At 56.9% G+C, this 56,082-nt stretch carries 53 protein-coding genes, 5 tRNA genes and 1 pseudogene (1 of these 59 only partly in view); 32 read left to right on the top strand and 27 right to left on the bottom strand.

Annotation, left to right across the window (positions count from 1 at the left end; translation table 11 throughout):
- Both hypF and ACOTXL_RS13560 read left to right on the top strand, forming a co-directional pair.
- A protein-coding gene (hypF, locus tag ACOTXL_RS13565) for a carbamoyltransferase HypF (RefSeq protein WP_045350944.1) crosses the window boundary here: on the top strand, nucleotides 1-1,970 show its 3' portion. Its footprint begins 247 nt before the window's first position; the window shows 1,970 of its 2,217 coding nt (coding positions 248-2,217); its start codon lies beyond the left edge, outside the window; the stop codon is at nucleotides 1,968-1,970.
- A 1-nt stretch (nucleotide 1,971) separates the two neighbouring features.
- The gene (locus ACOTXL_RS13560; protein WP_045346952.1) at nucleotides 1,972-2,994 is read left to right on the top strand and encodes a HoxN/HupN/NixA family nickel/cobalt transporter; all 1,023 of its coding nucleotides are present in this window, start codon (nucleotides 1,972-1,974) and stop codon (nucleotides 2,992-2,994) included.
- A gap of 126 nt (nucleotides 2,995-3,120) precedes the next feature.
- Here ACOTXL_RS13560 and norW read toward each other — a convergent pair whose 3' ends face one another.
- Both norW and norV read right to left on the bottom strand, forming a co-directional pair.
- Complete coding sequence (gene norW / locus ACOTXL_RS13555) at nucleotides 3,121-4,254, bottom strand: NADH:flavorubredoxin reductase NorW (protein WP_022651735.1); 1,134 nt, start codon at nucleotides 4,252-4,254, stop codon at nucleotides 3,121-3,123.
- Nucleotides 4,251-5,699 carry an anaerobic nitric oxide reductase flavorubredoxin gene (norV, locus tag ACOTXL_RS13550; RefSeq protein WP_022651734.1) on the bottom strand — a complete coding sequence of 483 codons (1,449 nt, stop codon included), beginning with the start codon at nucleotides 5,697-5,699 and terminating at the stop codon, nucleotides 4,251-4,253. The genes norW and norV overlap by 4 nt, the downstream gene beginning before the upstream one ends.
- A 187-nt stretch (nucleotides 5,700-5,886) precedes the next feature.
- Between norV and norR the strand changes: the two genes are divergently transcribed.
- Complete coding sequence (gene norR, locus ACOTXL_RS13545) at nucleotides 5,887-7,401, top strand: nitric oxide reductase transcriptional regulator NorR (RefSeq protein WP_045350943.1); 1,515 nt, start codon at nucleotides 5,887-5,889, stop codon at nucleotides 7,399-7,401.
- Here norR and gutQ read toward each other — a convergent pair.
- The 7 genes from gutQ to srlA all read right to left on the bottom strand — a co-directional run bounded on the left by gutQ (nucleotide 7,398) and on the right by srlA (nucleotide 12,308).
- Entirely contained in the window at nucleotides 7,398-8,363 is a 966-nt protein-coding gene (gene gutQ, locus ACOTXL_RS13540; RefSeq protein ID WP_045350942.1) for an arabinose-5-phosphate isomerase GutQ, read from the bottom strand. The two genes, norR and gutQ, sit on opposite strands and share 4 nt — an antisense overlap.
- Entirely contained in the window at nucleotides 8,356-9,129 is a 774-nt protein-coding gene (srlR, locus tag ACOTXL_RS13535) for a glucitol operon DNA-binding transcriptional repressor SrlR (RefSeq protein WP_045350941.1), read from the bottom strand. The genes gutQ and srlR overlap by 8 nt, the downstream gene beginning before the upstream one ends.
- Nucleotides 9,130-9,192: 63 nt before the next feature.
- Nucleotides 9,193-9,552 (bottom strand): transcriptional regulator GutM, encoded by a 360-nt coding sequence (gene gutM / locus ACOTXL_RS13530; RefSeq protein ID WP_023323656.1) that lies wholly within the window; start codon nucleotides 9,550-9,552, stop codon nucleotides 9,193-9,195.
- A gap of 67 nt (nucleotides 9,553-9,619) precedes the next feature.
- Nucleotides 9,620-10,399 carry a sorbitol-6-phosphate dehydrogenase gene (srlD, locus tag ACOTXL_RS13525; protein WP_003862162.1) on the bottom strand — a complete coding sequence of 260 codons (780 nt, stop codon included), beginning with the start codon at nucleotides 10,397-10,399 and terminating at the stop codon, nucleotides 9,620-9,622.
- Nucleotides 10,400-10,413: 14 nt separating this feature from the next.
- Nucleotides 10,414-10,776, bottom strand: a complete 363-nt coding sequence (srlB, locus tag ACOTXL_RS13520) for a PTS glucitol/sorbitol transporter subunit IIA (RefSeq protein WP_022651730.1) — start codon at nucleotides 10,774-10,776, stop codon at nucleotides 10,414-10,416.
- A gap of 12 nt (nucleotides 10,777-10,788) precedes the next feature.
- Entirely contained in the window at nucleotides 10,789-11,748 is a 960-nt protein-coding gene (gene srlE, locus ACOTXL_RS13515; RefSeq protein WP_045331261.1) for a PTS glucitol/sorbitol transporter subunit IIB, read from the bottom strand.
- Nucleotides 11,745-12,308 (bottom strand): PTS glucitol/sorbitol transporter subunit IIC, encoded by a 564-nt coding sequence (gene srlA, locus ACOTXL_RS13510; RefSeq protein WP_003862164.1) that lies wholly within the window; start codon nucleotides 12,306-12,308, stop codon nucleotides 11,745-11,747. The genes srlE and srlA overlap by 4 nt, the downstream gene beginning before the upstream one ends.
- A gap of 251 nt (nucleotides 12,309-12,559) precedes the next feature.
- Here srlA and mltB point away from each other — a divergent pair, with 251 nt between their 5' ends.
- The 19 genes from mltB to ACOTXL_RS13415 all read left to right on the top strand — a co-directional run bounded on the left by mltB (nucleotide 12,560) and on the right by ACOTXL_RS13415 (nucleotide 27,158).
- The gene (gene mltB / locus ACOTXL_RS13505; protein WP_057979986.1) at nucleotides 12,560-13,660 is read left to right on the top strand and encodes a lytic murein transglycosylase B; all 1,101 of its coding nucleotides are present in this window, start codon (nucleotides 12,560-12,562) and stop codon (nucleotides 13,658-13,660) included.
- Between the two features lie 266 nt (nucleotides 13,661-13,926).
- Complete coding sequence (locus tag ACOTXL_RS13500) at nucleotides 13,927-14,580, top strand: metal ABC transporter ATP-binding protein (protein WP_023323655.1); 654 nt, start codon at nucleotides 13,927-13,929, stop codon at nucleotides 14,578-14,580.
- Complete coding sequence (locus ACOTXL_RS13495; protein WP_015571669.1) at nucleotides 14,577-15,437, top strand: metal ABC transporter permease; 861 nt, start codon at nucleotides 14,577-14,579, stop codon at nucleotides 15,435-15,437. Before ACOTXL_RS13500 ends, ACOTXL_RS13495 begins: the two co-directional genes overlap by 4 nt.
- A 14-nt stretch (nucleotides 15,438-15,451) precedes the next feature.
- Nucleotides 15,452-16,330: a metal ABC transporter substrate-binding protein gene (locus ACOTXL_RS13490; protein ID WP_045350940.1), complete on the top strand. Its 879-nt coding sequence runs from the start codon at nucleotides 15,452-15,454 to the stop codon at nucleotides 16,328-16,330.
- A 130-nt stretch (nucleotides 16,331-16,460) separates the two neighbouring features.
- A complete protein-coding gene (gene pncC / locus ACOTXL_RS13485) occupies nucleotides 16,461-16,958 on the top strand; it encodes a nicotinamide-nucleotide amidase (protein ID WP_003862172.1) in 498 nt (165 codons plus the stop codon).
- A gap of 89 nt (nucleotides 16,959-17,047) precedes the next feature.
- Complete coding sequence (recA, locus tag ACOTXL_RS13480; protein WP_015571667.1) at nucleotides 17,048-18,106, top strand: recombinase RecA; 1,059 nt, start codon at nucleotides 17,048-17,050, stop codon at nucleotides 18,104-18,106.
- Between the two features lie 68 nt (nucleotides 18,107-18,174).
- A complete protein-coding gene (recX, locus tag ACOTXL_RS13475; RefSeq protein ID WP_017382782.1) occupies nucleotides 18,175-18,675 on the top strand; it encodes a recombination regulator RecX in 501 nt (166 codons plus the stop codon).
- A 131-nt stretch (nucleotides 18,676-18,806) separates the two neighbouring features.
- Nucleotides 18,807-21,434 (top strand): alanine--tRNA ligase, encoded by a 2,628-nt coding sequence (alaS, locus tag ACOTXL_RS13470; RefSeq protein ID WP_045350939.1) that lies wholly within the window; start codon nucleotides 18,807-18,809, stop codon nucleotides 21,432-21,434.
- 241 nt (nucleotides 21,435-21,675) lie between these two features.
- The gene (gene csrA, locus ACOTXL_RS13465; RefSeq protein ID WP_000906486.1) at nucleotides 21,676-21,861 is read left to right on the top strand and encodes a carbon storage regulator CsrA; all 186 of its coding nucleotides are present in this window, start codon (nucleotides 21,676-21,678) and stop codon (nucleotides 21,859-21,861) included.
- 342 nt (nucleotides 21,862-22,203) lie between these two features.
- Nucleotides 22,204-22,296: transfer RNA gene (locus ACOTXL_RS13460), tRNA-Ser, on the top strand.
- Between the two features lie 4 nt (nucleotides 22,297-22,300).
- Nucleotides 22,301-22,377 (top strand) — tRNA-Arg (locus ACOTXL_RS13455).
- Between the two features lie 64 nt (nucleotides 22,378-22,441).
- Nucleotides 22,442-22,518 (top strand) — tRNA-Arg (locus ACOTXL_RS13450).
- 64 nt (nucleotides 22,519-22,582) lie between these two features.
- Nucleotides 22,583-22,659 (top strand) — tRNA-Arg (locus tag ACOTXL_RS13445).
- 65 nt (nucleotides 22,660-22,724) lie between these two features.
- Nucleotides 22,725-22,801 (top strand) — tRNA-Arg (locus ACOTXL_RS13440).
- Nucleotides 22,802-23,052: 251 nt separating this feature from the next.
- Nucleotides 23,053-23,619: a fructose-1-phosphate/6-phosphogluconate phosphatase gene (gene yqaB, locus ACOTXL_RS13435; RefSeq protein WP_045335677.1), complete on the top strand. Its 567-nt coding sequence runs from the start codon at nucleotides 23,053-23,055 to the stop codon at nucleotides 23,617-23,619.
- Nucleotides 23,616-24,044: a YqaA family protein gene (locus ACOTXL_RS13430; RefSeq protein WP_017692791.1), complete on the top strand. Its 429-nt coding sequence runs from the start codon at nucleotides 23,616-23,618 to the stop codon at nucleotides 24,042-24,044. Before yqaB ends, ACOTXL_RS13430 begins: the two co-directional genes overlap by 4 nt.
- A gap of 83 nt (nucleotides 24,045-24,127) precedes the next feature.
- Entirely contained in the window at nucleotides 24,128-25,672 is a 1,545-nt protein-coding gene (gene gshA / locus ACOTXL_RS13425; protein ID WP_022649137.1) for a glutamate--cysteine ligase, read from the top strand.
- 152 nt (nucleotides 25,673-25,824) lie between these two features.
- Nucleotides 25,825-26,340, top strand: coding sequence for an S-ribosylhomocysteine lyase (gene luxS / locus ACOTXL_RS13420; RefSeq protein WP_003862180.1), 516 nt, complete (start codon nucleotides 25,825-25,827; stop codon nucleotides 26,338-26,340).
- Between the two features lie 53 nt (nucleotides 26,341-26,393).
- A complete protein-coding gene (locus tag ACOTXL_RS13415) occupies nucleotides 26,394-27,158 on the top strand; it encodes an AraC family transcriptional regulator (RefSeq protein ID WP_003862181.1) in 765 nt (254 codons plus the stop codon).
- Here the strand turns inward: ACOTXL_RS13415 and leuA are convergent.
- The 13 genes from leuA to ACOTXL_RS13350 form a co-directional block, all read right to left on the bottom strand.
- The gene (gene leuA / locus ACOTXL_RS13410; RefSeq protein ID WP_045351098.1) at nucleotides 27,145-28,800 is read right to left on the bottom strand and encodes a 2-isopropylmalate synthase; all 1,656 of its coding nucleotides are present in this window, start codon (nucleotides 28,798-28,800) and stop codon (nucleotides 27,145-27,147) included. The genes ACOTXL_RS13415 and leuA overlap by 14 nt on opposite strands.
- Before the next feature lie 166 nt (nucleotides 28,801-28,966).
- A complete protein-coding gene (gene emrB, locus ACOTXL_RS13405) occupies nucleotides 28,967-30,514 on the bottom strand; it encodes a multidrug efflux MFS transporter permease subunit EmrB (RefSeq protein WP_006811709.1) in 1,548 nt (515 codons plus the stop codon).
- A 16-nt stretch (nucleotides 30,515-30,530) separates the two neighbouring features.
- Nucleotides 30,531-31,703 (bottom strand): multidrug efflux MFS transporter periplasmic adaptor subunit EmrA, encoded by a 1,173-nt coding sequence (gene emrA, locus ACOTXL_RS13400; protein WP_022651722.1) that lies wholly within the window; start codon nucleotides 31,701-31,703, stop codon nucleotides 30,531-30,533.
- A gap of 130 nt (nucleotides 31,704-31,833) precedes the next feature.
- Entirely contained in the window at nucleotides 31,834-32,364 is a 531-nt protein-coding gene (gene emrR / locus ACOTXL_RS13395; RefSeq protein WP_017694792.1) for a multidrug efflux transporter EmrAB transcriptional repressor EmrR, read from the bottom strand.
- A 314-nt stretch (nucleotides 32,365-32,678) separates the two neighbouring features.
- Complete coding sequence (locus ACOTXL_RS13390) at nucleotides 32,679-33,863, bottom strand: MFS transporter (protein WP_022651721.1); 1,185 nt, start codon at nucleotides 33,861-33,863, stop codon at nucleotides 32,679-32,681.
- Between the two features lie 188 nt (nucleotides 33,864-34,051).
- Nucleotides 34,052-35,047, bottom strand: a complete 996-nt coding sequence (proX, locus tag ACOTXL_RS13385; protein WP_017382774.1) for a glycine betaine/L-proline ABC transporter substrate-binding protein ProX — start codon at nucleotides 35,045-35,047, stop codon at nucleotides 34,052-34,054.
- Between the two features lie 9 nt (nucleotides 35,048-35,056).
- Entirely contained in the window at nucleotides 35,057-36,121 is a 1,065-nt protein-coding gene (proW, locus tag ACOTXL_RS13380) for a glycine betaine/L-proline ABC transporter permease ProW (protein ID WP_015571659.1), read from the bottom strand.
- Nucleotides 36,114-37,316: a glycine betaine/L-proline ABC transporter ATP-binding protein ProV gene (gene proV / locus ACOTXL_RS13375; protein WP_045351099.1), complete on the bottom strand. Its 1,203-nt coding sequence runs from the start codon at nucleotides 37,314-37,316 to the stop codon at nucleotides 36,114-36,116. The genes proW and proV overlap by 8 nt, the downstream gene beginning before the upstream one ends.
- Before the next feature lie 333 nt (nucleotides 37,317-37,649).
- Entirely contained in the window at nucleotides 37,650-38,609 is a 960-nt protein-coding gene (gene nrdF / locus ACOTXL_RS13370; protein ID WP_032660089.1) for a class 1b ribonucleoside-diphosphate reductase subunit beta, read from the bottom strand.
- A 9-nt stretch (nucleotides 38,610-38,618) separates the two neighbouring features.
- Entirely contained in the window at nucleotides 38,619-40,763 is a 2,145-nt protein-coding gene (gene nrdE / locus ACOTXL_RS13365) for a class 1b ribonucleoside-diphosphate reductase subunit alpha (protein ID WP_045351100.1), read from the bottom strand.
- Nucleotides 40,736-41,146 carry a class Ib ribonucleoside-diphosphate reductase assembly flavoprotein NrdI gene (gene nrdI / locus ACOTXL_RS13360; protein ID WP_003862188.1) on the bottom strand — a complete coding sequence of 137 codons (411 nt, stop codon included), beginning with the start codon at nucleotides 41,144-41,146 and terminating at the stop codon, nucleotides 40,736-40,738. Before nrdI ends, nrdE begins: the two co-directional genes overlap by 28 nt.
- Nucleotides 41,143-41,382, bottom strand: a complete 240-nt coding sequence (gene nrdH / locus ACOTXL_RS13355; RefSeq protein WP_045351101.1) for a glutaredoxin-like protein NrdH — start codon at nucleotides 41,380-41,382, stop codon at nucleotides 41,143-41,145. Before nrdH ends, nrdI begins: the two co-directional genes overlap by 4 nt.
- Before the next feature lie 243 nt (nucleotides 41,383-41,625).
- Nucleotides 41,626-41,952 carry a DUF883 domain-containing protein gene (locus ACOTXL_RS13350; protein WP_017382769.1) on the bottom strand — a complete coding sequence of 109 codons (327 nt, stop codon included), beginning with the start codon at nucleotides 41,950-41,952 and terminating at the stop codon, nucleotides 41,626-41,628.
- A gap of 158 nt (nucleotides 41,953-42,110) precedes the next feature.
- Here ACOTXL_RS13350 and ACOTXL_RS13345 point away from each other — a divergent pair, with 158 nt between their 5' ends.
- Nucleotides 42,111-42,455 carry a DUF2002 family protein gene (locus ACOTXL_RS13345; RefSeq protein ID WP_006811693.1) on the top strand — a complete coding sequence of 115 codons (345 nt, stop codon included), beginning with the start codon at nucleotides 42,111-42,113 and terminating at the stop codon, nucleotides 42,453-42,455.
- Nucleotides 42,456-42,487: 32 nt separating this feature from the next.
- Here ACOTXL_RS13345 and alaE read toward each other — a convergent pair whose 3' ends face one another.
- Nucleotides 42,488-42,937 (bottom strand): L-alanine exporter AlaE, encoded by a 450-nt coding sequence (alaE, locus tag ACOTXL_RS13340; RefSeq protein ID WP_045351102.1) that lies wholly within the window; start codon nucleotides 42,935-42,937, stop codon nucleotides 42,488-42,490.
- 496 nt (nucleotides 42,938-43,433) lie between these two features.
- Here alaE and stpA point away from each other — a divergent pair, with 496 nt between their 5' ends.
- Nucleotides 43,434-43,838, top strand: coding sequence for a DNA-binding protein StpA (stpA, locus tag ACOTXL_RS13335; protein ID WP_022651717.1), 405 nt, complete (start codon nucleotides 43,434-43,436; stop codon nucleotides 43,836-43,838).
- Between the two features lie 37 nt (nucleotides 43,839-43,875).
- On the opposite strand, the gene ACOTXL_RS13330 is transcribed toward stpA, so the two are convergent.
- Entirely contained in the window at nucleotides 43,876-44,055 is a 180-nt protein-coding gene (locus tag ACOTXL_RS13330) for a hypothetical protein (RefSeq protein WP_003862199.1), read from the bottom strand.
- Between the two features lie 82 nt (nucleotides 44,056-44,137).
- Nucleotides 44,138-44,656, bottom strand: coding sequence for a rhodanese family protein (locus tag ACOTXL_RS13325; RefSeq protein ID WP_032609995.1), 519 nt, complete (start codon nucleotides 44,654-44,656; stop codon nucleotides 44,138-44,140).
- Nucleotides 44,657-44,835: 179 nt separating this feature from the next.
- Between ACOTXL_RS13325 and ACOTXL_RS13320 the strand changes: the two genes are divergently transcribed.
- A complete protein-coding gene (locus ACOTXL_RS13320) occupies nucleotides 44,836-44,994 on the top strand; it encodes a YqaE/Pmp3 family membrane protein (protein WP_003862203.1) in 159 nt (52 codons plus the stop codon).
- Here the strand turns inward: ACOTXL_RS13320 and ACOTXL_RS13315 are convergent.
- Nucleotides 44,991-45,920 (bottom strand): LysR substrate-binding domain-containing protein, encoded by a 930-nt coding sequence (locus tag ACOTXL_RS13315; RefSeq protein ID WP_015571650.1) that lies wholly within the window; start codon nucleotides 45,918-45,920, stop codon nucleotides 44,991-44,993. The two genes, ACOTXL_RS13320 and ACOTXL_RS13315, sit on opposite strands and share 4 nt — an antisense overlap.
- Nucleotides 45,921-46,240: 320 nt before the next feature.
- On the opposite strand from ACOTXL_RS13315, the gene ACOTXL_RS13310 reads away from it, so the two are divergent.
- From ACOTXL_RS13310 to ACOTXL_RS13285, 6 genes are all read left to right on the top strand, one after another.
- Nucleotides 46,241-46,846: an ankyrin repeat domain-containing protein gene (locus ACOTXL_RS13310; RefSeq protein ID WP_022651715.1), complete on the top strand. Its 606-nt coding sequence runs from the start codon at nucleotides 46,241-46,243 to the stop codon at nucleotides 46,844-46,846.
- 108 nt (nucleotides 46,847-46,954) lie between these two features.
- On the top strand, nucleotides 46,955-48,496 hold the full coding sequence (gene fdrA, locus ACOTXL_RS13305) for an acyl-CoA synthetase FdrA (protein ID WP_045331235.1): 1,542 nt from the start codon (nucleotides 46,955-46,957) through the stop codon (nucleotides 48,494-48,496).
- On the top strand, nucleotides 48,496-49,911 hold the full coding sequence (locus ACOTXL_RS13300; protein ID WP_045351104.1) for a DUF1116 domain-containing protein: 1,416 nt from the start codon (nucleotides 48,496-48,498) through the stop codon (nucleotides 49,909-49,911). The genes fdrA and ACOTXL_RS13300 overlap by 1 nt, the downstream gene beginning before the upstream one ends.
- An 11-nt stretch (nucleotides 49,912-49,922) precedes the next feature.
- A complete protein-coding gene (locus ACOTXL_RS13295; protein WP_045340134.1) occupies nucleotides 49,923-51,503 on the top strand; it encodes a hypothetical protein in 1,581 nt (526 codons plus the stop codon).
- Nucleotides 51,500-52,456 carry a carbamate kinase family protein gene (locus ACOTXL_RS13290; RefSeq protein ID WP_022651711.1) on the top strand — a complete coding sequence of 319 codons (957 nt, stop codon included), beginning with the start codon at nucleotides 51,500-51,502 and terminating at the stop codon, nucleotides 52,454-52,456. Before ACOTXL_RS13295 ends, ACOTXL_RS13290 begins: the two co-directional genes overlap by 4 nt.
- A gap of 1 nt (nucleotide 52,457) precedes the next feature.
- On the top strand, nucleotides 52,458-53,837 hold the full coding sequence (locus tag ACOTXL_RS13285; RefSeq protein ID WP_023314699.1) for an amidohydrolase family protein: 1,380 nt from the start codon (nucleotides 52,458-52,460) through the stop codon (nucleotides 53,835-53,837).
- Between the two features lie 18 nt (nucleotides 53,838-53,855).
- Here ACOTXL_RS13285 and ACOTXL_RS13280 read toward each other — a convergent pair whose 3' ends face one another.
- Nucleotides 53,856-54,776: a LysR substrate-binding domain-containing protein gene (locus ACOTXL_RS13280; protein ID WP_023323646.1), complete on the bottom strand. Its 921-nt coding sequence runs from the start codon at nucleotides 54,774-54,776 to the stop codon at nucleotides 53,856-53,858.
- 215 nt (nucleotides 54,777-54,991) lie between these two features.
- Here ACOTXL_RS13280 and ACOTXL_RS13275 point away from each other — a divergent pair.
- A pseudogene (locus ACOTXL_RS13275) lies at nucleotides 54,992-56,005 on the top strand (MFS transporter); the annotation flags it as partial.
- Between the last annotated feature and the right edge of the window lie 77 nt (nucleotides 56,006-56,082).

The following is a 56,082-nucleotide window of genomic DNA, read 5'->3' as shown; positions in this document are numbered from 1 at the left end:
ACGAGTTTGTCATCCGCCACAGCGAGAGTGGGGCGATGGACACGCAAATCGTCCCGGATGCCGCCACCTGTCCCGCTTGCCTGGCGGAGATGCGCGATCCCCGCGAACGTCGCTACCGCTACCCGTTTATCAACTGCACCCACTGCGGGCCGCGGTTTACCATTATCCGCGCCATGCCCTATGATCGCCCGGCCACGTCAATGGCGCCATTCCCGCTCTGTGTGCCCTGTGAAACGGAGTACCGCAACCCGGCTGATCGGCGTTTTCACGCCCAGCCGGTTGCCTGCCCGGACTGCGGGCCGCAGCTGGAGTGGCGAGCCGGGGAGGCTGCTGCTGCCCGCAAATCGGCGTTAAGCGCGGCGGTGGCGATGCTGGAAGGCGGCGGGATTGTGGCGGTCAAAGGGCTGGGCGGTTTTCACCTGGTCTGCGACGCGCTTAACCCGCAGGCGGTTCGGAAATTACGGGCACGCAAGCAGCGCCCGACCAGGCCGCTGGCGGTGATGATCCCGCATGCGAACGATCTGCCGAAGGCCATCCAGACGCTGTTACGTTCACCCGCTGCGCCGATTATGCTGACGCCAAAAGCCTGCCTTCCAGCGTTTCCTGAGGAGATTGCGCCGGGGCTGAATACGGTCGGCGTGATGTTGCCTGCGAACCCGCTCCAGCATTTGCTGATGTTGGACTGTCAGCGTCCGCTGGTGATGACCTCCGGCAACCTAAGTGGCCATCCACCCGTCATAAACAACCAGCAGGCGCTGGAAGAACTCAGTGACATCGCTGACGGCTTCCTGCTGCACAACCGCGACATCCTGCAACGGATGGATGATTCAGTGATGGACCAGGAGGGCACGATGTTGCGTCGCGCACGCGGTTTTGTGCCGGATGCCATCACATTGCCCGCCGGATTCCGCGACATCCCGCCCATGTTATGCACCGGCGCGGAGATGAAAAATACCTTCTGCCTGGTACGTGGCAACCAGGCGGTGCTGAGCCAGCATTTTGGCGATCTGAGCGACGAGGGCGTAGAGGCGCAGTGGCGCAGTGCGCTCTCGACGATGCAGGAGATCTACGCTTTCCAGCCAGAGCGTGTGGTGTGCGATGCCCATCCGGGATATCACGCCCGACAGTGGGCCCGGACGCAGGCGCTGCCCGTTGAGACCGTGCTGCATCATCATGCGCATGCGGCAGCGTGTCTGGCGGAGAACGGCTGGCCGCTCGACGGCGGGGATGTTATTGCCCTGACGCTGGACGGGATCGGCATGGGCGAGAACGGCGCGCTGTGGGGCGCCGAGTGCCTGCGGGTGAACTATCGCGACTGCGAACGGCTGGGCGGTCTGCCAGCCGTTGCGCTGCCGGGGGGCGATCTGGCGGCAAAACAGCCGTGGCGCAATTTGCTCGCCCACTGTCTGGCGTTCGTACCTGACTGGCAGCAGTACCCGGAAACTGAGGTGGTACAGCGTCAAAACTGGCCGCTGCTGGCAACGGCGGTGTCGCGCGGTATCAATGCGCCGCGGGCCTCCTCCTGTGGTCGTCTGTTCGACGCCGTGGCCTGTGCGCTGGGCATTGAAACGCAACGCTATGAGGGCGAAGCCGCGTGCCGGCTGGAGGCGCTGGCCGAACGCTGTGCAGGGGTTGATCATCCGGTGACGCTCCAGACGGATAACCTTGCGCTGTTCTGGCAGCAGTGGCTGGCCTGGCGGGCGGAGCCCGGCGAGCGCGCCTGGGCCTTTCACGATGCGCTGGCAAAAGGGCTGAGCGAACTGGCGGCAACGCATGCCCGCCGACGGTCGCTCTCTACGGTGTGCTTCAGCGGCGGCGTCCTTCACAACCGCCTGCTGCGCGCGCGCCTTCGTCATTACCTTTCTGATTTCACGCTTCTTTTTCCTTCGCGCCTGCCCGCAGGTGACGGAGCGATCTCCTTCGGGCAGGCGGTGGTTGCTGCCGCCCGATCATGTTTACAAAGGACTTAAAATGTTACGACTGTTACGCAATGAACCTCGTGCAGCGTGCCTGCTGCTGGCTCTCGGGATGGCTAACCTGCTGGCCTGGGGGCTGGCGTGGCACACCTTTAGCGACAGTACGGCGCTGATGGCGGCCAGCCTGCTGGCCTGGTGTTACGGACTGCGTCATGCGGTGGATGCCGACCATATCGCCGCGATTGATACCGTGACGCGTAAGATGATGCAGCAGGGCAAGCGCCCGTCCGGCGTGGGCGCATGGTTTTCCCTCGGACACTCCACCATCGTGGTGCTGGCCTCCATTGCTATCGCCGCTACCGCCACGGCGTTTCAGAAAAACATGGCATGGTTCCACGAAACCGGCAGCCTGATTGGCACCGCCGTCTCCGCCACCTTCCTGCTGGCGATGGCGCTGGTGAATATGGTGATCCTGCGCGGCGTCTGGCGCAGTTTTCAGGCACTGAAACACGGCAGGCCGGCGCAGGGCGACATCACGCTGCCTGCACAGGGTGGCGTCATGAACTGGCTGTTCGGCAAAACCTTCCGCCTCGTCAATAAAAGCTGGCAGATGTACCTGGTCGGTTTCCTGTTTGGCCTCGGCTTTGACACGGCCACCGAAATCGGCGTGCTGGGGATCTCCGCCGCCAGCGCCTCCAGCGGGATGTCGGTGTGGTCGATCATGATCTTCCCGGCGCTCTTCGCCAGCGGCATGGCGCTGGTGGATACGCTCGATAACCTGCTGATGGTGGGTGCCTACGGCTGGGCGTTTAACAAGCCGCAGCGCAAGCTGTACTACAACATGACCATCACCGGCACTTCGGTGGTAGTGGCGCTGTTTATCGGCGGCCTGGAAGCGCTGGGTCTGCTGATGGACAAGTTCTCCCTCAGCGGCGACGTGTGGGATCTAATTGGCGCGGTGAACGATAACCTGGGCGATGCCGGATTTGTGGTGGTCGGGCTGTTTGTCGCCTGCTGGCTGATCTCGATGGCGAACTACCGCTGGCGCGGTTATGACGCGCTGGTGGTGCGCTCCTGACGCTGAAAGGGTAGCCATAAAAAAAGCCCCGGGACATCGGGGCGGTGGACAATAAAATCCAAAGGTTAAGTAAGCGTGGCAGTACTGTAGGCCGGGTAAGCGGAGCGCCGCCCGGCATGACGAGGGTTAAGCAGGTAACGATTTCAGCAGCGCGAAGGCCTCCTTCATTCTGTCTTCGCTGACCACAAAGGCGCGCATCTGACCGGCAGTATCGGTGCCGCGCGCCACCATGCCCTGAGGCGAAAGGGCAATCTGCCAGTCCAGATCCTGACGCTGCGTTTCACCTGCGAGATGCAGCGGTAGTTCCGGCGTTTTTACCTTCACCAGCATGGCGGGTAATTTCACCGGGGCGTTGCCGCCGAGCAGGTTTTTCGCCAGGAACATGGCGCTTAACTGAATCGGTTGCAGGAACGGCAGCACCTGGCCGTTAATTTCCGCGCAGTCGCCCAGGGCATAAATATCCGGCTGGGTGGTTTGCAGGTAGCTGTCCACCTTCACGCCGCGATTGATCTCTGCGCCCGCGCGGTGCGCCAGCGCGGTTTCCGGGCGCAACCCCGTCGCCGCAATTACCACATCCACTTCCACGCTGCGGTTGCGGTCGAGCGTCGCACAAATGCCGGTTTCGGTTTTGCTCAGGCTCTGCAACTGCGATTTCAGCAGCAGATGCACGCCCATGTCGGTCAGACGATGCTGTAAGCGACTGCTTACTTCTGCTGGCATCAGTGCTGACAGAATGCTGGCCGCGTGGTCAACCAGGGTGACGGATTTTCCCGCCCGGCAGAAGTCCATCGCCAGCTCGGTGCCAATCAGCCCGCCGCCGACAATCATCACCCGCGTGGCGTCGCGTAACAGGGTCTCGCTGGCCTGATACTCCTGCTGGCTGTTGAGCGTGACCATTAGTTCGCGGCCCTCAACCGGCGGCACAAACGCCGATGCCCCCGTCGCCAGCACCAGCTTGTCGTAGTGCCAGGTTTTATCTTTCGCGTTCACCACGTGGGCGTCGGCGTCGATATCGGTCACCCAGGTGTACGGAAACAGACGCAGGTTAAACTGTTCTGCAAACTCCCCCGCCGTCTGGCGGGTGAGATCGTCGGCGCGCTGATTCTGGCTAATGACGTGGCTTAAATCAGGCTTGTTGTACTCATCCATGCTGTCGGCGGCGATTACCGTCAACGGCACGTTAGCATCCTGTTTGCGGATATTTTTCACCAGCTGGCGGGCGGCAAAGCCCGAGCCGATAATGACGATGCCGTGGCTCATTTTGCCTCCGTTGCCAGTTCATCAAAGACGTCTTTCCCGAGGGAACATTCCGGGCAGAGGAAGTTGTCCGGCACCTCGCTCCATGGCGTACCCGGCGCGACATCCTGCAACGGCTCGCCCAGCTCAGGATCGTAAATCCACTGGCAGACGCTGCACTGCATGCAAGGGCCGAGGTCGGCAGCGGCAGGAGCGGCTTCTGCTACGGCTTCCGGCGCAACAGCCGCGGCGGGTGCGGTTTCCGGCAGTGGCGCAAGCGCCCACTGGCGGGCAATGTCGCGACCGTGCTGGCGACAGATTTCCAGCGCGTCGAGATCCGGACGCCATTTCGCCTTCAGGCTCAGGGACATCTCAAAACCGGCATCCTGTAAACGGGTGGAGAGACGGTCTACCGCGCCGCCGCTCCAGCCGTGTGAACCAAAGGCGCTGGCGCGTTTGTTACGGAAGCGCAGGCCGGTCATCTCTTCCACCAGTCCGGCAATTTTCGGCATCATCACGTTATTCATGGTGGAGGTACCCACCAGCACGCCTTTGGAGCGGAATACGTTGGTCAATACCTCATTCTTATCGCTGCGCGCCACGTTGAAGATTTTCACCGCCACGTTCGGGTCAACTTCGTTGATGCCCTGGGCAATGGCGTCCGCCATCATGCGGGTGTTGTTGGACATGGTGTCGTAGAAGATCGTAATGCGGTCTTCCTGATAGTCCGCCGCCCACTTCAGGTACAGTTCGACAATCTGGGTTGGATTTTCACGCCATACCACGCCGTGGGAGGTGGCAATCATATCCACCGGCAGGTTGAAGCCGAGGATCTCGGTGATTTTTGGCGTGACCAGACGGCTGAACGGGGTCAGGATGTTGGCGTAGTAGCGTTGGCACTGTTCGAACAGCTCGGTCTGATCCACTTCGTCGTTGAACAGACGTTCGTCGCAGTAGTGCTGGCCGAAGGCGTCGTTACTGAACAGCACCGCGTCACCGGTCATGTAGGTCATCATGCTGTCCGGCCAGTGCAGCATTGGGGTTTCCACGAAGATCAGCTGTTTGCCGTTGCCGATATCCAGCGTGTCGCCGGTTTTCACAGTGTGGAAGTTCCACTCCGGATGGTGGTGGTGGCCGTTGATGGAGTCAATGGCGTTAGTGGTGCAGTAGATCGGGGTATCCGGAATGTGGGACATCAGCTCGGTCAGCGCCCCGGCATGATCCTCTTCCGCGTGGTTGATGATAATGTAGTCGATCTCATTCAGATCGATTTCGCTGCGCAGGTTCTGCACGAACTCGCGGCTGAATTTGTGATCGACGGTATCGATCAGGACGTTTTTACCTTCACGAATGAGATAGCTGTTGTAGCTGCTACCGCGCAGCGTTTTGTATTCCGTCCCGTGAAAATCACGTACTTCCCAGTCACGTTGACCCACCCAATGAATGTTATTTTTAACCAGAATAGACATAGCAACCTCAACTTAATACGGCGTTTTCAAATAAGATGACTGTCATATATCAAGTTGCGTGCCAACTTTTTAACTTATTGAAAATAACGGATTTATATTTTGATGCTCCCAAATAGGTAGTCATTTTGACTATCTTAAAAATTGTCAATATGACACTATGTATTGTCAAAATGACAGTGAGGCAGAGATGAGCTTTTCCGTAGATGTGCTGGCGAAGATCGCTATAGAACTGCAAACCGGTATTGGTCATCAGGACCGCTTTCAGCGGCTGATCTCCACGTTGCGTCACGTGCTGGATTGCGATGCCTCGGCGCTGCTGCGTTACGAAGGGCGGCAGTTTATTCCGCTGGCTATCGACGGTCTGGCGAAGGACGTACTCGGGCGGCGCTTTACCCTGGAGGGCCACCCGCGTCTGGAAACCATCGCCCGTGCGGGTGACGTGGTGCGTTTCCCGGCGGACAGCGATCTGCCCGACCCTTACGACGGCCTGATCCCCGGGCAGGAGAGCCTGAAGGTGCACGCCTGTATCGGCCTGCCGCTGTTTGCCGGGCAGAACCTGATTGGTGCGTTAACCCTCGACGGCATGTCGCCGGATCAGTTCGATACCTTCAGCGACGAAGAGCTACGGCTGATTGCTGCGCTGGCGGCCGGGGCGCTGAACAACGCCCTGCTGATAGAGCAGCTGGAGAGCCAGAATATTCTTCCGGGTAGCCTGACGGCGTTTGAGCAGGTGGCACACACCGAAATGATCGGCCTTTCGCCAGGCATGGCGCAGCTCAAAAAAGAGATTGAGATTGTCGCCGCGTCTGATTTGAACGTGCTGATCTTCGGAGAGACCGGCACCGGTAAAGAGCTGGTGGCGAAAGCGATCCACGAAGCCTCGCCCCGTGCGGTGAATCCGCTGGTCTATCTCAACTGCGCGGCGCTGCCGGAAAGCGTGGCGGAAAGCGAGCTGTTCGGACACGTCAAAGGGGCCTTTACCGGGGCGATCAGCAACCGCAGCGGCAAGTTCGAAATGGCCGATAACGGCACGCTGTTCCTCGATGAAATTGGCGAACTCTCCCTTTCGCTCCAGGCCAAACTGCTGCGGGTGTTGCAGTATGGCGATATTCAACGTGTGGGAGACGATCGCAGCTTACGCGTGGATGTGCGCGTGCTGGCGGCGACGAACCGCGATCTGCGCGAAGAGGTGCTGGCGGGGAATTTCCGCGCCGATCTGTTCCACCGTCTGAGCGTGTTCCCGCTCACGGTGCCGCCGCTGCGCGAGCGGGGCGAGGATGTGGTGCTGCTGGCGGGCTTTTTCTGCGAACAGTGTCGGCTCAAAATGGGGCTTTCCCGCGTGGTGCTAAGCCCCGGTGCGAGGACGCACCTGCTGAGCTACGGCTGGCCAGGTAACGTGCGTGAACTGGAACATGCGATTCACCGCGCGGTGGTGCTGGCGCGGGCTACGCGTTCGGGGGATGAAGTGGTAATTCATGCGCGCCATTTCGCGCTGCATGAGGAAACGACGCCGTCCGTGAAGCCGGTGATACCTGAGAGCGTGAACGAAAACCTGCGCGAGGCGACGAATGCGTTCCAGCGTCAGATGATCACCCGCGCGCTGGAGCAGAATAACCGCAGCTGGGCGGCGTGCGCGCGGGCGCTGGAGATGGACGTCGCCAACCTCCACAGGCTGGCGAAACGTCTGGGGCTGAAGGGTTAAATAATCCCCGCCTGGTAGAAGTCTTGCAGGTTGATCGCGCCGCACAGCCTGCCGTGCTCGTCCACCACCGGCGCGGCGGTGATTTTGCGCTTCATCAGCACCTCTTTGGCTTCAATGGCGCGGCTGTCGGCATTCAGCGTCAGTCCGCCCTGGGTCATTGCTTCGGATACCCGCGCCTCCAGCTTGCCGCCGCCCACCAGCCAGCGGCGCAGGTCGCCGTCGGTGAAGACGCCCTGCACCTGGCGGTCATTGTCGCATACCGCAACCAGCCCCAGCCCGGTGCGGCTCAGCTCCAGCATGGCGTCCATCACGCTGGTGTCGAGTTTGACCTGAGGAATGGCATCGTCGGTGCGCATCAGGTGGTGAACCTTGTTGAGCAGACGTGCCCCAAGCGCGCCCGCAGGATGGGAGCGGGCGAAATCTTCCTCATTAAAACCGCGCGCCTGCATCACCGCCATTGCCAGCGCGTCGCCCATCATCAGGGTGTTGACGGTGCTGGAGGTCGGTGCCAGGTGCATCGGACAGGCTTCGCGCTCAACGGAAATATCCAGCGTTGCTTTCGCGGCCAGCGCCAGCGGCGATCGGGATTTGCCGGTCATCGCTAACAGGGCCACCGATTTTTCCTGCAGGCGTGGAATAATGAGATCCAGCTCTTTCGCCGAACCGGAGTAGGAGATAAACAGCATCACATCGCGGCTCTCAATCATTCCCAGATCGCCGTGCAGCGCTTCGGCAGGGTGCACGAAGAAGGCCGGGGTGCCGGTGCTGGCCAGCGTCGCGGCAATCTTTTTGCCGATATGGCCGGATTTACCGATGCCCGCCACGATCACTTTGCCTTCGCAGTGGATAATGGTGTTGGCCGCGCGGACAAAATCCTCGCCCAGACGTTCCGGCAGGCGGCTGGCTTCCTGCAGCTCCAGCATCAGCGTCTGGCGGCCCGTTTCTAACAGAAAATCACTCATCTCTCTCTCCGGTTACGATCACGTCGATGCCTTTTTCTTCCAGCGCTTTTTTGAACGCCGGGTCGATACCCGCGTCGGTAATCAGCTTGTCGACGCTTTCAAGGCTACAGACAATGTTGGGGCTTTTGCGGCCAAACTTCGACGAGTCTGCCATCAAAATCACTTCCCGCGCGGCGTTGCACATGGCTTTACTGACGCTGAACACCTCGTTAAACGTCGTGACGCCCGCGTTCAGGTCGATGCCGTCGGTACCCATAAACAGTTTATCGAAGCTGAAGTGGTCGAAGGCGTTCTCCGCCAGCTGCCCGTGAAACGACGCCGATTTTTTACGGAAGGTGCCACCGGGCATCAGGATGGTCTGCTCGCTGTCGAACTCTGACAGGGCATTGACGATGTGCAGGCTGTTGGTCATCACGGTGATGTTATTAAAGCGGCTGAGCAGCGGGATCATCTGTAGGACAGTACTGCCTGCGTCGAGGATAATGGAATCGCCGTCATGGATAAATTTGACGGCGGCTTCGGCAATCAGCGCTTTCTGGTGAGTATTGATCAGCGTTTTGTGGTCGATAGGCGGGTCGGCTTCGTCTTTATTGAGCACCACGCCGCCGTAGGTACGAATGACGGCGCCGGAGTTTTCGAGCAACACCAGGTCCTTGCGTATTGTCGTGCCGGTGGTGTCAAAGTAGTGGGCCAGATCCTCTACCGAGCACTTTCCCTGCTTTTGCAGATGATCAAGTATGGCCGCCTGCCGCTGACGTGGTTTCATAGGCGCTTCGTTCCTTACGTTGCGAAATGATAATTCCGCAAGTTTATAACTTTCACAACGAAATTATCCATGTTTCAGATTAAGCGCTAATGATAGTGCATTCTGACAGAGTGAATCATGGGGGAAGATCACATCAGGTTGTAATTCATGCAGCGAAATGCCGTTGATCGCCTGAATTTTGGTCGGACGGGCAAACACCGTTACGCCGCGCATGATGAGGGAATCGCTCACCCGGTTGTGTTCATCCAGCGCAACGGCAACCACCACGCGCGGCTTAAAGCGCCCCCCGGAACGCCCGACGCCGACGCGTCCCTTCTGACACAACGCATCAAAGGCGCGGTTAAACTGGTAGATCTGCCAGCCGCCAAACGCCATCTGGCAGATCCAGGCGAGGGCGGCGACGGTGATGAGTGCGGTTACCATATCGGCTCCTTGTTATATTCCCTCTCCCGGTGGGAGAGGGGGAGGGTGAGGGCATCACCCTGCTCGATCAGAACATCACCTGCCCACCGGTGACGTTAATCGACTGTCCGGTGCAGTACGAGGCTTTCGGGCTGGCGTAAAACAGCAGCATGTTCAGCACGTCCTGATAGTCGCACCCGCGCTTGAGCGGCACTTTGTCGATGTAGTACTGTTCCACTTCTTCAGCTTTGATGCCAAGTTTGGCGGCGTACTGCGGCAGCAGGGACTGGAACATCGGGGATTTCAGCAGGTTACCCAGCATCAGCGCGTGAACGGTAATGCCGTATTCGGCCAGATCCAGCGCCAAAGACTGTGTCAGCCCGACGCCGCCAAACTTCGCCGCGCTGTAGCCGGAGTTGTGCTTGCTGCCCACTTTCCCCGATTTTGAGTTGATCTGAATGATGCGACCCTGAATACCGTCGCGGATCATCAGACGGGAAAATTCGCGGGCGCAGAGGAAATAGCCCACCAGATTCACCTGCAACGAGCGGTCAAAATCCCCCAGCTCGAAATCGCTGATAAACGCCGCTTTCGCGATCCCCGCGCTGTAGACCAGCAGGTCGATACGCCCAAATATCTCGTCCACGCCGCGGGCCAGCGCCATCACGCTCTGCTCGCTGGTGGCGTCGGCACCAAATCCGTACGCCATCCCTTCGCCAAACTCGGTGTTGATGGCGTCCGCTACGCGGGCGGCTTTCTCACTCTGAATATCCACGACCGCCACGCGGTAGCCCTCTGCGGCAAGCCCATGGCAGAGGAACTCGCCTAAGGTTTGTCCCCCACCAATGACAACGGCAACCTGACTCATGTGTCTCTCCTTTATTACGAAATAAATTTTAACGTGCAGCCTGGGGTGACAGCCTGCGGAACCGGGCCCACTACGTGAACCGTACCGGGATACTCCGCCTGCGGCTGGCCGTCGAAACGTAGGGTGATATGCCCCAGCTCGCGCAGGTTTTGCTCGGCGACGTCGCCGACGGCGGTCACGGCATAGCGCGCCTCGCCCAGCTGTAGCTGGCTCCCTGCCTTTAGCTCGCCGTTCAGCTCGCCGTGGCAGTGGATAAAGCAAAACTCTTCGATATCTGCCGGGGCGCCTTCGCGGAAGGTGATCAGCATCTGGTCGCTCAGCGCATCCGCCGCGCTCTGGCCGATGCGGGTAATGGTGGTCTGGTAAATCACAGTCATGGCAGGCACCTCTTATTGATAAATAAAGCCGGAAACAAACCAGGCAATCAGCACCGTCGGCGCGCCCGTCAGGAAGCGGCTGACCAGCACGGACGGCACGCCCACGCGCACGGTCTCCTGGCGTGCTTCCGCCAGCGACAGCCCCACGGGGATAAAGTCGCACGCTGCCTGGGCGTTAATGGCAAACAGGGCGGGCAGGGCGAGGTGCGGAGGAATATTCCCCAGACCAATCTGCACGCCAATCAGCACGCCGATAACCTGAGCAATCACCGCGCCCGGGCCGAGGAACGGCGACAGCAGCGGGAAGGAGCAGATCAGCGCCAGCGTCACCAGGCCGAGCGGGTGGCTGGCAAGCGGGGCGAGGCCGTGGGCAATCCAGTCGCCCAGGCCTGAGGCCATGATGATGCCGATCAGCGCCGAGACGAATGCCATAAACGGCAGAATGGTCTTCAGCACCGTGTCGATGGTGTCGCGCCCGGACTGGAACAGCACCGCCACGGCGGACCCCATCCCCATCCCGACCTTCGCCAGCAGGCCATCGCTCTGCTCGGTGATTTTTTTGCTGGTGTCGTACTCGCGCGGGGCCGCTTTTTGCGGCGCAGATGTGCCATTCACCAGCGTGATGTTGTCTTCCTTCACGCCTGACACATAAATATCTTCAACGATGTACTGAGCCAGCGGGCCGGATTTCCCGGTGGAGTGAATATTTACCGTCGGAATGCGGCGCTTCGGATAGATGCCGCAGCGCAGCGTGCCGCCGCAGTCGATCACCGCCACGCCGATTTCCGCTTCCGGCGGTTCGCCTTCCTTGAAGCCGTCGACCGCTTCCCAGCCGGTCAGATCGCGCAACTTGTCGACGATCGCCGGGCGCGTGCCCGCGGTGATGTACACAATCTTTTTGCCTTCGGTGGCGTCGAACTCCAGCGGGCCGCCCCAGCCGCCCGTGCCTTTCTCAATGCGGATCCGGTTCATGCTGTGGCTCCTGAAAGATGGACTTTCTGTTCAAGCTGGATGCCCATTTTTTTCTCGAAAATGGCGGTGGTGAGGTCAGTCACCCAGCCGCGGAAGAAGTTGGTCACCAGACCGACCAGCAGGTAGCTCACCGCCAGCGGGCCGAGCGGCAGGCCAAGCGTGGTCAGGCCGCTGGCGATCCCGAGATAGACAAACAGTTCGCCGGGGTTGATGTGCGGGAACAGGCCGTTCATGGAATGGCAGCTGTAGGAGGCGGCGGCGTAATAGCTCGGCTTGTACTTCTCTGGCATAAAGCGGCCGAGGCTTAAGGTCATCGGGTTGCAGAACACGAAGGTGCCGATAAAGGGCAGTATCAGGTAGCGGGACAGCGGGTTTCCGGCGCAGCGCTGGGCGAAGCGCTCGATGCGCTGCTGGCCGATAAAGTTAATCAGCGCGTTCATGATCACCAGCAGGCTGATCAGCAGGGGCAGGATCCCGGTCACCATGCCAGTGAACACTTCTCCGCCTTTCTGAAACAGCCCGATGAACCACTCGGCGCCATGGGTGATGGTTTCTATCATTCTTCTCTCCTGTAGGGCGTTTGTTTTTGTCTATCTGCGGCTAATAATAATCACTTTGAAAGGTTTTAAAGTGTTAGTTAGATCTCACAATGAAAGAAAAATGTATTATTTTGAAAGTTTATTGGTGAGGTGAATAATTTTTGGTGGAAAAAGGCACGGATTTGCGTTGGGGAGGTGCGTACCGCTTCCTTGAGGAGTTGGGGATGCTTTACCATACTGGGTTCTTACCGAACTCGTTAAATGGATGCCACATGTTCAAGCGTCGTTATGCAGCGCTGTTGCCTGCGCTTATTCTCCTGTCCGCCTGTAGTAGCAAACCCAAGACCGAAGCCGTTCAGCCAACGGCGGGCGCGCCTTCCGGAGGATTCCTGCTGGAGCCGCAGCACAATATGATGCAGATGGGAGGCGACTTCGCGAATAACCCTGCGGCCGAACAGTTCATCGATAAAATGGTGAGCAAGCACGGTTTTGATCGCCAGCAGCTGCATGCCATTTTGTCTCAGGCGAAGCGTCTGGACTACGTGCTGCGCCTGATGGACAGGCAGGCGCCGACGGCCCAGGTGCCGACCGGGCCAAACGGGGCGTGGCTGCGTTATCGCAAACAGTTTATTACCCCGGACAACGTGCAAAATGGCGTGGTGTTCTGGAATCAGTATGAAGACGCCCTGAACCGCGCGTGGCAGGTCTATGGCGTGCCGCCGGAGATCATCGTCGGTATTATTGGGGTTGAGACCCGCTGGGGACGCATTATGGGTAAAACCCGCATCCTCGATGCGCTGGCGACGCTCTCCTTCAACTACCCGCGTCGCGCGGAGTATTTCTCTTCCGAGCTGGAAACCTTCCTGCTGATGGCGCGAGACGAACAGGACGATCCGTTAGATCTGAAAGGGTCGTTCGCCGGTGCGATGGGCTACGGCCAGTTTATGCCGTCCTCCTATAAGCAGTACGCGGTAGATTTTAACGGGGATGGTCACATCAACCTGTGGGATCCCGAAGACGCTATTGGCAGCGTGGCCAACTACTTCAAAGCGCATGGCTGGACGCCGGGCGGCCAGGTGGCGGTACAGGCGAACGGCGAAGCGTTTGGTCTGGAAAACGGATTTAAAACCAAATACAGCGTGGCGCAGCTGGCAGCGGCAGGCTTAACGCCGTCTCAGCCGCTGGGCAATGTTGACCAGGTGAGCCTGCTGCGCCTGGATGTCGGAACCGGTTATCAGTACTGGTTCGGGCTGCCGAACTTCTACACCATTACCCGCTACAACCACAGCACGCACTATGCGATGGCGGTGTGGCAGCTGGGGCTGGCGGTGTCTCAGGCGCGTGTGCCAGCAGCGTCACCGTTTAGCCAGTAAGTCCCCTTATGCCTCCCTCTCCCTGTGGGAGAGGGCTGGGGTGAGGGCACCCGCCCGCACCTGTTTCCCGCAGAAACATTTCGCCACACTCCCATTTAACTCCCGCCGTTTACATCTCAATCGCCTTTCATTATTGTTATGTTATAACATTATTGAATTGAGATATCCATGTCCCTGTTTTCTCTCTCATCCTCGCTTCGGCTGCTGCTGGCGCTGGTGCTCATTCTGTTTCTCGGCCTGGCCGTGCGCTGGGCGGTGGCGTTGCCATGATCGTGATGAACGACCTGGTGGCGGGTTACGATCGCCAGCCCGTTACGCGCGCGCTGTCCGGCGTGATTGAACGCGGGAGCATGACCGCCATCGTCGGGGCCAACGGCTGCGGCAAATCCACGCTGCTGAAAACGCTCGCTGGCTTTATTCCGCCCGTCAGCGGTACGTTTCGCTGGCAGGGGAGACGTCCGGTGGTGGGCTGGCTGGCGCAGCGTCACGCGCTGGAGGCGCAATTTCCTCTGACCGTGCAGGACGTGGTGAGCATGGGCTGCTGGCCAGCAATCTCTCTGTTTGCCGGTTTTCGTCGGGATGCCCGCATGCGCATTGCCGGCGCGCTGGAGCGCGTGGGGCTGGAGTCCATGGCGTTCTCCACTATTGATGAACTTTCCGGCGGGCAATTCCAGCGCATGCTGTTTGCCCGCGTTTTAGTGCAGCAGGCACCGCTGGTGATGCTGGACGAACCCTTCACTGGCGTCGATGAAGCGACCTGCAACGTGCTGATGGATCTGATGCTGGAGATGTATATGCAGGGGCAGACTCTGCTGGCGGTACTGCACGACAGCGAACGCGTCTCGCGCCACTTCCCACAAACATTGCGGCTGGACGCTGATACGCCGCACTGGAAAACCGAGCGGGTGAGGGTGGCATGATCTGGCATCTCTTCTTCCAGCCGTTTATTGAGTACGGCTTTATGCGGCGCGCGCTGGTGGTTTGCCTGGCGCTCTCCGTCAGCACCACTGCGCTGGGTGTATTCCTTCAGCTGCGTCGGATGAGCCTGATGGGGGACGCCCTTTCTCACGCCATTTTGCCGGGTGTCGCGGTGGGCTATCTGCTCAGCGGAATGTCGCTGCTGGCAATGACTGTCGGCGGGTTTATTGCCGGTATCGCCGTTGCGCTGGTGGCCGGGCTGGTCAGCCGCCGTACACCTCTTAAAGAAGATGCCAGCTTCGCGGGGTTTTACCTGGGTTCCCTGGCGCTGGGCGTCACGCTGGTGTCGCTGCGCGGTTCAAATGTCGATCTGCTTCATCTTCTGTTTGGCTCCATTCTCGCCGTGGATAGCGCGTCAGCCCTGTTCGTGACGGGGGTCTGCATGTTCACGCTCCTCACGCTGGCGATTTTTTATCGTGGGCTGGTCAGTGAAGCGTTCGATACTGCGTGGTTGCAGGTGAACGCGCGCTGGCTGCCCGGGATGTTACACGGTCTGTTTCTGGCGCTGCTGGTGCTCAACCTGGTGGCCGGTTTTCAGGTACTCGGCACGTTGATGGCCGTCGGGCTGATGATGTTACCCGCCGTGGCGGCACGCTGCTGGGTGCGCACACTGCCAGGGTTACTTTTGATGGCGGGTATCAGCGGTATTTTTTGCGCGTGGCTGGGCTTAAGTCTTTCCTGGGCAGTGAGTCTGCCCGCCGGGCCCTCCATTGTGCTGACCGCCAGCGCATTGTTCTTTATTTCAGTTTTATTTGGCACGCGCAGCAGGCTGGCGGATAGCCTGCGGGCGCTTTTTTAACGCAAGGGGAAACGATGAAACGTACAGGGTTAGCCGTGGCGCTCGCGCTCGGCATGATGACGCACGGCGTAATGGCGAAAACGCTTAATGTGGTGACCAGCTTTTCCATCCTGGGAGACATCACGCAGCAGGTTGGCGGCGATCGTGTGAAGGTGACGACGCTGGTGGGGCCAGACGGTGATCCCCATACTTTCGAACCCTCGCCCAAAGACAGCGCGGCGCTGAGTAAAGCTGACGTGGTGGTGGTCAATGGGCTGGGGCTGGAGGGTTGGCTCGACCGTCTGGTGAAAGCCTCCGGATTCAAAGGCCAGCTGGTAGTTGCTTCAGACGGCGTGAAAACGCACACGCTGGAAGAGGACGGTAAAACCGTGACCGATCCGCACGCGTGGAACAGCGCGGCGAACGGCGCGCTGTATGCGCAAAATATTCTCTCAGGGCTGGTGAAGGCCGATCCTGAAGATACGGCGGCGCTTGAAGCTACCGGTAAACCCTATATTGCGCAGCTCTTTCAGCTGGACGGTTGGGCTAAAAAGCGTTTCAGCGACATTCCACAGGCGAAGCGCAAAGTGCTGACCAGCCACGACGCCTTCGGCTATTTCAGCCGCGCCTACGGCGTGATGTTTATGGCGCCGCAGGGGCTGTCGTCTGAGAGTGAAGCCAGCGCGGCGCAGGTAGCGGAGATCATCAACCAGATTAAAGCTGACGGCGTGAAAACCTGGTTCATGGAAAACCAGCTTGACCCGCGCCTGGTGAAGCAGATTGCGACCGCCACGGGCGCCCAGCCGGGCGGTGAACTTTACCCGGAAGCGCTGCCCGCGAAGGGCGGCGTGGCGGACACCTACGTCAAGGCGTTTCGCCACAATGTGGACACCCTCGCTAACAGCATGAAATAAGCGTCTCTCTGGCCGGTGCGCCCGCATCGGCTTTTTTCTGAAGCCCCCTCGTAAAACCCGACGCGCATCCCCATATTTGATGAGAAAGTGCTATCTTGTGCTGCATGTTTTTCTAAGGCCTGGAGCGAGAATGACTGACCATGAATTGATGCAGCTAAGCGAAGTGGTGGGGCTGGCGCTGAAACAGCGCGGCGCGACTCTCACGACCGCAGAATCCTGCACCGGCGGCTGGGTGGCGAAAGCAATTACCGATATTGCTGGCAGTTCCGCCTGGTTTGAACGCGGCTTTGTGACCTACAGTAACGAGGCTAAAGCGCAGATGATTGGCGTGCGTGAAGCTACGCTTGAGCAGCATGGCGCGGTCAGCGAACCGGTGGTGATCGAGATGGCGATTGGCGCGCTGAAAGAGGCGCGCGCAGATTACGCTATCTCCATCAGCGGTATCGCGGGGCCGGACGGCGGCAGCGACGTGAAGCCTGTCGGCACCGTCTGGTTTGGCTTTGCCACCTCAAAAGGTGAAGGGATCACCCGCCGGGAATGCTTCAGCGGCGATCGCGAAAGCGTGCGTCGTCAGGCAACGGAATACGCGTTAAAAACGCTCTGGCAACAATTTCTACAAAACACTTGATACTGTATGACTATACAGTATAATTGCCTCAACAGAACAGAAGTCCATGGTGAAGCGCAGTTGCTTCTCCCGGCATGACAGGAGTAATAATGGCTATCGACGAAAACAAACAGAAAGCGTTGGCGGCAGCACTGGGCCAGATCGAAAAGCAATTCGGTAAAGGCTCCATCATGCGCCTGGGTGAAGACCGTTCCATGGATGTGGAAACTATCTCCACTGGTTCGCTTTCTCTTGATATCGCACTGGGCGCTGGCGGTTTGCCGATGGGCCGTATCGTAGAAATCTACGGTCCGGAATCCTCGGGTAAAACCACCCTGACGTTGCAGGTTGTTGCGGCGGCACAGCGCGAAGGTAAAACCTGTGCGTTTATCGATGCCGAGCACGCGCTGGACCCGGTCTATGCCCGTAAACTGGGCGTTGATATCGACAACCTGCTGTGCTCCCAGCCGGACACCGGCGAGCAGGCACTGGAAATTTGTGACGCGCTGGCGCGCTCAGGTGCGGTTGATGTGATCATCGTCGACTCCGTTGCGGCGCTGACGCCAAAAGCGGAAATTGAAGGTGAAATCGGTGACTCTCACATGGGCCTCGCGGCACGTATGATGAGCCAGGCGATGCGTAAGCTGGCGGGTAACCTGAAGCAGTCCAATACGCTGCTGATCTTCATCAACCAGATCCGTATGAAAATTGGTGTAATGTTCGGTAACCCGGAAACTACCACCGGCGGTAACGCTCTGAAATTCTACGCTTCTGTCCGTCTGGATATCCGCCGTATCGGCGCGGTGAAAGAGGGGGATAACGTAGTCGGTAGCGAAACCCGCGTGAAGGTTGTGAAGAACAAAATCGCAGCACCGTTCAAACAGGCTGAGTTCCAGATCCTCTACGGCGAAGGTATCAACTTCCTCGGCGAGCTGGTTGACCTGGGCGTGAAAGAGAAGCTGATTGAAAAAGCGGGCGCATGGTACAGCTACAACGGTGACAAGATTGGTCAGGGTAAAGCTAATGCTATCTCCTGGCTGAAAGAGAACCCGGCGGCGGCGAAAGAGATTGAGAAGAAGGTGCGTGAACTCCTGCTGAACAACCAGGACTCTAAACCTGATTTCGTGGTCGACGGCGCGGATGCTGAAGAAACCAACGAAGACTTTTAATCCTCTCGGATAAAAATGAAGGGCTGCTGATGCGGCCCTTTTTGCATTTCTGAATCGACAGGTTTTTTATGAGTGAACCGACATCACGCCGACCAGCCTACTCACGCTTGCTGGATCGGGCCGTGCGTATTCTTGCCGTGCGTGACCATAGCGAACAGGAGCTGCGGCGGAAACTGTCAGCGCCCGTCATGAGCAAAAACGGTCCGGAAGACATTGATGCCACCGCGGAAGATTATGACCGCGTGGTTGCCTGGTGCTACGAGCATCACTATCTGGATGACGGCCGTTTTGCCGCTCGCTTTCTTGCCAGCCGTGGTCGTAAAGGCTATGGGCCAGCGCGTATCCGCCAGGAGCTGAACCAGAAAGGCGTTGCCCGTGAATCGATTGAAAAAGCCATGCGCGAAAGTGAAATTGACTGGTGCGAACTGGCGCGTGAGCAGGCGGTACGAAAGTACGGTGAGCCGCTGCCGCGTGAATTTTCAGAAAAAGTTAAAATCCAGCGCTTTTTGCTCTACCGCGGCTTCCTGATGGAAGATATTCAGGATATCTGGCGTAATTTTACCGATTGAACGCATGCGGGATTTTACTTCCCACTAAAGAAAACTTATCTTATTCCCACTTTTTCCAGTAGCTGGTCCGTCCAACTGTTTACAGATACAGATCTGCTGCGACATTTCGTTAGCTTGATTTCAGGATAATTATGAGCAAGAGCACCGCTGAGATCCGTCAGGCGTTTCTCGATTTTTTCCATAGTAAGGGACACCAGGTTGTTGCCAGCAGCTCCCTGGTACCGAACAATGACCCGACTCTGCTGTTTACCAACGCCGGGATGAACCAGTTCAAGGATGTGTTCCTTGGTCTCGACAAGCGTAATTATTCCCGCGCCACAACCTCACAGCGTTGCGTGCGTGCGGGCGGTAAACACAACGATCTGGAAAACGTCGGTTACACCGCGCGCCACCACACCTTCTTCGAAATGCTGGGTAACTTCAGCTTCGGCGACTACTTCAAACACGACGCCATTCAATACGCGTGGGAACTGCTGACCGGTGAAAACTGGTTCAATCTGCCGAAAGAGCGTCTGTGGGTGACCGTGTATGAGACCGATGACGAAGCGTTCGACATCTGGGAAAAAGAAGTGGGTATCCCTCGCGAACGTATCATCCGTATCGGTGACAACAAAGGCGCGCCTTACGCGTCTGATAACTTCTGGCAGATGGGCGACACCGGCCCTTGCGGTCCGTGCACCGAGATCTTCTACGATCATGGCGACCACATCTGGGGCGGCCCTCCGGGAAGCGCGGAAGAAGATGGCGATCGCTATATTGAGATCTGGAACATCGTCTTCATGCAGTTCAACCGTCAGGCCGACGGCACCATGGAGCCGCTGCCAAAACCGTCCGTAGATACCGGTATGGGCCTTGAGCGTATCGCGGCCGTTCTGCAACACGTTAACTCCAACTATGAGATTGACCTGTTCAGCACCCTGATCAAAGCCGTTGCTGAGGTAACGGGCGCAACCGATCTGAGCAACAAATCACTGCGCGTTATCGCAGACCATATTCGTTCCTGTGCGTTCCTGATTGCTGACGGCGTTATCCCGTCAAATGAAAACCGTGGCTATGTGCTGCGTCGTATCATTCGTCGTGCGATCCGCCATGGCAACATGCTGGGCGCGAAGGACGCCTTCTTCTATAAACTCGTTGGGCCACTGATTGGCGTGATGGGCTCTGCCGGCGACGAGCTGAAACGCCAGCAGGCGCAGGTTGAACAGGTTCTGAAAACCGAAGAAGAGCAGTTTGCCCGTACGCTGGAGCGCGGTCTGGCGCTGCTGGACGACGAGCTGGCGAAACTCAAGGGCGACACGCTGGATGGCGAAACCGCTTTCCGCCTGTACGACACCTACGGCTTCCCGGTTGACCTGACGGCGGACGTTTGCCGCGAGCGCAACATCAAAGTTGACGAAGCAGGCTTTGAAGCCGCAATGGAAGAGCAGCGTCGTCGTGCGCGTGAATCCAGCGGTTTTGGCGCAGACTACAACGCGATGATCCGCGTTGATAGCGCGTCTGAATTTAAAGGCTACGAAGAGCTGGCCCTGACCAGCAACGTAACCGCGCTGTTTGTTGACGGTAAAGCCGTAGACAGCATTAGCGCGGGTCAGGACGCGGTTGTTATCCTGGATAAAACGCCGTTCTATGCGGAATCGGGCGGTCAGGTTGGCGATAAAGGCGAACTGAAAGGCAATGGCTTCAGCTTCAGCGTAAGCGATACCCAGAAATACGGTCAGGCGATTGGTCACCAGGGCAAACTGGTTTCCGGTTCTCTGAAAGTGGGCGAGGGCGTTCAGGCCAACGTTGACGAAGCTCGCCGCGCGCGCATTCGTCTGAACCACTCGGCAACCCACCTGATGCACGCAGCCCTGCGCGAAGTGCTGGGTACGCACGTTGCACAGAAAGGTTCTCTGGTTAATGACAAAGTGCTGCGTTTCGACTTCTCACATTTTGAAGCGATGAAGCCATCTGAAATTCGTGCGGTGGAAGACCTGGTGAATGCCCAGATCCGCCGTAACCTGCCAATCGAAACCCACATCATGGATCTCGAGGCAGCGAAGAAGAAAGGTGCGATGGCGCTGTTTGGCGAGAAATATGACGACCGCGTTCGCGTGCTGAGCATGGGCGACTTCTCTACCGAACTGTGTGGCGGTACTCACGCATCCCGCACCGGTGACATCGGCTTGTTCCGCATCGTTTCCGAGTCGGGGACGGCGGCAGGCGTGCGTCGTATTGAGGCGGTGACCGGGGAAGGCGCAATTGCCAGCCTGCATGCGCAGAGCGACCAGCTACACGAGATCGCGCAGCTGCTGAAAGGCGATAGCCAGAACCTGGGCGAAAAAGTGCGTGTCGCGCTGGATCGTACCCGTCAGCTGGAAAAAGAACTCCAGCAGCTGAAAGAACAGGCTGCGGCGCAGGAGAGCGCAAACCTCTCCAGCAAAGCGGTAGACATTAAGGGCGTCAAACTGCTGGTCAGCGATCTGGCGGGCGTTGAGCCTAAGATGCTGCGTACCATGGTCGACGATCTGAAGAACCAGCTTGGTTCGACGGTTATCGTGCTGGCAACGGTCGCAGAGGGTAAGGTTTCTCTGATTGCGGGCGTCTCTAAGGATGTGACGGATCGTGTCAAAGCAGGGGAACTGATTGGCATGGTCGCCCAGCAGGTGGGTGGCAAAGGTGGCGGTCGTCCGGACATGGCGCAAGCCGGTGGTACGGATGCGGCGGCACTTCCCGCGGCATTAGCCAGCGTTGAAAGCTGGGTAAGCGCGAAACTGTAATAACTACAAAGCACAAGCAGACGCCATAGCGGTAACGTTATGGCGTCTTGCTCACTGCGCTATCGATAACGATAAAGTCAGGTTAAGTTTGTGTATATCGGCTAAACTTACGTTTAACAGAATGTGATGCCGTGACTGCTTACACTTTACGTGTTTGTCATCGCTTACTTTTTGGCGTTATATGATGGATAATGCCGGGATACAAGAGACCCGACTCTTTTAATCTTTCAAGGAGCAAAGAATGCTGATTCTGACTCGTCGAGTTGGTGAGACCCTCATGATTGGGGATGAGGTCACCGTGACAGTTTTAGGGGTAAAGGGTAACCAGGTACGTATTGGTGTTAACGCTCCTAAAGAAGTATCTGTCCACCGTGAAGAGATCTACCAGCGTATCCAGGCTGAAAAATCCCAGCAGTCCAGTTACTGATATTGTCGCGTCTCGCTGTCGGGCGAGACGCAACCCTCCTGTTATTTTTCCTGCATAAAGTTACCGTTCTATTTCAAACGCTTCGTTTTTGACCACTCTCATAACCTTATCTCATCCAAATGACGCGCTTCTCTCAACAGAATTCTGTGAAGATGCCTGCAAAATCCGCTTATAAAACACTCTCTTTGCGGCTTTTACATGCGAATTGCGTGCGAATTGTGCAAACGAAAAAAGCATGTGGAAAATTGTTTGACTTATAAGTCCCAGAAAGTAATATATGCGCCACGCAGCGACGAGAAGCTCTTAACGAGTTGCTCGAAGCACTCGAAAGAGGCGTTGTGTGGTGAGGTGGCCGAGAGGCTGAAGGCGCTCCCCTGCTAAGGGAGTATGCGGTCAAAAGCTGCATCCGGGGTTCGAATCCCCGCCTCACCGCCATTTTGCATCCGTAGCTCAGCTGGATAGAGTACTCGGCTACGAACCGAGCGGTCGGAGGTTCGAATCCTCCCGGATGCACCATCTATTACTTCATATTGCTTTCGAAGTGATATGAATATCGAGCAGTACAGTAGTAAATCCCGATGCATCCGTAGCTCAGCTGGATAGAGTACTCGGCTACGAACCGAGCGGTCGGAGGTTCGAATCCTCCCGGATGCACCATTTTTTACTTCATATTGCTTTTGAAGTGATATGAGTATCGAGAAGTACAGCAGTAAATCCCGATGCATCCGTAGCTCAGCTGGATAGAGTACTCGGCTACGAACCGAGCGGTCGGAGGTTCGAATCCTCCCGGATGCACCATATTTTACTTTGTGTTGCTTTTGAAGCGATACCGAGTATCAGCAGTAACAGTAGTAAATCCCGATGCATCCGTAGCTCAGCTGGATAGAGTACTCGGCTACGAACCGAGCGGTCGGAGGTTCGAATCCTCCCGGATGCACCATATTCTCCTGGATAACAGCGATGCTGTTGTTTTAAGGTATGCGAGTTAATCGCAAGCACCAGGGAGGATAACGTTGCTTTAGCAACGGCCCGCAGGGCGAGGCGTAAGCCGAGTAATCCTCCCGGATGCACCATCTTCTCCCCCCTTTGTTTATTCCTTCGACGTTCCGTCAGCAATCACGCTCTCTGTCAGCGACAAAAATCCCCTTTTACGATAAAGTAATGCTTTGTTAATCGTTTAGCGAGAGCACGATGTACGCACAGTATGACGGTTTGATCTTCGACATGGACGGCACCCTCCTGGATACCGAACCCACGCATCGTCAGGCCTGGACCGAAGTCCTGGGCCGTTACGGTATGCGTTTCGATTTACAGGCGATGATTGCCCTCAACGGATCGCCCACCTGGCGTATCGCACAGGCCGTGATTGAGCTGAATCAGGCCGATCTCGACCCTCACCAGCTCGCGCGTGAAAAAACCGACGCGGTAAAAGCCATGCTGTTAGACACCGTGCAGCCTTTACCACTCATTGACGTCGTCAAGGAGTGGCACGGCCGTCGTCCTATGTCTGTCGGTACGGGCAGCGAGAGCGCGATTGCTGAAGCGCTACTCAATCACCTTGGCCTGCGCCACTATTTTTCTGCCGTCGTTGCCGCCGATCATGTTAAACATCATAAACCCGCACCGGATACCTTCCTGCTCTGTGCAGAATTAATGGGTGTTCCACCTGCAAAATGCGTGGTGTTTGAAGATGCTGATTTTGGTATTCAGGCCGCGCGTGATGCCGGAATGGCGGCGGTGGACGTTCGCTTACTGTGAGTGACGCGCTGTCACTCGCTTCATTATTCGCCAGCAGTTTTTTAAGCTCCACCCTCTTACCGGGGAATTCGGAAGTGGTGCTGGTGGCGATGCTGTTGTCCGGCGTAAGTCAGCCCTGGTTGCTGGTCTTAATAGCAACAATGGGTAATAGCCTTGGAGGGCTGACTAACGTTATTCTTGGACGTTTCTTTCCGCTACGCGAAAAATCTCGCTGGCAGGAAAAGGCAGTGGGCTGGCTAAAACGCTATGGCGCTGCCACGCTGTTATTAAGCTGGATGCCTGTAATAGGCGATTTACTGTGTCTGCTGGCGGGATGGATGCGCATCTCCTGGGGACCGGTGCTCTTTTTTTTGTGCCTTGGCAAGGCGTTACGCTATGTTTTACTGGCATGGGTAACACTACAGGGTATGACGTGGTGGCACTAATTGGTGGAATGAATTCGCGACCTTCAATCGTCAACCATTACAATTATGCTGAGTGACAATTTTTTGACAGGCGGGAGGTCAAATTGATCCCGGACGTATCACAGGCGCTGGCCTGGCTGGAAAATCACCCTCAGGCACTGAAGGGGATTCAGCGTGGGCTTGAGCGCGAAACGCTGCGCGTAAATGCGGATGGTAGCTTAGCGACTACGGGACACCCGAAGGCGTTAGGCTCGGCGCTGACACATAAATGGATCACAACCGATTTCGCCGAAGCGCTGCTGGAGTTCATCACGCCAGTAGACGGTGATATTGATCATATGCTGACGATCATGCGCGACGTGCATCGCTTCACCGCCCGCAACCTCGGCGACGAGCGTATGTGGCCGCTCAGCATGCCGTGCTATATCGAGCAGGGGCAGGATATCGAGCTGGCGCAGTACGGTACCTCGAATATTGGTCGGCTGAAAACGCTGTATCGCGAAGGACTGAAAAACCGCTACGGCGCACTGATGCAGACGATCTCTGGCGTGCACTACAACTTTTCTCTGCCGATGGCGTTCTGGCAGGCGAAGTGCGGTGAAACGGATAAAGAAGCGATCTCCGCGGGCTACTTCCGCCTGATCCGCAACTACTACCGTTTTGGCTGGGTTATTCCGTATCTGTTCGGCGCGTCCCCGGCTATCTGTTCATCGTTCCTGCAAGGGAAACCGACCACGCTACCGTTCGAGAAGACCGAATGTGGCATGTATTACCTGCCATACGCGACCTCCCTGCGCCTGAGCGACCTTGGCTATACCAATAAATCGCAAAGCAATCTCGGAATTACGTTTAACGATCTGCACGAATATGTGGCAGGCTTGAAGCGGGCGATAAAAACCCCGTCGGAAGAGTACGAAAAAATCGGCCTCGAAAAAGACGGCAAACGCCTGCAAATTAACACCAACGTGTTGCAGATTGAAAATGAACTGTATGCGCCGATTCGTCCGAAGCGCGTGACGCGCAGCGGTGAAACGCCGTCGGATGCGCTACAGCGCGGCGGGATCGAATACATTGAAGTGCGCTCGCTGGATATCAACCCGTTCTCACCGATTGGCGTTGACGAGCAGCAGGTTCGTTTCCTTGACCTGTTTATGGTCTGGTGCGTACTGGCGGATGCGCCGGAAATGAGTTCCGACGAACTGCTGTGTACCCGTGCCAACTGGAATCGCGTGATTCTGGAAGGGCGCAAGCCGGGCCTGACGTTAGGTATTGGCTGTGAAACGGCTCAGTTCCCACTGTCTAAGGTAGGGAAGGATCTGTTCCATGACCTGAAGCGCGTAGCCCAGACGCTGGATAGCGTGTACGGCGGCGAAGCTTACCAGAAGGTCTGCGACGAACTGGTTGAAAGCTTTGATAACCCGGAACTGACATTCTCAGCACGTATTCTGCGTTCTATGATTGAGCAGGGAATTGGTGGCACAGGGCGTTCACTCTCAGCGGAGTACCGTGAGATGCTGATGCAGGAGCCGTTAGAGATCCTGAGCGAAGCGGATTTTGTGGCAGAGCGCGATGCGTCCGTTGTGCGTCAGAAAGAGGTCGAAGCGGCGGATACGGAGTCGTTTGAGGCGTTTCTGGCGAAGCAGGCCTGAACCAAAAGAAAAAGGCCACATCGCTGTGGCCAAAATATACATCTCTGAATTCAGGGATGATGATAACAAATGCGCGTCTTTCATATACTCAGACGCGCATTCTGTAGAAGAGTTCAGTTTATTTTAAAAAAAATCACTATCGGAGGTGACGTATGCCGTTATTAGATAGCTTTACTGTCGACCATACCCGTATGGAAGCACCAGCAGTCCGCGTGGCGAAGACCATGAACACGCCGCACGGCGACACGATCACCGTTTTCGACCTGCGCTTCTGCGTGCCGAATAAAGAAGTGATGCCAGAGAAAGGCATTCACACGCTGGAACACCTGTTCGCCGGATTCATGCGCGACCACCTGAACGGCAACGGCGTGGAGATCATCGATATCTCTCCGATGGGCTGCCGCACCGGTTTCTACATGAGCCTGATTGGTCAGCCTGAAGAGAAACGCGTCGCGGATGCGTGGAAAGCGGCGATGGAAGACGTGCTGAAGGTGAAAGAGCAGAACCAGATCCCTGAGCTGAACGTTTACCAGTGCGGCACTTACCAGATGCACTCTCTGGAAGAAGCTCAGGAGATTGCCCGTCATATCATCGAACGTGATGTTCGTGTAAACAGCAACGACGAGCTGGCCCTGCCAAAAGAAAAACTTCAGGAACTGCACATTTAGTATCGTGCCTGTGGATGCCCGGTGGCGCTTCGCTGACCGGGCCTACAATCCTGATGACGACAACCACCACCTTCTCCTTTACCCATCGCCCGCTTGTGCCGTTTTCGCATGATTATGCTCATGGCGACAGCGAGCCGTGGCATCAGCACGACTGCGCGCAGCTCCTGCACAGCCTCACCGGCGTCGTGCGGGTGGATACCGCATCCGGCTGCTGGGTGGTGCCGCCCGGTCGCGGCGTCTGGCTACCTGCGGGTACGCAGCACGCCCTGCGCATCACCGGCAACGTTGCCGCCCGCACGCTGTTTATCGACCCGCTGGCGCGCGCCGATCTCCCGGCGACCTGCCAGATCGTGCAGATCTCGCCCCTGCTGCGCGAGCTGATCCTGACCTCCCTTACGCTTCCTGAATCTTACGCACCCGGAAGCCGCGATGAACGTGTTTATGAGCTGATCCTCGATGAAATTCGTCTCATGCCGGTGCTGCCGTTTCACCTGCCCGAGCCGGAAAGCGAAGCGCTGCGCCATCTCTGCCAGCAGATTCGAATGGCCCCGGGAGAAAGCTGGAGCAGCGCCCAGGCCGCAGGTATTGTGGGGATGAGCGAACGCACGCTGAACCGTCATTTTCAGCAGCAGACAGGCCTGAGCTACGGCGAGTGGGTGAGAAGGGCGCGACTGCTGGAAGCCTTAGTGCGGCTGGCGCAGGGCCAGCCGGTATTACGCGTGGCGCTGGATCTGGGGTATGGCAGCCACAGCGCCTTTACGGCAATGTTTCGCCGGGTAATGGGTCTCTCACCCAGCGATTACTTCAGGAACGACTGACCGCGTTAAAAAGCGCCTGAATCGACGCGCGTGCCACGTCGCTGTCGATGCCCACGCCCCAGCGGCTGGTCCCATCCTGGAACAGGCAGCGGATATAGGCCACCGAGCGGCTGTCGCTGCGTTCGCCTAACGTATGTTCGTGATAATCCTTGATCACAAACGACGCGTTGATCCAGCGGCTTAAGCCGTGAGCGGCGGCGGAGAGCAAACCGTTTCCCTGGCCTTCCAGCTGGCGGGTGCCCCCATGCGTGGCGACGCTTGCCGTCAGCCGCAGCTGGCCGTCCTGCTGGCTGTCGCTGCGGTACGATTGCAGCGCTAATGGCGGGCTCGCCACCAGGCCGTAACGGGCGCGGAACAGCTGCCAGAGCGCATTCTGCGTCATCTCTTTTCCATGGTTATCCGTTTCCTGCTGCACGTGCTGGCTAAAATCCTGTTGCAGGGCGCGAGGCAATTTCAGGCCGTGGTTTTGCTCAATAAGCCAGGCGCTTCCGCTTTTTCCTGACTGGCTGTTCACGCGGATCACCGCTTCATAGGTACAGCCAATATCCTGCGGGTCGACGGGCAGATAGGGCATCTCCCAACGTTCGCCAGGCTTACGGGCATCGAAACCTTTCTTGATGGCATCCTGGTGCGAGCCGGAGAAGGCGGTGTAAGCCAGACGACCCGCCCACGGATGGCGCGGATGGACGGGCAGCTGGTTGCAGGTTTCTGCCGTTTCAACCACCCGATTCATATCGCTGAAATCCAGATTCGGGCTAATGCCCTGGCTGTAGAGGTTCATCGCCAGCGTCACCAGGCAGACGTTGCCCGTGCGCTCACCGTTGCCAAACAGGCAGCCCTCCACGCGGTCAGCCCCGGCCATGACGGCCAGCTCCGCGCTGGCGACGCCCGTTCCGCGATCGTTATGCGGATGTACGCTGATACAGACGTCACTGCGGCGGCTGAAGTGGCGGCAGAAATACTCGATCTGGTCAGCATAGACGTTCGGCGTGCTCACTTCGACGGTAGCGGGCAGGTTGACGATCATCGGACGCGCCGCGCACGGCTGCCAGATCTCCGCCACGGCTTCACAAATCTCCAGCGCAAACTCCGGTTCGGTAAAGCAGAAGGTTTCCGGGGAGTATTCGTACTGCCAGCGGGTGTCAGGGTTCTCTTCACACAGCTGACGAATCAGGCGCGTCGCGCGCGTCGCCAGCTCGACGATTTGCGCTTTCTCCATGCCGAATACCAGACGGCGGAACAGCGGGGCGGTAGCGTTATACAGGTGAACGGTGGCCTGCTTCGCGCCGCGCAGGGAGTCGAAAGTGCGATGGATAAGATCGTCCCGCGCCTGCGTTAACACCTGAATGGTGACGTCATCCGGGATGCGGTTCTCCTCAATCAGCTGACGTACAAAATTAAAGTCCGTCTGCGAGGCGGACGGGAAGGCGACTTCTATTTCTTTAAACCCGCAGGTCAGCAGCAGATCCCAGAATTGCAGCTTGCGCGCGCTGTCCATCGGCTCGGCCAGCGCCTGGTTACCGTCGCGTAAGTCGGTCGAGAGCCAGCGCGGGGCGCAGGTGATAATCTGCTCCGGCCAGCGGCGGTCGGGCAACGAAAGGGTGGGGTAAGGCTGGTATTTGTCGGCGGGTGTGTTCAGCATGGTGCGCTCCTGTTGTCTTTTCACTATCGTGAATCGATTTCAGGCGCGCTGCTTTATCGGAACTGACAATCGCTGTCGCGTTTTGGACAACCGTAGAAGTTGCCCGGTGGCGCTGCGCTTACCGGGCCTACGATCGTAGGCCGGGTAAGGCGTCCTGTAATGAGGGCTAATGCGCCCCACCGCCCCCGCTACCGGCCCCAAACGGTGGTTTGGCAAACCACACCAGCCCCAGCAGGACGATAAAGATCCCCGCCGATATCCAGAAAATCTCGTTTGCCGAGATAATCAGCCCCTGGTTGGTGATCTGCTGGGCAAGCCAGCCGGACGCCTGCTGCTCCGTCATCCCCATCCCCTCAAGCTGGCTATACATCTGCTGAGCGTTAGGGTTGAACGGGTTCACCGCTTCGGTGAGTTGAGCATGGTGCATCGATTCCCGGTTGGTCCACAGCGTGGTGGTGATCGATGTCCCGATGGAGCCCGCCAGCGTACGGGTGAAGTTCGACAGGCTCGATGCCGCCGCCATCCGCTCAGGCGGCAAGCCGGAAAGCGTAATGGTGGTTAGCGGCATGAAGAAGCACGCTACGGCGAAGCCCTGAATAAACTGTGGCCACGCGGAGGCGCCAAAGTCCATTCCCGGTTCAAACGTATACGCGCGCCAGTAGAAGCACACGGCGTACATGATGAAGCTGAACGTCACCAGCCTGCGCATGTCGAGCTTATGGGCGAAACGGCCAATAATCGGCGACAGCAGAACCGGAATTAACCCCACCGGCGCGGAGGCCAGCCCCGCCCAGGTTGCGGTATAGCCGTACACCTCCTGCAACAGCTGCGGCAGCAGAACAATCGCGCCGAAGTAGAGCATATAGGCGAGGCTGATACACAGGCAGCCGATGGTGAAGTTTCGCGATTTAAACAACGAGAGGTCGACTATCGGGTTATCGTCCGTCAGCTCCCAGACAATCAGGAAGCTGATGGCCACCACAGCGACCACCGTCAGCACGATGATTTCCGTAGAGGCGAACCAGTCCAGCTCTTTGCCGCGGTCGAGCATGATTTGCAGGCTGCCGATGCCGACAACCAGCAGTGCCAGCCCGATGCCGTCGATCCGCCGCTGTTCAGTCCGCGTTTCGCGACCACGCAAAGACTGTAGCGTCATCAGTACCACCAGCGCACCGATGGGCACGTTGATGAAGAAGATCCAGCCCCAGTGATAGTTATCGCTGATATAGCCGCCGAGGATTGGCCCGCAAATTGGGGCGACAATCACCGTCATCGACCACAGCGCGAGCGCGATGGAGCGTTTGGCGGGCGGATAGTTGTTCAGCAGCAAACTCTGCGACAGCGGAATCAACGGCCCGGCGACAATCCCCTGGATGACGCGGAAGAAAATCAGCATCGTCAGGCTACTGGACATGCCGCAGGCCCAGGAGGCCAGCACGAACAGGATCGTCGACCAAAGGAACAGCTTCACTTCACCGACGCGCTTCGCCAGCCAGCCGGTGATGGGAATGGAGATGGCGTTCGCCACCCCGAACGAGGTAATGACCCAGGTCCCCTGGCTCAGCGATGAGCCAAGGTTCCCGGCGATCGTAGGGATCGCCACGTTTGCGATGGTGGAGTCCAGCACCTGCATGAATGTCGCCAGCGACAGCGCAATGGTCATAATGACCAGTTGCGCCCCCTCCAGCGGTTTTTGCGGCTTTTGCTGTTGCATAACGCTCACCTTCGGCTTAACCGGCGTTTGCCTTCACGATGTCATCGATCAGCTTATTGACCGGATCGAGGCTAATTTCACGGGCGTTACTTTCATAAGCTGGCGTACTGCGCACCTGGCTTGCGAGGATCTGACCGTCGCGGTTGGCGGTATCGACCGTCACCAGCGTGGAAAGGCCAATTCGCAGCGGATGGTCTGCCAGCTGCTTAGGATCCAGTTCGATACGCACAGGCAAGCGCTGTACCACTTTGATCCAGTTGCCGGTGGCGTTCTGTGCAGGCAGCAGGCTAAACGCGCTGCCGGTCCCCATGTCCAGACCGACCACTTTCCCGGTGTACTTGATGTCATCGCCGTAAATATCGCTGACCACAGTTGCGGTTTGGCCGATACGCATATGCGCCAGCTGGGTCTCTTTGAAGTTCGCATCGACCCACAGATTGTTCGCCGGAACTACCGCCATCAGCGGCGTGGTGGTGCTAATCTGCGCCCCTGGCTGTACGGAACGACGGGAAACGTAGCCGGTCATCGGGCTGACGATTTTGGTACGTTGCAGGGCAAGCCATGCGTTACGCACTTCGGTCGCCGCCTGTTTCACCGCCGGCTGGTTTTCCAGAGAAGTACCCAGCACCATCGCCTGATTAGCGTTGTACTGTTGGATCGCCACGTCCAGCTGCGCCTGTGCGCTGGCCACCGCATCGCGGGCGTGCTGCAACTCTTCACGGCCAATCAGGTTGGCGGTGCCGAGAGGAACACGACGATTGAGGTCGCTCTGCGCCTGAGCCAGCGCCGTTTTCTGCACGTCGATATTGGCCTGAAGCTGCTTGCTGTTGATCATCAGCTGGCGGGTCTGGCGAACGCTGGAGGCCAGAGCCGTCTGTGCTTTTTCAAAAGCCTGTTGGGCGTCGGTTGGATCGAGCGTGACCAGCACATCGCCTTTTTTCACAAAGTCGGTGTTATCAGCCCAGACTTTCGTCACGCTGCCTGACACCTGGGCCATGATTTGAACCTGATTCCCTGCCACGTATGCATCGTCTGTCTCTTCAACATGACGCAAGACTAAAAACCAATAGATCCCATATGCCACGGCAATAATAATAAAGAGCAAGGTCAGCAGAATAAGGGCGCTCTTACGTTTGCCCTTTTTGTTGACCGGTTGCTGCGGGGGGGTGTTCTCCGCATTTGCGCTCATTGTTGTTCTCCACGATCTTTTTATTTTCACATCGGCTGAGCCGACCTGTTGTCAGAAAGGCCAGCAGTTTCACGTGCTGGCCTGTCAGTTTTTCTTTTTAGCAATCTGGAATGTTGAGCGGATCGTCGCGTTAGCGCAGCGCCTCAAGGATGACGCCATCTTCATCCATCTGGTCCAGACGGGTGAGCAGCTTGCGAGTAATATGCTCAAGCTGGTCGCGCTCGGCGGTGCTGAGGGCAGACCAGAGCTGGTGCAGGCAGTTGTGCTGCGGTGGCAGCACTTCGCGCAAGAATTCGTGACCTTTCTCGGTCAGTTGCAGATGCAGGCAGCGGCGATCGTTATCGCTTTCACGGCGTTCAATCCAGCCGCGCTTTTCCAGTTCATCCGCGATACGGGTTGCATTGGTACGGGATGACCCCAGCGCACAGCTCAGTTCCGATGGCTGAATGCTGTGATTTTCCTGAGACTCCAGCGTAATCAACGCCATAAACAACGTCTCGTTAATCCCTTGCGCTTTCAGCATCTTGTTACGATTTTCCAGCAGCTTACCCTGCATGTGCATGCACAGGCGGGTCAGCAGAATTTCCTGATACGGGAAGTCCTCATGACGACTGGCGCGGAACTTAAGCATTTGTTCAATGGGCGTAAACGAACTATCCATTTTGGGCATAACCTCATTAATTACAGCCGATATAGTAACGACAGTGACAAATAATGTAAATGAATTATTTGTGCGGTTATATCCGCCAAACGTATGTCACCATCAGAAAGCGCCGGGTAAATCCGTGACCCGGTGAGCACAGAGAGTGTGGGGTGTGTACCCGCGAAAGAGGGGATGTGAGGACAGGGGTCTGAACTATTCATGCCGGTAGTAAATATGTCACCCACAGTAAAATTTCTGGGATAAATGATTGCTGTTACCTTAACAGATGCAGGCCCCCTTTACACCCCAGGGGACCCAAAGCAATGTAAAACTTAGTGAATTGCTTCCTGACGGTGATAGCCGCGCCACCATACCAGCAGATTTATCGCCGCGACGATGGCGCCGATGGCGCACACTCCCGTCCAGCCCGCATGCTGCCAGGCGGAGGCTGAGATGAGCGAGCCCGCCGCGCCGCCGATAAAGTAGCTGGTCATGTACCCGGCCGTCAGACGGTTACGGGCGTCCGGCTTCACGCGGTAAATCACGGTCTGGTTGGTGATGTGTACGCCCTGCACGGTGAGGTCTAGCACCAGAATACCGACAATCAGCGCCAGCACGGAGACGTGTCCGTACCAGATGGCCGCCCAGGAGAGCAGGAGTAAAACCAGCCCTGCGGAGGTGGTCATATGAGATTTACCTTTATCGGCCAGCCCACCCGCCGGGCGCGCGCCCAGTGCGCCAGCCGCGCCTGCCAGCCCGAACAGGCCAATCACGCCTTCTGAGTAGTTAAACGGTGGCGCGGCGAGCAGAAACGCCATCGACGTCCATAAGATGCTGAAGTTGGCGAAGGTGAGACACCCCAGAATGGCGCGCGTGCGCAGGAGTTTATCCCGGGTGAAAAGGCTGAAAACGGAGGCGAGGAGCTGCGGATAGTTCAGGTGATTTTCCTGCTTCACCTTTGGCAGGCCGCGCCACAGGGCCAGCGCCATGATAAGCATCAGCACGCTCGCCACCCAGTAAACGGTGCGCCAGCCGCCGAGGCTCGCCAGCAGCCCGGCAACGGTTCGCGCCAGCAGGATGCCCAGCAGCAGGCCGCTCATGATAGTACCGACCACTTTGCCGCGTTTTTCCGGGGAAGCCAGCGTCGCGGCGAGGGGAACCAGAATTTGCGCCACCACCGAGAACAGCCCCGTCAGCGCGGTGCCGATAATCATCATCGTTAACGACTGGCTGCTGGCGGTGATCAACATTCCGCCCGCCGCCAGCAGCGTCATGGAGACGATAAGCATCCGGCGCTCAAACATATCGCCTAATGGCACCAGGAACAGCAGCCCGGCCGCATAGCCGAGCTGTGCTGCGGTGACAATAAAGCCGGCGGAGCTGGCTGAAAGATCGAAGGCGCGTGCGATGGTGTCGAGCAGTGGTTGTGCGTAATAGTTGCTGGCGACGGCCAGACCCGTTGCCACGGACATTAAAAGGATGAGTGCGGGGCTAAGCCCTTGAGTTGTTTTTGTCATTAGTTTCAGGAATCGTGAGTTAAGTGATTATTTTTCCGGAAACATAATAACCAATGATGGTGAATGTTGGGGAATTGTTATGTGTGTGTTTGTGCGGTTAAGCCCCTCACCCTAACCCTCTCCCGAAGGGAGAGGGAACGCTAACACCCTCTCCCTTCGGGAGAGGGCTGGGGTGAGGGGAAAGTACTTTACTTCTGCGCCTCAAGCGCCTCTTTCACCCAGCCATCGAACTGCTGCTGGTGGGCTTTGATCCAGCCATCCACGTGGCCTTTGATATCTGCTTCGGATGATTTACCCGCGTGCATCATCGCGTTCTGGGCGTTAATGTCAGCCAGCGGCAGTTTCATCACCGAGAACAGCTTCGCCGCCGCAGGGTTTTTCTCGGCCCAGGCTTTGTTCGCCACGATATGCATGGTATTCACCGGGAAGCCATAGTTCATGCCATTTGGCAGTTTGGTGTCGATATCTTTCTGCTCGCCCGGCAGGGAAGAGAAGGGCACCTGCAACCACACCACGTCTTTGCCCGGCTTCAGCACGTCGCTCACCCAGTACGGCGTCCAGGTGTAGTAGATCACTGGCTTGCCTTCTTTAAAGCGGGCGATGGTGTCGGCCATCATCGCAGAGTAATTGCCGTGGCTCACGTCGACGGTCTTAGCCAGATCGAAGGCTTTGTTCTGGTGGTTAATCACCGCTTCACAGCCCCAGCCCGGCGAGCAGCCCATCATGTCGGCTTTACCGTCACCGTTGGTATCAAAGAGTTTGGCGATCTTCGGATCTTTCAGCTGTTCAATATTGGTGATGTGATACTTATCGGCGGTTTTCTTGTCGATCAAATATCCCTGCGCAGCGCCGGTCACAAAGGTGCCTTCACGGTAGAATTTCTTGTCACCGCCTGCGGCGGCATACATATCGTCGTGCAGCGGCTGCCAGTTCACGGCGGTAAAGGTGGCATCGCCGGAGGCAATAGAGGTATAGCCCACGTTGTAATCCACTTCGCTGGCGGTATTCACCGTATAGCCCAGTTTCTCCAGCGCACGGCTGACAATCTGGGTCTGGAAGGACTCTTCCGAAATGGTGCTCTGCACCGGCTGCACGGTAATGCCTTTGCCCGGCAGGTCAGCGGCAACTGCGCTGGTGGAGACAAGGGTCGCAAACGCTGTGGCAAAAAGTACGTTATGTCGCATCGTTGTTCCTTACTTTGTGAATGGGCGGGTGAGTAACCCGACAGGGCCGGTGGTGTACCAGCGACGGTTGCCGCGACTGCGTGAATCACGACCGACAGCCTGGGTCAGGCGGTCAAGAATGATGGCGAGGATCACAATCCCGACGCCGCCGACGGTCGCCAGCCCCATATCGAGACGGCCAATGCCGCGCAGTACCATCTGACCTAACCCGCCAACGGCAATCATTGAGGCGATCACCACCATCGACAGCGCCAGCATCAGCGTCTGGTTAACACCTGCCATAATGGTCGGCATCGCCAGCGGAAGCTGAACCTTAAACAGCATCTGACGCGGGCTGGCGCCGAACGAGCGCGATGCCTCTATCAGATCCGCAGGCACCTGGTTAATGCCCAGAATGGTCAGACGAATAATTGGCGGAAGGGCGAAGATAATGGTCACGACCACCCCCGGTACGTTACCGATGCCGAACAGCATCACGATAGGCACCAGGTAAACGAACGCTGGCGTGGTCTGCATCGCATCCAGCAGCGGGCGGATAATTTTCGCGGCCCGGGGGCTGCGCGCCAGCCAGATCCCCATCGGCAGGCCGATCACCACGCAGAACAGCAGGGCGGTCAGCACCAGCGCCAGGGTGATCATCGCCTGAGACCACGCGCCAATCGCGCCGATGGCAATCAGGGAGATCAGCGTGGCGATCCCCATACCCGCGCTGCCGAACTGCCATGCGATCAGCGAGAACAGGATAATCGCCACCGGCGCGGGCATGCCCAGCATCAGCTGCTGGAAGCCGTTCAGGATGTAATCCACCGGGATGCGGATCCCCTGGAACACCGGACGGAAGTGGGTAACGACCCAGTCGATCCCCTCCGTTACCCAGCTATCCAGCGGGATCAGCGTCTTGTGGAACGGATCCATAATATTGAAATGCTCTGGGGCAGGCGCCGGTGCGCTGTTGAGCCAGTCTGCCGCGCCGCCGCCATCGGCAGGCGCAGGCGTCGAACCCCACGCATCGGCAGATTGCGCCGCGCTGTCCGCTGCTTCAGTGGTGCCCCATGGGTTTGATTGATCAGCCATTGTTTGTCCCCTCGCGATCTAAAGCCTGTAGCAGCATCCGTTTTGAGATGATGCCAACGTACTGTTGTTCTTCACCGACGACCGGCACGGCGCACGGCGCCTGACCCACGTGAGAGAGCAACTCGCTGAGCGGCGTTTCGGCGTCCACGGCAAGCGGAGCGTCAATCAACGCCGCATCGATTCCCTGGTTTTCGCTCAGGGCGGTTTTCAGGGAGTCGATGGAGACAACGCCGACAAATTTATTGCCGCGTTCAACCAGATAACCGTATTCACGGTCTTCGTCCTGCAACAGCTTCAGCGCGGAGCGCGGACCAAAACCTGGCGTTTTTCGAATAATGCCGTTTGGTGTTCGACGGGCAATATCTTTCGCACTGAATACGTGGCTAATATCCACGCCGCGGAAGAAGGTGCGCACATAATCATTCGCCGGATTATTGAGAATTTCATCCGGTGTGCCGACCTGCACCACTTCACCATTTTGCATAATGGCGATACGGTCACCAATACGCATGGCTTCATCCAAATCGTGAGAAATAAAAACAATGGTGCGCTGATGTTTGGCCTGTAATTTTACCAGTTCATCCTGCATCTCGGTGCGAATTAAGGGATCGAGCGCCGAGAAGGCTTCGTCCATTAATAAAATGTCCGGATTAATCGCTAATGCGCGCGCTAATCCCACACGCTGACGCATACCGCCGGAGAGTTCATCCGGATACGCATGAGCATAATTTTCCAGCCCGACCTGACGCAGTGCATCAAGGGCTTTTTCCTGACGTTCCTGAGCGGGGATACCGGCTAACTCCATGCCAAAGGCGGTATTATCGAGTACCGTCATGTGCGGCATCAGTGCAAATGACTGAAACACCATCGCAATTTTCTTTCTGCGCACCTCGCGGAGTTCCGCGTCTGTTATTCTGGCGATATCAACGCCGTCAATCAGCACCTGTCCGCGGGTGGGTTCAATCAGGCGATTGAGAAGGCGAACCATAGTGGATTTACCCGAACCGGATAATCCCATGATGACAAAAATCTCGCCTTCTTCAATGGCCAGACTGGCGTCTTTAACGCCAAGCGATAGCCCGGTTTTTTCCAGAATTTGCTCTTTCGAAAGGCCTTTCTCAATATATTTGAAAGCACGCTGCGGGTGCTCGCCAAATACTTTATAAAGATTTTTCACTTCTAATTTAATTGCCATGCAATAGAGAGTGTCCTGTTATTTGTTTATGTCGATATGATTACCATGGTAAATAGTTAACTGGCATTACCCTAACATACTCAGAATCTGAGACAACCCTGGGCCAGCCGAAGGCCAGAATTTTGCCGCAAGCGAAACGGCTGAATTTCCCATGAATAAAGGGCTGAGGGCGGTTTGAATTTTTCTCAATTTTTTGCTGCTGCATGGGGAAATTTCGCCTGAATCGGTGTGTTTCAGGCGAATATGACGGGGAAATTACAGTGTAGTACCTGGTGGAATATTTGGCTGGAAATAATGAAATGCAGAGTTAATTAATGAACGTTAATTCATTCATTAAAAATCCCAGTCCTCGTCTTGCGTCTCCACCGCTTTACCCATCACGTACGACGAGCCGGACCCGGAAAAGAAGTCGTGGTTTTCATCGGCGTTGGGCGACAGCGCCGCGAGGATCGCCGGGTTCACTTCCGCCATTTCCGGTGGGAATAACGCTTCGTAGCCCAGGTTCATCAGCGCCTTGTTGGCGTTGTAGCAGAGGAAGGCTTTTACGTCCTCTTCCCAGCCCGTTCCGGCGTACAGCTCCTCGGTATAACTCAGCTCGTTGTCATACAGATCCATCAGTAAATCGAGGGCAAAACCTTTGAGTTCCTCGCGTTTTTCCGGGATGACTTTCTCCAGTCCTTTCTGGTACTTATAGCCGATGTAATACCCGTGTACCGCTTCATCGCGGATGATGAGGCGAATCAAATCGGCGGTGTTGGTGAGCTTGCCCCGGCTCGACCAGTACATAGGCAGCCAGAAGCCGGAATAGAAGAGGAAAGATTCCAGGAATACGCTGGCGATCTTCTTCTTCAGCGGCTCGTCGGCCCGGTAATATTCCAGCACCAGATCTGCCTTGCGCTGCAATGACGCGCTCTCTTCACTCCAGGCGTAGGCGGCGTCCACGTCTCTGGTCTGGCACAGAGTGGAGAAAATCGAGCTGTAAGAGCGGGCATGCACCGCCTCCATAAAGCTGATATTCGACATTACCGCCTCCTCGTGCGGGGTCAGCGCATCACTCATCAGCGCGGGCGCACCCACGGTATTCTGAATGGTGTCCAGCAGCGTCAGGCCGGTGAAGACGCGGATTGTCAGCTGCTGCTCGGCATGGCTCAGAGTTTGCCAGGCCGGAATATCGTTGGAGAGCGGCACCTTTTCCGGCAGCCAGAAGTTGCTGGTCAGGCGGTTCCATACCTCCAGGTCTTTATCATCCTGAATTTTGTTCCAGTTAACGGCGCTTACGCGTGACAGTTTCATCCATTCTCCTTACAGCGCGCAGGACACGCAGCCTTCAATTTCGGTGCCTTCCAGCGCGAGCTGGCGCAGGCGAATGTAGTACAGCGTTTTGATGCCTTTCTTCCAGGCGTAGATCTGCGCTTTGTTGATATCCCGCGTGGTGGCGGTGTCCGGGAAGAAGAGCGTCAGCGACAGCCCCTGATCCACATGTTTAGTCGCCTCGGCGTAGGTATCAATGATCTTTTCCGGGCCAATTTCATAGGCGTCCTGGTACAGAGCCAGATTCTCATTGGTCATAAACGGGGCAGGGTAGTAGACGCGCCCGGTTTTGCCTTCCTTACGGATTTCAATCTTCGACACGATGGGGTGGATGCTCGACGTGGCGTGATTGATATAGGAAATGGAGCCGGTTGGCGGCACCGCCTGAAGGTTCTGGTTATAAATGCCGTAGCGCATCACCTCTTCACGCAGCTGTTGCCACATCTCACGCGTCGGCAGGGTGATGCCAGCGCGGGCAAACAGCGCGCGTACTTTTTCGGTTTTCGGCTGCCAGTCGCCTTCCAGATACTGGCTGAAATACTCTCCGCTGGCGTAGCGGGACTGCTCAAAGCCTGCGAACCGCTGGTGGCGTTCGCGCGCCAGCATCATCGAGGTATGCACCGCATGCCAGGTGACGGTGTAGAAATAAAGGTTGGTGAAATCCAGCCCTTCGGGGCTGCCGTAGGCGATGCCCTCCCGCGCCAGATAGCCGTGCAGGTTCATCTGCCCAAGGCCGATGGCATGCGACGCGGCGTTGCCCGCTTCAATAGACGGTACGCTGCGGATGTGGCTCATGTCTGATACCGCCGTCAGTCCGCGAATGGCGGTCTCTACCGTGCGGCCAAAATCGGGAGAGTCCATGGTGTGGGCAATATTCAGCGACCCGAGGTTACAGGAGATATCCTTGCCCACGTCCGCGTAGTCGAGGTTCTCGTCGTAGCTGGACGCGCTGTTGACCTGCAAAATCTCCGAGCACAGATTGCTCATGTTGATGCGCCCGCCAATCGGGTTGGCGCGGTTCACCGTATCCTCGTACATGATGTACGGATAACCGGATTCAAACTGAATTTCAGCCAGCGTCTGGAAGAAATCCCGGGCGTTGATGGTTTTTTTACGAATGCGATCGTCGGCCACCAGCTCGTCGTACAGCTCGCTTATCGCCACGTCGCCAAAGGCTTTGCCGTAAATCCGCTCAACATCATACGGTGAGAAGAGCGCCATGTCGGCATTCTCTTTAGCCAGCTTAAACGTGATATCCGGGATCACCACGCCGAGCGACAGGGTTTTAATGCGGATCTTTTCATCGGCGTTTTCACGTTTGGTATCCAGAAAACGCAGAATGTCCGGGTGGTGCGCGTGCAGATAAACCGCACCCGCGCCCTGACGCGCGCCAAGCTGGTTGGCGTACGAAAAGGCATCTTCCAGCATCTTCATCACCGGGATGACGCCGGAGGACTGATTTTCGATGCGCTTAATCGGCGCGCCCGCTTCCCGCAGGTTCGAAAGCAGAAATGCCACACCGCCGCCGCGTTTCGAAAGCTGTAGCGCCGAATTTACCGCACGGCCAATCGACTCCATATTGTCTTCAATACGCAGCAGGAAGCAGGAGACCAGCTCGCCGCGCTGGGCTTTCCCGCAGTTAAGGAACGTTGGCGTGGCGGGCTGGAAGCGGCCGGAGAGGATCTCCTCCGTGAGACTTTCGGCCAGCACTTCATCGCCCTGCGCCAGCGTCAGCGCCGCCATCACCACCCGATCTTCAAAGCTTTCTAAATAGCGTTTGCCGTCAAAGGTTTTCAGGGTGTAGCTGGTGTAATACTTCCACGCGCCGAGAAACGTCTGGAAGCGAAAACCGCTGGCGTGCGCCCGTTCAAACAATGCCACCACGAAGGCGCGGTCGTAGCGGGTCAGGACACGCTCTTCGTAATAACCCTCTTTTACCAGCCAGTCGAGACGTTCCTGCTGGCTGCCAAAAACGATGCTGTTCGGGCGCACATGAGCGGCAAAAAAGGCGTCCACCGCCTCACGATCTTTATCAAACTGAATGCGCCCCTCCCGGTCATAGAGGTTTAGCATGGCGTTTAATGCGTGGTAATCCGGCGTTGCCTGAATCACGCGCTCTGCGGTTGTCGTTGCCAAAATTCGTTCACTCCTTTACGCACGTTCTCTACGTCCTGCTGTGTCCCCATCAGTTCAAAACGATAGAGATACGGCACGCCGCATTTTTGAGAGATGACATCCCCGGCGCGGGCAAAGGCCTCGCCGAAGTTGCGATTGCCTGCGGCGATCACGCCGCGAATAAGCTGTCGGTTATGGGGATCGTTCAGAAAGCGGATCACCTGACGAGGCACAGCCCCTGCGGTGCCGCCACCGCCATAGCTGGGCACCACCAGAATGTAGGGTTCGTCTACCTGAATACGCTCCCGCTCGTTCAGCGGAATGCGTATCGCGGGCAGCCCGAGACGCTCCATAAACCGAAGCGTGTTTTCCGAGCTGCTGGAAAAGTAGACCAGCGTGCTCATGCACTGACGCCCTGAGCGGCAAGGCGGTTGATCATGTCCGGACGGAAGCCAGACCAGCTGGTGTCGCCGGCAACCACAACCGGAAGCTGATGGAAACCCTGCGCCCGCAGGGTGTCTGCCGCGTCGGGCACCTGATCAATATTGACCATCTCAAATGCCACGCCGCGGCTCTCCATCGCCCGTTTCGTGGCGTGGCACTGAACACAATCGTTACGAGTGTAAATAATAATGCTCATGATTCGCATTTCCATTTAGAATGAGAGGACGGCGCGAGTAAACGCGTCATATTGTGTGTGTCTTACTAAAGGGAATACTAGATGTAGTTTATATAAGTTTCAACCACACAAGATATGGGAAATTCAGATTAATAAGGCCCCGATGATGAGCCTGGCGGGGCAGGGCGGGCTGTACGGTTTTTTCAGGTTGTCAGGCAAAGAAAAGCCCCGGCGCCTGAGGCTACCGGGGCTAAGAACGCGCGCTTACTTACGCAGACTAAGCAGGGCGCCGACAAAAATCCCGACCGCCGCGACCGTTCCCAACGTACAAAGCGGTTTTTCACGTACGAAGGTGGTGGCGCAGCTGGCCATGTCGCAGGCCGCCTGAGTGGTACGTGAGCGGCCATTCATCCTTGCCCGCGTTTCACGCAGCAGAGACTGAGCCTTACGTTTCGCGGCATCTGCTTCGTCCTTCGCGTCAGAGCCCCAGGATTTCAATACGGCTTCCAGCGTGTCCGCTAATTGGCTGACATCGTTACGAATATCCTGTGTGTCGTCATTAATATCGTTTCGGTTCGGTCTGTTAAACATACGATCCTCCATAATTTGTGTTCCCGTTTAGTTTAGTCCAGAAATGTAATATCTGAAGCGAGTCACGGCTTATCGGGCAGTTTATGGAATATTCTGAAAGCCCTGCTAATGCTGAATACTGTAAGGTTGCCGGGCAGGAATGATAATGAGGAAAAGATATGTATTTACGACCCGATGAGGTGGCGCGCGTTCTTGAAAAAGAAGGGTTCACCATGGATGAGGTAACATCAAAAGCGTACGGATATCGCCGTGGTGAGAATTATGTTTACGTCAACCGTGAAGCAAGAATGGGGCGTACTGCTCTCATTATTCACCCGACACTCAAAGACAGAAGCCTGTCATTTGCTGAGCCCGCCTCGGATATTAAAACCTGCGATCATTATCAGCAATTTCCGCTCTATTTAGGCGGCGAGACGCATGAACATTATGGTATTCCGCACGGTTTCAGCTCGCGTATGGCGCTGGAGCGATTCCTGAAAGGGCTGTTTGGCGACGTACAATAACTCTGCGACTGGCATGAGCCAGTCGCCTTACCTTACGCTTTTGCCTGGCTATAAGGGCTGACTTTGAACAGGCGGCGGCAGTAGTCAAGAAAGTAACCGTACACCGCACCCATCAGCATGGATACCACGATATTTGAACTTACCGCAGCGGCGATTTGATGCCAGTCTGCGCCCACAGTCAGCAAAATAAACACATACACCGGGGACTGGAACGTCACGTAAGCCAGCACGTCCGCCAGGTTTTTTACCCAACCTGCCGGGCTAATACGCCGGGCGAAACGCATCACTGCATCGCGGTACAGGCCGTACGGCCAGGCGATCATGATATTCACCGGAATGGCCACCAGGCGCGACGAGAGAGATTGCTCAAAGGACATTCCCGACAGGAAAATTTCAATCAGCATATTCACGACGGAACAGTAAACGACCATCGCGAACGTATCCGCTACCGCATGGCGCAGGCGAGACTGCGGTGAGAACATGTCTGAACTCCTCGAACAGGACAAAAAAGTGGCGTTTTACCTGCGGCCTTTAGTGCTTTAGGTTGGTTTGTTTTGAGTGTATAGCGTATCTCTCTGGCTTTTAACTAACAAGTAGTGATTAATTTTTATTTATTGGCGCTTTAGCCATAAAATTCTCTAAAATTGTGCGTTTTTTGCGCGCTTCGTTATTTTCTCTCCTCGCGCCTATTTTAGTGAAATATATCAATGAATTAGATTATCTATGCGCGTGTGAAACCTTTGTTGTGTGGGATTTTGGAGGCGGTTTTTTGAACGGTTTAAAACAGGGTTTTTTGGCCTGGGGAAGGGCGGTATATTACGCTTTAAAACAGACATATATTTCAGGGTTATATTAACGGGATATTCTAAAACATTTACAATAATGTCAAAACGTCACGGTGGGTAGATATCAGAACCAAAATCAATTATTCTGTTGCCTGATTTATGTTATACACACGAAGAAAGGTTTTTCATTATTATGGCTTTAACGTTACAGAATCTTAATAATATTCGTACCCTCCGGGCGCTGGCACGTGAATTATCCATGGATGTTCTGGAAGAAGTGCTGGAAAAATTCCGGATTGTCACTGAAGAAAAACGCAGCGAGCAGGCTGAATTAGAGCGTCAACGCGCTGAACAGCAGGATAAAATTAATGCTCTGCTGGAACTGATGAAAGCTGACGGTATTTCTCCGAGCGATCTGTTAGGCAGTGACCTGGCGCAGGCGGGTCAGCCGACGAAAAAACGTAAAGCGCGTGCGGCGAAATATCGTTTTATTGACGCGAACGGTGAAGAAAAAACCTGGACCGGTCAGGGACGTACGCCAAAGCCAATTGCGACCGCACTGGCAAACGGTAAATCGCTGGACGATTTCCTGATCTGATGATTATTCGGGCGGTGTATTCCGCCCGATTATTGACTTAGCAGACGCCAAAGTCACCTTCTTCGGAGTACAGAACTACGTCCGCCGCTTTCAGGTGATATTTCTCGCCCTGCTCATCGCTGGCCTGCACGGCCACAATGTTTTCACCATTCACTTCGAGCACTTTCAGTTTCGGACCGCCCTGACGCGGTTGGACATAATCACCGACAGAAAACATCGCACCTCCTCATCATTGTCATGATCTTCACCATAGCCCACGTCCGGGACGGGGTACAGCCTAATCTTTCAGATACTCCTTATCAGGTACGTCGGTTCCACGGCATCACTTTCAGAAGTCGCGCCATACCGCAAAAACCTGTCACTCCGGCGAACAGCAGCCCGGCGCCCACAAAACCGCTCAGCAGGAAAAAACCGCTGGAGACGCTGTAACCCAACACCACGCCGCAGAGGATCAGCAGCCCGGCAGCGATCTGCACCTGACGCATCAGCGGAAGCGGCTGCGATCGATCTTCAACGGTCAGCAGTCCGGCCTGTTTCCAGCCCTGAATGCCTCCCTCAACCACACAGGCGTTCGCAGGGGATGCTGCCTGCGCCAGACGAGCAGCATTGTTTGAGGTTCGTGCGCCGGACTGACAGTGGAAAATCACCGTTTCTCCCGGCGCCGCGTTAAGCCCGCCGGGTAACGAATCCAGCGGAATGGAGTGCGCCGCCGGAATATGCTCGCGGGCATACTCGTCGGGGTCGCGAATATCGATAAGTTTGGCGCCTTCAGCAATAAGCGCGTTTGCCTGCTGCGGCGAAATAAGAGGAAGAGACATTATGTTTCCTTACGGTCAATTTCAAAACAGTAGAGCATTTAAGGCCGGGTTTAAGCCAGTGTAAAGAGGGTAAAGGCAGGTAAAAGCGCGAGAGACGAATGGCAGTTACCCGTAAACTGGCTACGCTTAGAGAAGTGTCTTTTATAATTTTCAATTGGTTAGCTTGCACGGAGTTATTTATGGGTTTTTGGCGCGTTGTTTTTACGATTATTCTCCCGCCGCTGGGCGTGCTGCTTGGCAAGGGGCTGGGCTGGGCGTTTATTCTGAATATCCTTCTGACCATCCTGGGCTACTTCCCCGGTCTTATCCACGCATTTTGGGTTCAGACGAAGAGCTAGGTACGCCACAGTAAGTCACTGTAGATCCGGGTCAGCACGCCTTCGGGGCCAAATTGCTGTTTTATCCAGCGCGTGACCTGACCGGTCGCCGCATGCTGCGTGGCGAGCAGCATGCGCGAATCCTGGCGCGGATTATTGATTCGCCGCGTTACCAGCAGCCCATCCTCCACCGCCTCACGCGTCATGTATTCCGGTAAAAATCCAATACCTTCCCCCAGGATCTGACACTGGCATTTCGTGTTGAAGTCCGGCACCAGAATCGCCTCCTGACCGTGAAGCAGCCAGCCCACCTTCTTATTGATGGTATGCGCGGTATCCTCGACCATGATATTGGGATACAGACGCAGCTGACTTTCGGAGATGGGCTCCGGGGCGAACGCCAGCGGATGCGTGGGCGCGATGGCAAATACCCAACGGATCGCTCCTATCTCGGTATAATCAATGCCGCCGCCGTCCAGCAGCGTATCCGGCGCGCCAATGGCGATATTGGCCTGATTATTAATGATGGAATCCCAGACGCCGTTATACACCTCGGTCGTCACCGTGATCTGGCAGGTGGGAAACTGTTTTTTCAGCACCTGGAGCAAACGCGCGGTATGGCGTGGCGTATACAAAAGCTGATTTATGCAGATGCGCACCCGCGTCTCAATGCCCTGAGAAATGGTATCAATCCCGCGCTTGATGGCATGAAAGTCATTCAGCAGGTCGGTCGCTTTACGATAAAAATAAAAACCGGATTCGGTCAGCTCAATGCTGCGCGTGTTGCGTACAAACAGCACCACGTCCAGGCCGGTCTCCATGCGTTTGATGGTGTAACTGATGGCCGAGGTGGTTACGCCCAGCTCGGCAGCCGCTTTGCTAAAACTGCCAAAACGTGCCGCGGTGGTGAAGGCCAGCAAATTCTCTTCGGTAAAGATGGAATTCATATTATGGCTCCTGGTGACCATCAGTTTTGAACATATTTTAACACTGGCGTTACATCATAGTTGATGTTGGTCACAGTTCTGTATTTTTACGTAGGGCCGCGCTGTGTAAGGCTTTTTCAGCCATAAGGATAATGCAGCCTGAAGTGTGTAAAAGCGGTAAAACATAAGAAAAAGGTTGCACAGACGCACGTTTCTGCCGGACCGTTGAATTTAACTCAACAATGAATTGCGTGTCGATGAATGATTTTTAAGCGGATTCTTTTATGACCAGGCTGTTGCTATTCTCAGGCCATCAGAAGTGAAACATAGGGAGTCTGAATATGTCTGCAACTGCACTGGTTACAGAATTTCTGCTGGCGGCAGAAGAGGGCAATATCGACGCGCTAAAAGCCTGCCTGGAAAAAGGCGTGGATATTAACGTAACCAACCGCCAGAAAAGAACCGCCATTATTATTGCCAGCCTGAAAAAGCATTACGCCTGTGTGGAATTTTTAATTGCCGCCGGGGCGGATATTGATAAACAGGACCAGACCTGTTTTAACCCCTTCCTGATCAGCTGCCTGACCAATGATTTAACCCTGCTGCGCATTGTCCTTCCGGCGGATCCGGATCTCGACCGTCTGACGCGCTTTGGCGGCGTGGGCATTACCCCTGCCAGTGAAAAAGGGCACGTTGAAATCGTGCGTGAGCTGCTGGAAAAAACCGACATCAACGTCAACCACACCAATTTTGTCGGCTGGACGCCGTTGCTGGAGGCCATCGTATTAAACGACGGCGGCGCAAAGCAGCAGGAAATTGTGAAGCTGCTGCTGGATCACGGCGCGAACCCGCACATGACCGATAAATACGGCAAAACCCCGCTCGAACTGGCGCGGGAAAAAGGCTTCAACGCGATCGCAGACCTGCTGCTGGCGGCAGGCGCGTAGCGCATTCGGTCAGCCTTCCCCTGGCTGGCCGTTACTGAAAAAACGCATTGTTACCGACGTGCATTTAGCACGACGGCGGCCCCCTTTTATCTTAAACAGGTGAAAATAATGCCAACCAAAATCGTCATAAAAAAGAATACGTATTTCGATTCGGTTTCCTTAATGTCGGTTTCCACCAAAGCCAATAAATTGCCGGGCGTCGAGCAGGCGTTTGTGGCGATGGCGACGGAAATGAACAAAGGCGTATTAAAAAACCTCGGGCTATTAACGCCGGAATTAGCGGACGCGAAAAATGGCGACCTGATGATCGTGATTAAAGGCGACGCGGCAAATGATGAAACCCTGGCCGCCATTGAAGCGCTGTTCACGCGTAAAGAGCGCACGGGCTCCCATGAAGCACGCTACGCGTCGATTGCCAGCGCCAAAACCCATCGTCCGGACAGCAACCTGGCGGTGATTTCCGTCAACGGCACCTTCGCCGCCCGGGAAGCGCGTCAGGCGCTGGAAAACGATCTTAACGTGATGCTGTTCTCCGATAACGTATCGCTCGACGACGAGCTGGCGCTGAAGCAGCTGGCGCATGAAAAGGGTCTGCTGATGATGGGGCCTGACTGCGGCACCGCCATTATCAACGGCGCGGGGCTGTGCTTCGCCAACGCGGTGCGTCGCGGGCCGATTGGCATCGTTGGCGCCTCCGGTACCGGCAGCCAGGAGCTGAGCGTGCGCATTCATGAGTTCGGCGGCGGCGTGTCGCAGCTGATCGGCACCGGCGGACGCGATCTCAGCGAGAAGATCGGCGGCCTGATGATGCTCGACGCCATCGACATGCTGGAGGCGGACGACGCTACTCGGGTGATAGCGCTCATCTCCAAACCGCCAGCACCCGCGGTGGCTGAGAAGGTGCTGGCCCGGGCACGCGCCTGCCGCAAGCCTGTAGTTGTGTGCTTCCTGGGCCGCAACGAACCGCCTGCCGATGAAGACGGTTTGCAGTTTGCTCGTGGCACCAAAGAGGCGGCCCTGAAAGCGGTGCTGCTTACCGGCATTAAAAAAGACGACCTGGATTTACATCCGCTCAACTGGCCGCTGATCGAAGAGGTACGCACCCGCCTGACGTCGCAGCAGAAGTACATTCGCGGCCTGTTCTGCGGCGGCACCCTGTGCGACGAAGCGATGTTTGCCGCGCTGGAGAAGTTTGACGATGTTTACAGCAACATCCAGCCGGACCCGGCCAGGCGTCTGAAAGATATCAGCGTTAGCCAGGCCCACACCTTCCTTGATTTCGGTGACGATGATTTCACCAACGGCAAGCCACACCCAATGATCGACCCGACCAACCGCATCAGCCGCCTGCTACAGGAGGCGCGCGATCCGCAGGTGGGCGTCATCGTGATGGACTTCGTGCTGGGCTTTGGCGCGCACGACGATCCGGTGGGGGTGATGATCGAGGCGATCAAAGAGGCACAGGCGATCGCGAACGCCGACAACCGTCCGCTGGAAATTCTCGGCTACGTGCTCGGCACCGATCAGGATCCGCAGTCGCTGGCGCAGCAGTGCCAGCTGCTGACCGACGCAGGCGTCATCTGGGCCAGCAGCAGCACCAACACCGGATTACTGGCACGCGAATTTGTCTGCAAAGGGGAGAAAGCATAATGACCACTTTATTCAACCAGCCGCTAAACGTTATTAACGTCGGCATTGCGATGTTCAGCGACGACCTCAAAAAGCAGCACGTTCCCGTGACCCAGCTCGACTGGACGCCGCCGGGGCAGGGCAATATGCAGGTTGTTAAAGCGCTCGACCAGCTGGCGGAAAAACCGCTGGCGGAGAAAATTGCCGCCGCGAACAAAATTGCCCTGGAGCGGATTATTCAGTCCCATCCGGTGCTGGTGGGCTATGACCAGGCCATCAACGTGGTGCCGGGCATGACCCGCACGACCATTCTGCACGCCGGTCCGCCAGTTACCTGGGAAAACATGTGCGGTGCGATGAAAGGCGCGGTTACCGGCGCGCTGGTGTTTGAAGGGCTGGCGACGGATCTGGACGATGCGGCAAGGATCGCCGCCTCCGGAGATATTACGTTCTCGCCTTGCCACGAGCATGACTGCGTGGGCTCGATGGCGGGCGTCACCTCCGCGTCGATGTTTATGCACATCGTTGAGAACAAAACTTATGGCAACCGCGCCTTCACCAACCTCAGCGAGCAGATGGCGAAGATCCTGCGCATGGGGGCTAACGACCAGAGCGTGATCGAGCGCCTGAACTGGATGCGCGACGTGCTCGGCCCGATGCTGCGCGACGCGATGAAGATTATCGGCGAAATCGACCTGCGCCTGATGCTGGCCCAGGCGCTGCACATGGGCGACGAGTGCCACAACCGCAACAACGCGGGCACCACGCTGCTTATTCAGGCGCTGACGCCGGGGCTGATCCAGGCGGGCTATCCGGTGGCGCAGCAGCGTGATGTGTTCGAGTTTGTCGCCAGCAGCGACTACTTCTCCGGTCCGACGTGGATGGCGATGTGTAAGGCCGCGCTGGATGCCGCCCACGGCATTGAGTACAGCACCGTCGTCACCACCATGGCGCGCAACGGCTACGAGTTCGGCCTGCGCGTTTCCGGCCTGCCGGGGCAGTGGTTTACCGGCCCGGCGCAGCAGGTGATCGGCCCGATGTTCGCGGGCTATAAGCCGGAAGACTCCGGGCTGGATATCGGCGACAGCGCGATTACCGAAACCTACGGCATCGGCGGCTTTGCGATGGCGACGGCCCCGGCCATCGTTGCGCTGGTGGGCGGCACGGTGGAGGAAGCCATCGATTTTTCTCGCCAGATGCGCGAAATCACCCTCGGCGAAAACCCGAACGTCACCATTCCGCTGCTGTCGTTTATGGGCATCCCGACCGCCATCGACATCATGAAGGTCGCGGGCAGCGGCATTCTGCCGGTCATTAATACCGCCATTGCCCACAAGGACGCCGGGATCGGCATGATTGGGGCGGGCATCGTTCACCCGCCGTTTAGCTGTTTTGAAAAGGCGCTGTTAACCTTCCGCGATCGCTACGTTCTATAAGGTATGCATCCATGAAAAACATGAAACTGGAGTGGAAAAGAGGTGACTGGGCAGCTTATTTCGGGTTGATGACCAACAACCTGACCAATTTGCTGACCATGATGGGGCTGCTCATTTTTGTCGTCGGCATCCCGAAGGAGATTGTTTATGGACGCATCGCGCCAGCCTTCGGGCTGGCGGTGCTGGTGGCGAGTCTTTGCTATACGTGGTTTGGCCTGCAAATGGCGCGCGCTACCGGACGAACGGACGTCACCGCGTTGCCGTCCGGCCCGAGCGCGCCGTCGATTTTTACCGTGACCTTCCTGGTCTTAATGCCGGTTTACCAGCAAACTGGCGATGCGGATTTCGCGATTCAGATTGGCCTGGTGTGGTGCTTTGTGGAAGCGATGATCCTCGCGGGCGGTTCCTTCCTGGGGGAAACCATCCGCAAGATGATCCCGCGCACCGTGCTGCTGTCGTGCCTGTCCGGTCTTGGCTTGCTGCTGCTGGCGATGAACCCGATGTTGCAGGCGTTCGAAGCGCCGACCGTGTCGTTTATCGTCCTGCTGCTGATCTTCATTAACTGGTTCGGTAAAAAGCCGATTTTCGCCCGTATCCCGACCGGCCTGCTGCTGTTAATTGCCGGTACTCTACTTGCGTGGATCTCTGGCCTGCAAAGCCCGGATGCCATTAAAGCGTCCATGTCATCCTTCGGCTTTAACCCGCCGGAAGTGCACGTGGACAGCTTTATGCAGGGGCTGCCGCACGCGCTGCCTTATCTGGCGTCCGCCGTACCGCTGGGGCTGGCGAACTACATCTTTGACCTGGAGAACATCGAAAGCGCCCACGCGGCAGGGGATGAATACCCGACCCGCAAGGTAATGCTGGCGAACGGTCTGGCCTCGATGCTCGGCTGCCTGATGGGCAATCCGTTCCCGGTCACGGTCTACGTCGGCCATCCTGGCTGGAAAGCGATGGGCGCCAGCATCGGCTACACCCTGGCGTCCGGCGTGACCATGTTCATCGTGCCGCTGTTCGGGCTGGGGGCCTTTATGCTCGCCATCATACCGATGACCGCCATCGTGCCGATTCTGGTGTTTATCGGCGTCGTCACCGCCAACCAGGTGGTGAGGGAAACCCCGAAAGTGGAGGTGCCCGTTATCTTCATCTGCCTGTTCCCGTGGATCGCCAACTGGGCGCTGACCATGATGAACAGCGTGATGAGCGCCGCGGGGACCAGCGCGGCGAAAATCGGCACCGACGTGTTGCACAGCAAGGGTATCTACTACGAAGGCCTGATGCATCTCGGCAACGGCGCGCCGCTCGCCAGCATGCTCTGGGGCTGTATCGCCATCTTCGCCATCCTCAACAAACCGCTGCGCGGGGCCGTCGCCGCCGCAGGAGGCGCGCTGCTGGCGCTGTTTGGCGTGATCCACGCCCCGGTGGTGGGCTTTGCCGAGGGCAGTTCCCTGATGTTTGTCACGGCCTACCTGATGATGGGCGGGATGTTTGTGGTGAAGCATGTGCTGGATACCTCTGTTAATCCCCCTCTCCCTGTGGGAGAGGGCCGGGGTGAGGGCACCAGAACGCACCTTCTAAAGGAAACAAAATGAAAGAGCTTATGGTCGTCGCCATCGGCGGCAACAGCATTATCAAAGACAACGCCAGCCAGTCGATTGAGCATCAGGCGCAGGCGGTCAAAGCGGTGGCTGAGTCGGTACTCGAAATGCTGGCCTCGGACTATGACATCGTGCTCACCCACGGCAATGGCCCGCAGGTGGGGCTGGATCTGCGCCGCGCCGAAATCGCCCACGAGCGGGAAGGGCTGCCGCTGACCCCGCTGGCAAACTGCGTGGCGGATACCCAGGGCGGCATCGGCTACCTGATCCAGCAGGCGCTCAACAACCGCCTGGCGGCGCGTGGCGAGCAAAAGGCGGTCACGGTCGTCACCCAAGTGGAGGTGGATAAAAACGATCCCGGCTTTACGCACCCGACAAAACCGATCGGCGCGTTCTTCAGCGAGGCGCAGCGCGACGAGCTACAGCTCGCGCACCCGGACTGGCATTTTGTCGAGGATTCAGGCCGGGGCTATCGCCGCGTGGTGGCCTCGCCCCAGCCGCGGCGCATCGTCGAGGCGGATGCGATTAAGGCGCTAACGCAGAAAGGTTTTGTGGTCATCGGCGCGGGCGGTGGAGGCATTCCCGTGGTGCGCAGTGAACAGGGCGATTACCAGAGCGTGGATGCGGTTATCGATAAAGATCTCTCCACCGCGCTGCTGGCGCGCGAGATCCGCGCCGACGTGCTGGTGATCACCACCGGCGTGGAGAAAGTGTGCGTGAACTTCGGCAAGCCGAACCAGCAGGCGCTGGATACCGTCAACGTGGCGCAGATGACGCGCTACATGGATGAAGGCCACTTCCCGGCAGGTAGCATGTTGCCAAAAATCGTCGCTTCGCTGGAATTTTTACGCCATGGCGGCAGGCGCGTAATCATCACCTCGCCGGACTGCCTGCCCGCAGCGCTGCGCGGTGAAACGGGTACCCATATTATTAATGAAGGAAGATAAGATGAGTGAGAATAAAAGCCGCCGCGAGTTTATCAGCCAGAGCGGCAAAATGGTTACTGCCTGCGCGCTGTTTGGCGCCACGGGTTCCGTCGCGTATGCTGCCGATTCTGTAAAGGCAACCTGCGAGACGGGTAAACCGATGAACATCACCGCAAAACATTACTATCTCGACAACGTGCTGCTGGAAGCCGGGTTTAACTACGACGGCAGCGTGGCGACAAGCACCCGCACCGAGCTGAAAACGCTGGAGATCAAAGACGGGAAAATCGTCGCCCTGCGCGATAACGGCAGCCACGCCGACGCGACCCTGCCGCACTACGACGCGGGTAAAAAGCTGATGCTTCCGGCGATGCGCGACATGCACATTCACCTGGATAAAACCTTCTACGGCGGCCCATGGCGCTCCCTGAACCGTCCGGCGGGCACCACCATTCAGGACATGATCCGCCTGGAGCAGAAGCTGCTGCCGGAGTTACAGCCCTACACGCAAGAACGCGCCGAAAAGCTGATCGACCTGATCCAGTCCAAAGGGTCCACCATCGCCCGCAGCCACTGCAACATAGAGCCGGTTTCCGGCCTGAAAAACCTGGAAAATTTGCAGGCGGTACTGGCGCGCCGGGGCGCAGGCTTTGACTGCGAAATCGTTGCCTTCCCGCAGCACGGCCTGCTGCTGTCGAATTCTGAAAAGCTGATGCGCGAGGCGATGCAGGCGGGGGCGCATTATGTGGGCGGGCTGGACCCAACCAGCGTCGACGGCGCGATGGAGAAATCGCTAGATACCATGTTCCAGATTGCGCTGGATTACGACAAAGGGGTGGATATTCACCTGCATGAAACCAGCCCGGCGGGCGTGGCGGCGGTGAACTACATGGTAGAAACCGTGGAGAAAACGCCGGCGCTGAAGGGGAAGCTGACCATCAGCCACGCCTTCGCGCTGGCCACGCTTAACGAACAGCAGGTGGATGAGATCGCCACCCGCATGGCGGCACAGCAGGTAACCATCGCCTCGACCGTGCCGATTGGCACCCTGCACATGCCGCTGAAGCAGTTACGTGATAAAGGCGTGTTTGTCATGACCGGTACCGACAGCGTGATCGACCACTGGTCGCCGTACGGTCTGGGGGACATGCTGGAGAAAGCCAACCTCTACGCCCAGCTCTATATTCGCCCGAACGAGCAGACGCTTTCGCGGGCGCTGGGCATCGCCACCGGCGACGTGCTGCCGCTGAACGACAAAGGTGAGCGCGTGTGGCCTAAAGCGCAGGACGACGCCAGCTTTGTGCTGGTTGACGCCTCCTGTTCCGCCGAGGCGGTGGCGCGCATTTCTCCGCGCACCGCGACGTTCCACAAGGGGAATCTGGTCTGGGGCACGGTCGCCTGACGCCACGTTGGGGTATCGCTACAGGTGATACCCCGACAATCGCAACTCACGGTCAATCCACTCGACGAACTGCTGGATCTTCCACGCGCGTTCGTTCATGTGCGGCATCACCAGATGGTGCGCGTTGATGGCGATACCCATTTCATCAGGCAGCACCTGCACCAGCGAGCCATCCTTCAGGTGATCGGTAGCCATCATTTTGCTCTCCAGAATAAACCCAAGCCCCATGCGCGCCGCTTCAAAGCTCATGTAGGAGCGGTCGAAGCTGAGGCTGAAATTAAGCCAGGGCCTGTCGATATTGTGCCAGGCGAACCATTTCTCCCAGTTCACCAGAGTGCTGGTGGACGAGATAAGCGACTGTTGCAGCAGATCGGCGGGCGTGCTGATGGGATGCTCTTCTGCATAGTCCGGCGAGGCCAATACCACCAGCGTGTCGTTTTTAATGGTCATCACCCGGTAGGCGTCCCAGTCCGGAATACCGTGACGGATATCAATGTCGATATTATCTCTGGCGAACTGTAGGTTCTCATAGGAGCAGGTGAGATTGATGGTGATATCAGGATATTCGGCGCGGAATCTGCCCAGACGGCGCAACAGCCAGGACAGCCCGAAGGTGGGGGAAGAGTGCACGCGAAGCACAGCATTGTCTTTTTCTTTCACGATTTGATCGGTGGCGCGCCCGATGGCGCTCATCGCCGCCGAGACCTCCCGCAGATATTTTTCTCCCGTCGGGGTGAGTTGAACCCCTTTGCCGCTGCGGATAAATAATTTCTTGCCCAGCCACGATTCCAGCGACGCGATCTGGTGGCTTACCGCCGAAGGCGTGACGTTGAGCTGTTCCGCCGCCTGATGGATGCTCAGGGCGTTAGCAACGGCGATAAACGCCTGCAAATTTCTGAGCGAGGGCAGCGATAACGTCTGGCGATCCTGCGCGGACATGGCCTACTCCTTACACGATAATTGATAAAAAACATAACATTGAGACTGCGAGCGGGCAATTTTATCCCGATGTTATTTTTTTGAGCTGTATCGCGAATCAAATTTATCTCAGCAATAAATGAGCTTTATTGAATGGCGTTTCATGGGTGAGCCGATATATTGACGTTGAACGCAATAATAAAACGACTCACGGTGTTCGAATAATGAGGTAAGTTATGTCTCGTATAGAACAAGCTGTCCCCTACATAAAGACTAAAAAAACCAATTACCGTTTCGTTGTGCTGGCATTAATTTTTATTGTTTATGCCATTAACTATGCTGACCGAACAAATATTGGTGCAGTACTGCCGTTTATCATTGACGAATTTCATATCAATAATTTCGAAGCCGGTGCCATCGCCAGCATGTTTTTTTTGGGATACGCCCTGAGCCAAATTCCTGCGGGCTTTTTTATTGCCAAAAAGGGAATTCGCGGCATGGTGGCACTGTCGATATTCGGCTTCTCTGCCTTTACCTGGCTGATGGGCACCGCAACCTCGGTTCTGGGCCTGAAGTGTATCCGCCTGGGGCTGGGGTTAACAGAGGGGCCGTGCCCGGTCGGGCTGGCCTCCACCATCAATAACTGGTTTCCGCCAAAGGAGAAGGCCACGGCCACGGGCGTCTACATCGCCGCCACCATGTTCGCGCCCATCCTCGTGCCGCCGCTGGCAGTGTGGATCGCCATGACCTGGGGCTGGCGCTGGGTCTTCTTCTCCTTTGCGATCCCCGGCCTGGTCATTGCCGTCCTGTGGTATCTGCTGGTACGCACGAAGCCGTCCGAGAGCGCATTCGTCTCGAAAGCGGAGCTGGAGACCATTACCGCCGGTCAGGAGACGCCGGACGCCAGACGGGAAAATATCGTGATTTCACCAGGCTTTGCACGCCTCGATCGGCTGATCCGCGTGCGGGAATTAGCCCCGGTAAGCACGGTGAAAGGGCTGTTTACCTCGAAGAATATTCTCGGCGACTGCCTGGCCTATTTTATGATGGTCAGCGTGCTGTACGGACTGTTGACGTGGATCCCGCTCTATCTGGTGAAAGAGAAAGGCTTTACGTTTATGAGCATGGGGCTGGTCGCCAGCATGCCGTGCATCGGTGGATTTATCGGTGCGATTTTTGGCGGCTACGTCTCCGACAAACTGCTCGGCCGCCGACGTAAACCGACCATGATGTTGGTAATGCTGCCAACTTACTGATTTAGTGTATGATGGTGATTTTAAGGTGCTTGCGTGGCTTCCATTTCCATCAGATGTCCTTCCTGCTCCGC

Source organism: Enterobacter cloacae complex sp. IR5402 (genome assembly GCF_049238125.1).
GTDB lineage: Bacteria > Pseudomonadota > Gammaproteobacteria > Enterobacterales > Enterobacteriaceae > Enterobacter > Enterobacter hormaechei_C.
The sequence above is the reverse complement of the archived record's forward strand: the minus strand, read 5'-3'. Positions and strand labels throughout refer to the sequence as shown.

Bases quoted from the DNA above. Each gene is read 5' to 3' on its own strand.
- ACOTXL_RS13560 (WP_045346952.1), top strand. From the start codon at position 1,972: ATGTTACGACTGTTACGCAATGAACCTCGTGCAGCGTGCCTGCTGCTG.
- norW (WP_022651735.1), bottom strand. From the start codon at position 4,254: ATGAGCCACGGCATCGTCATTATCGGCTCGGGCTTTGCCGCCCGCCAG.
- norV (WP_022651734.1), bottom strand. From the start codon at position 5,699: ATGTCTATTCTGGTTAAAAATAACATTCATTGGGTGGGTCAACGTGAC.
- norR (WP_045350943.1), top strand. From the start codon at position 5,887: ATGAGCTTTTCCGTAGATGTGCTGGCGAAGATCGCTATAGAACTGCAA.
- gutQ (WP_045350942.1), bottom strand. From the start codon at position 8,363: ATGAGTGATTTTCTGTTAGAAACGGGCCGCCAGACGCTGATGCTGGAG.
- srlR (WP_045350941.1), bottom strand. From the start codon at position 9,129: ATGAAACCACGTCAGCGGCAGGCGGCCATACTTGATCATCTGCAAAAG.
- gutM (WP_023323656.1), bottom strand. From the start codon at position 9,552: ATGGTAACCGCACTCATCACCGTCGCCGCCCTCGCCTGGATCTGCCAG.
- srlD (WP_003862162.1), bottom strand. From the start codon at position 10,399: ATGAGTCAGGTTGCCGTTGTCATTGGTGGGGGACAAACCTTAGGCGAG.
- srlB (WP_022651730.1), bottom strand. From the start codon at position 10,776: ATGACTGTGATTTACCAGACCACCATTACCCGCATCGGCCAGAGCGCG.
- srlE (WP_045331261.1), bottom strand. From the start codon at position 11,748: ATGAACCGGATCCGCATTGAGAAAGGCACGGGCGGCTGGGGCGGCCCG.
- srlA (WP_003862164.1), bottom strand. From the start codon at position 12,308: ATGATAGAAACCATCACCCATGGCGCCGAGTGGTTCATCGGGCTGTTT.
- mltB (WP_057979986.1), top strand. From the start codon at position 12,560: ATGTTCAAGCGTCGTTATGCAGCGCTGTTGCCTGCGCTTATTCTCCTG.
- ACOTXL_RS13500 (WP_023323655.1), top strand. From the start codon at position 13,927: ATGATCGTGATGAACGACCTGGTGGCGGGTTACGATCGCCAGCCCGTT.
- ACOTXL_RS13495 (WP_015571669.1), top strand. From the start codon at position 14,577: ATGATCTGGCATCTCTTCTTCCAGCCGTTTATTGAGTACGGCTTTATG.
- ACOTXL_RS13490 (WP_045350940.1), top strand. From the start codon at position 15,452: ATGAAACGTACAGGGTTAGCCGTGGCGCTCGCGCTCGGCATGATGACG.
- pncC (WP_003862172.1), top strand. From the start codon at position 16,461: ATGACTGACCATGAATTGATGCAGCTAAGCGAAGTGGTGGGGCTGGCG.
- recA (WP_015571667.1), top strand. From the start codon at position 17,048: ATGGCTATCGACGAAAACAAACAGAAAGCGTTGGCGGCAGCACTGGGC.
- recX (WP_017382782.1), top strand. From the start codon at position 18,175: ATGAGTGAACCGACATCACGCCGACCAGCCTACTCACGCTTGCTGGAT.
- alaS (WP_045350939.1), top strand. From the start codon at position 18,807: ATGAGCAAGAGCACCGCTGAGATCCGTCAGGCGTTTCTCGATTTTTTC.
- csrA (WP_000906486.1), top strand. From the start codon at position 21,676: ATGCTGATTCTGACTCGTCGAGTTGGTGAGACCCTCATGATTGGGGAT.
- yqaB (WP_045335677.1), top strand. From the start codon at position 23,053: ATGTACGCACAGTATGACGGTTTGATCTTCGACATGGACGGCACCCTC.
- luxS (WP_003862180.1), top strand. From the start codon at position 25,825: ATGCCGTTATTAGATAGCTTTACTGTCGACCATACCCGTATGGAAGCA.
- ACOTXL_RS13415 (WP_003862181.1), top strand. From the start codon at position 26,394: ATGACGACAACCACCACCTTCTCCTTTACCCATCGCCCGCTTGTGCCG.
- leuA (WP_045351098.1), bottom strand. From the start codon at position 28,800: ATGCTGAACACACCCGCCGACAAATACCAGCCTTACCCCACCCTTTCG.
- emrB (WP_006811709.1), bottom strand. From the start codon at position 30,514: ATGCAACAGCAAAAGCCGCAAAAACCGCTGGAGGGGGCGCAACTGGTC.
- emrA (WP_022651722.1), bottom strand. From the start codon at position 31,703: ATGAGCGCAAATGCGGAGAACACCCCCCCGCAGCAACCGGTCAACAAA.
- emrR (WP_017694792.1), bottom strand. From the start codon at position 32,364: ATGGATAGTTCGTTTACGCCCATTGAACAAATGCTTAAGTTCCGCGCC.
- ACOTXL_RS13390 (WP_022651721.1), bottom strand. From the start codon at position 33,863: ATGACAAAAACAACTCAAGGGCTTAGCCCCGCACTCATCCTTTTAATG.
- proX (WP_017382774.1), bottom strand. From the start codon at position 35,047: ATGCGACATAACGTACTTTTTGCCACAGCGTTTGCGACCCTTGTCTCC.
- proW (WP_015571659.1), bottom strand. From the start codon at position 36,121: ATGGCTGATCAATCAAACCCATGGGGCACCACTGAAGCAGCGGACAGC.
- proV (WP_045351099.1), bottom strand. From the start codon at position 37,316: ATGGCAATTAAATTAGAAGTGAAAAATCTTTATAAAGTATTTGGCGAG.
- nrdF (WP_032660089.1), bottom strand. From the start codon at position 38,609: ATGAAACTGTCACGCGTAAGCGCCGTTAACTGGAACAAAATTCAGGAT.
- nrdI (WP_003862188.1), bottom strand. From the start codon at position 41,146: ATGAGCACGCTGGTCTACTTTTCCAGCAGCTCGGAAAACACGCTTCGG.
- nrdH (WP_045351101.1), bottom strand. From the start codon at position 41,382: ATGAGCATTATTATTTACACTCGTAACGATTGTGTTCAGTGCCACGCC.
- ACOTXL_RS13350 (WP_017382769.1), bottom strand. From the start codon at position 41,952: ATGTTTAACAGACCGAACCGAAACGATATTAATGACGACACACAGGAT.
- ACOTXL_RS13345 (WP_006811693.1), top strand. From the start codon at position 42,111: ATGTATTTACGACCCGATGAGGTGGCGCGCGTTCTTGAAAAAGAAGGG.
- alaE (WP_045351102.1), bottom strand. From the start codon at position 42,937: ATGTTCTCACCGCAGTCTCGCCTGCGCCATGCGGTAGCGGATACGTTC.
- stpA (WP_022651717.1), top strand. From the start codon at position 43,434: ATGGCTTTAACGTTACAGAATCTTAATAATATTCGTACCCTCCGGGCG.
- ACOTXL_RS13330 (WP_003862199.1), bottom strand. From the start codon at position 44,055: ATGTTTTCTGTCGGTGATTATGTCCAACCGCGTCAGGGCGGTCCGAAA.
- ACOTXL_RS13325 (WP_032609995.1), bottom strand. From the start codon at position 44,656: ATGTCTCTTCCTCTTATTTCGCCGCAGCAGGCAAACGCGCTTATTGCT.
- ACOTXL_RS13320 (WP_003862203.1), top strand. From the start codon at position 44,836: ATGGGTTTTTGGCGCGTTGTTTTTACGATTATTCTCCCGCCGCTGGGC.
- ACOTXL_RS13315 (WP_015571650.1), bottom strand. From the start codon at position 45,920: ATGAATTCCATCTTTACCGAAGAGAATTTGCTGGCCTTCACCACCGCG.
- ACOTXL_RS13310 (WP_022651715.1), top strand. From the start codon at position 46,241: ATGTCTGCAACTGCACTGGTTACAGAATTTCTGCTGGCGGCAGAAGAG.
- fdrA (WP_045331235.1), top strand. From the start codon at position 46,955: ATGCCAACCAAAATCGTCATAAAAAAGAATACGTATTTCGATTCGGTT.
- ACOTXL_RS13300 (WP_045351104.1), top strand. From the start codon at position 48,496: ATGACCACTTTATTCAACCAGCCGCTAAACGTTATTAACGTCGGCATT.
- ACOTXL_RS13295 (WP_045340134.1), top strand. From the start codon at position 49,923: ATGAAAAACATGAAACTGGAGTGGAAAAGAGGTGACTGGGCAGCTTAT.
- ACOTXL_RS13290 (WP_022651711.1), top strand. From the start codon at position 51,500: ATGAAAGAGCTTATGGTCGTCGCCATCGGCGGCAACAGCATTATCAAA.
- ACOTXL_RS13285 (WP_023314699.1), top strand. From the start codon at position 52,458: ATGAGTGAGAATAAAAGCCGCCGCGAGTTTATCAGCCAGAGCGGCAAA.
- ACOTXL_RS13280 (WP_023323646.1), bottom strand. From the start codon at position 54,776: ATGTCCGCGCAGGATCGCCAGACGTTATCGCTGCCCTCGCTCAGAAAT.